Consider the following 48,438-nt stretch of genomic DNA (forward strand, 5'->3'; position numbering starts at 1 on the left):
ATGCATTCGTACCTATTCGGTGACCGGCCTTGAAGCGCTGCCGGCACTGGCGCGCAAACATGGCCTGAAGCTGATGATCGGTGCCTGGGTCAACAGCAACCCGGTGGACACCGCCAAGGAAATCGAGCTGCTGATTGCCGAAGCCAATGCCAACCCGGACGTCGTCTCGGCGGTGATCGTCGGTAACGAAGCGCTGCTGCGCAAGGAAATCACCGGCCCGCAACTGGCCAAGCTGATCAAGCAGGTCAAGCAGAGCGTCAAGCAACCGGTGACCTACGCTGACGTCTGGGAGTTCTGGCTCCAGCACCCGCAAATCGTCCCCGAAGTGGACTTCCTGACCATCCACCTGTTGCCGTACTGGGAAGATGATCCTTCCAACATCGATGCCGCCTTGCAGCATGTTGCCCAAGTGCGCCAGGTGTTCGGCAACCGCTTCGCGCCCAAGGACGTGATGATCGGCGAAACCGGCTGGCCCAGCGAAGGTCGCCAGCGTGAAACCGCCCTGCCCAGCCGGGTCAACGAAGCGCGATTCATTCGCGGCTTTGTCGCCATGGCCGAACAGCAAGGCTGGCACTACAACCTGATCGAAGCCTTCGACCAGCCGTGGAAACGTGGCAGTGAAGGCGCGGTGGGCGGCTATTGGGGGCTGTTCGATGCCGATCGCCAGGACAAGGGCGTCCTGGCCGGCCCGGTCAGCAACCTGCCACTGTGGCCACAATGGTTGGCGGTGGGTGGGCTGGTTTTCCTCGGCGCGTTGCTGCTGGGCGGTCCCGTGCGCAGCACCCGCGCCGCCTTGGTGCTGCCGCTGCTGGGCGCCGTGGCGGCCTGCTCCATCGGTACCTGGGGGGAACTGGCGCGGGTCACCAGCCGCTCGTTCGATGAATGGCTCTGGGCCGGCCTGCTGGTGGCGCTGAACCTGCTGGTCCTGGCCCACGCGGCGCTGAGCCTGAGCGCCCGCACCGGCTGGCGTGAGCGCGCGTTCAACGCATTGCAAAGCCGTGCCGGCTGGCTGCTGGCCGCTGCTGGTTTTGCGGGCGCCGTCATGATGCTGGAGCTGGTATTCGAACCCCGCTATCGCAGCTTCCCCAGCGCCGCCCTGCTGTTGCCGGCGCTGGTCTACCTGATTCGCCCGGTGAGCGCGCCGCGCCGCGAAATCGCCCTGCTGGCGTTCATCATCGGCGCCGGCATTGCCCCGCAGCTGTATCGGGAAGGTTTGCTCAACCCGCAGGCCTGGGGTTGGGCGCTGGTCAGCGGGTTGCTGGTTGCCGCGCTGTGGCGCAGCCTGCGGGTGCGCCACGGTTGATTTTCAGCAGCTTTGTCCGCGATCAGATTAGTCAGGCGCCACGCGGCGCCCTGACCAACCGCAACCCGGCAATCACCAGCGCAAACACCGCCAGGCCAGTGTTGTACAAGGCCAGTGCCGGAAAGCCGAACACCAGCGCCAACACCGCCAGCCACCCGCCAGCGCGACCCGGCAGCACAAAGCCCAGAACGGCCGTCGCCAATGCAGCCCAGCCCATGACCTTGAAGTGAATCAGCAGCCCCAGGTTTGCACGCAACTGGCATTGCCAACGGTTCGCCTCATCGACACAAATCCCCACCCACTGGGCATCTTCCATAAAGCCATAACGCGCGCCATAACTGGCGGCCAGCCACAACGGCAGGACGATGAGCAGCAAAATCACGGGCAAACGATTGGACATGAAGCACTCCGATAGGCAAAAACGGCGCCCAGCTTAATCCCCCCGCGAAACGACGCAAGGAAGATCAACAGATAACTGGTCATCAAACAGCGGCAAAGTGTATCGTCCAGCTACTATTACCCACCATAAGGCCTCTTTGGTGCCGATCCATGGCACTTTGGCGCATAACCTGTGGTCATAGCCTGCGAACTTCATTAGGCACCTTCCTCTAAGGGATTTAGTCATGCTCCGTTCCTTGCGCTTTGCTGCCGTTTTCGGCGGCCTTATCCTGAGTGCGTCCGCACTGGCGGCAGATATCGATGCCGCCAGTTATGGCTACCCGCTTACCAACCCGTTTGAAGCGACTATTGCCACGACGCCTCCGGACCTGAGGCCAGAGCTGCCCCTGGACGAAGACATCAATCAAGCGGATCACAGCCTGACCCTGCGCCCGGAACGTCAGTTCGAACTGCCGGACAACTTCTGGGCCGTGAAGAAGCTCACCTATCGCATGGCCACCCAGGATCACGCGGCACCGCTGATCTTCCTGATCGCCGGCACCGGCGCCCGCTACGACAGCAGCCACAACCAATACCTCAAGCGCCTGTACTACAAGGCCGGCTACCACGTCGTCCAACTGTCCTCGCCCACCAGCTTCGACTTCATCAGCGCAGCGTCGCGCTTCGCCACCCCGGGCGTAACCAAGGAAGATGCCGAGGACCTGTACCGCGTGATGCAAGCGGTACGCGCGCAGAACCCGAAACTGCCGGTGACCGACTACTACCTCACCGGCTACAGCCTCGGCGCCCTGGACGCGGCATTTGTTGCTCACCTGGACGAAACCCGACGCAGCTTCAACTTCAAGAAAGTCCTGCTGCTCAATCCGCCGGTCAACCTCTACACCTCCGTCACCAATCTGGACAAGTTGGTGCAGACCGAGGTCAAGGGCATCAACAACAACACCACTTTCTATGAACTGGTGCTCAACAAGTTGACCCGCTACTTCCAGCAGAAAGGCTACATCGACCTCAATGACGCCCTGCTCTACGACTTCCAGCAATCCAAGCAGCACCTGACCAACGAACAGATGGCCATGCTGATCGGTACCTCGTTCCGCTTCTCCGCGGCCGACATCGCCTACACCTCGGACCTGGTCAACCGTCGTGGCCTGATCACCCCCCCCAAGTACCCGATCACCGAAGGCACCAGTCTCACGCCGTTCCTCAAGCGTGCCCTGCAATGCGACTTCGACTGCTACCTCACCGAGCAAGTGATCCCGATGTGGCGCGCCCGTACCGACGGTGGCAGCCTGCTGCAACTGATCGACCAGGTCAGCCTGTACGCACTCAAGGACTACCTGCAAGCCAGCCCGAAAATTGCCGTTATGCATAACGCCGACGACGTGATCCTCGGCCCCGGCGACCTCGGTTTCCTGCGCAAGACTTTTGGTGACCGCCTCACGGTCTACCCTCACGGCGGCCATTGCGGCAACCTCAACTACCGCGTCAACGCCGACGCCATGCTGGAGTTTTTCCGTGGCTAAATCTCTCCTGCTTCTCGCCGCATTGCTCTGCGCAGGCTATGCCAATGCCGACAACAGCAAGGTCAACGAACCCACAGTGGTCGACCCGGATGGCTTTACCGAGCCGTTGACCAAACTCAAGTTCAACCCGGGGCTGGACCAGCGCGAATTCGAGCGCTCGACCCTCAGTGCGCTGAACGTCTATGACCCATTGGAGTCGTGGAACCGTAGGGTCTACCACTTCAACTACCGCTTCGATCAGTGGGTGTTCCTGCCCGTGGTCGACGGCTACCGCTACATCACCCCAAGCTTCCTGCGCACCGGCGTCAGCAACTTCTTCAACAACCTGGGCGACGTGCCCAACCTGATGAACAGCCTGCTGCAACTCAAGGGCCAGCGCTCGCTGGAAACCACCGGCCGCCTGCTGCTCAACACCACCATCGGCATCGCCGGCCTGTGGGACCCCGCGACCTCCATGGGCCTGCCGCGCCAGAGCGAAGACTTCGGCCAGACCCTGGGTTTCTACGGCGTTCCGGGGGGCGCCTACTTCATGCTGCCGATCCTCGGCCCTTCCAACCTGCGCGACACGGGCGGGCTGGTGGTGGACTACAGCGCAGAGTCGGCGATCAACTTCCTCAACGTCGCGAAAGTCAGCGAGAACCACCCGGAAATCTGGGTCCTGCGCGGCGTCGACACTCGCTACCAGACCAACTTCCGCTACGGTCAGATGAACTCACCGTTCGAGTACGAAAAGGTCCGCTACGTGTACACCGAAGCACGCAAACTGCAGATCGCCGAGTAACGTTTGCGGTGATAAAAAAAGGCCATTCGATGCAGATCGAATGGCCTTTTTGATTTTCCAGCCACAGCATCAGCTTTTGACAGATTTCCAGATCTTACCCACCACCATCACCCCCGCCAACACCACCGCCCCCGCGACAATCCCGGCCACCGCATTGAGCAGGCTCGGCACGATCCACGACCAGCCACCAACGCTCTGGCTCACGCCTTCGATCCAGTGATGCACGGCCGGTACACCGTGGGTCAGGATCCCGCCACCGACCAGGAACATCGCCGCCGTGCCGATCACCGACAGGCTTTTCATCATGTACGGCGCAGCCCGCAGGATCGCGCCGCCGACGCCCTTGGCAATCTGCGAAGGCTTCTGGGTCAGCCACAGGCCGAGGTCGTCGAGCTTGACGATGCCCGCCACCAGGCCATAGACCCCGACAGTCATGACAATGGCAATGCCCGACAGCACGATCACCTGCTGGGTCAGCGGCGCATCAGCCACGGTGCCCAGGGTGATGGCGATGATTTCCGCCGAGAGAATGAAGTCGGTGCGCACCGCGCCCTTGATCTTGTCCTTCTCGAACGCCACCAGGTCGACCGCAGGGTCCGCTACCGCCTCGACCAACTGCGCATGCTCGGCCTGATCCTGCGCCGGACTGTGGAGAAACTTGTGCGCCAGCTTTTCAAAGCCCTCGAAACACAGGTAGGCGCCGCCGAGCATCAACAGCGGCGTCACCAGCCAGGGCACGAACGCACTAATGGCCAGCGCCGAGGGCACCAGGATCAACTTGTTGATGAACGAGCCCTTGGCCACCGCCCAGACCACCGGAATTTCCCGCTCCGCCCGCACGCCGGACACCTGCTGGGCATTGAGTGCCAGGTCGTCACCGAGAACGCCCGCGGTCTTTTTCGCGGCCATCTTGGTCATCAGCGCGACGTCATCGAGCACGGCGGCGATATCGTCGATCAGTACCAGCAAACTACTTCCTGCCATGGCGCATGGTTTCCTTCGGGAATGGATGTTGCGCAGCATAGCCTGCCATCGGGCCAATGGGCATTCTTGAGCGCTGCGCAAGGCCGGTGCTACCATGCGCCACCGCCAGTATCGGCAAGGAACACCTTGGTTTATGAGCACTATCCGCGAGCGCAACAAAGAACTGATCCTGCGTGCCGCCAGTGAAGAGTTTGCCGACAAAGGCTTCGCTGCGACCAAAACCAGTGACATCGCGGCCAAGGCGGGTTTGCCCAAGCCCAACGTCTATTACTACTTCAAGTCCAAGGAAAACCTCTACCGCGAGGTTCTGGAAAGCATCATCGAGCCGATCCTGCAGGCCTCCACGCCGTTCAACGCCGATGGCGTACCCAGCGAAGTGCTCAGCGGCTACATCCGCTCCAAGATCCGCATCTCCCGCGACCTGCCGTTTGCCTCCAAGGTGTTTGCCAGCGAGATCATGCACGGCGCACCGCACCTGAGCGCCGACCTGGTCGAACAGCTCAACGGACAGGCCAAGCACAATATCGAATGCATCCAGACCTGGATCGACCGCGGCCAGATCGCCCCGATCGACCCCAACCACCTGATGTTCAGCATCTGGGCCGCAACCCAGACCTACGCCGACTTCGACTGGCAGATCTCCGCCGTCACCGGCAAGGCCAAGCTCGACGAAGAAGACTACGAAGCCGCCGCACAGACCATCATCCGCCTGGTGCTCAAGGGCTGCGAGCCGGACTGATAGACCGCTGCGCGGCCTTCGCGAGCAGGCTCGCTCTCACATTGAAATGCATTTCCCTGTAGGAGTGAGCCTGCTCGCGATGAAGGCAACCCGGTTTCAGCTCAAACCCAAATCGCATCCCACAACGGATAGTCGCCAAGCTTCTCCACCAGTCCAGCCCGCAACGGGTTGGCTACTACATATCGAGCCAATTTCACCAAACCCTCTTCCCGCCGCAGTGCACGATCATGAAATCCTCTCTGCCAGAGACCGGTAGTTCGACCGGTAGACTGCTTCACAGCTTTGGTACTCATCGACTTGGTTTTCTGCATCAGCGCACTCAAAGCTCCCCTCTGCAACTCAATTAACCAATGAAAATGATCTGGCATGACCACCCAGGCCAACGAGTTCGCAAAGCCTAGATTCTGTGCATTTCGAAACTGATCGAGCACCAGCCTGCCCAAGGTGAAATCCCTGAAAACCGGGGCCCTGTGAAGTGTATTGGTGGTTAACAGATAAATTCGACTGGTTTCGGCATAGCGCCCTATTCGCAATCGGTGTGCAGCAGGTGAATCCGGCATTCCTTGCCTCCATGATCAGGTCATGAGAAGCCTAGCTCTGTGGATTCAAGTGGGTGGGCAAACTATTGGCTGGATGTGACTGGAAAATAGCTATCGCGAGCAGGCTCACTCCTACAGGGGATTCTGGCATTCAGACAATCTTGTGTCCTACCACAAACCCTGTGGGAGCCAGCCTGCTGGCGATGACAATAGATCAATCAATCCAAAATCAAGCCGCTACCCCCGCATCCGCCCGCAACCCCAGCGCCTCGATCGCATTGATCGCGCACTGCTCGTCGATGTCCGACAGATCCCCGCTGATGCCCACGGCGCCCAGCACAGTGCCCTGCTGATCGCGAATCAGCACCCCGCCCGGCGCCGGCACCACACTGCCCTGCCCCAGGCTATTGAGCGCGGCGATGAAGGCGGGACGTTGCTGGGCATCCAGCGCCAACAGGCGCGAGCCCTTGCCCAGTGCGATCGCCCCCCAGGCCTTGCCGATAGCGATCTGCGGGCGCAGCAGGCTGGCGCCGTCTTCACGTTGCAGGGTAATCAGATGCCCACCGGCATCCAGTACCGCGATGGTCAGGGGCGCTGCCGCAATGGCACGTCCCGCGGCAATGGCCTGACTGGCCAGGTTGACTGCGACTTTCAAGGTTAGAGCGCTCATGGTGCCGTCCTCATTTTGTTTTTCACAAAGCCGTGGGACGCGGGTGGATGCCGCAGTCCGATGCAACAAATAGAACACAATGAAGTATTTTTTTGTATACAATAATTTTCGAAATGCGCCTCGTGCGACGAAACGCCACAGTGTTTATGGGCTTTTGCCGAATGAAACGAGCGCTTGAGAAAATGGATTGACCTGCGCCATCCGCCGTGAATACACTCTGCGCAAAGCCACTTGTATACAATTACAAAACGTAAAGAGGCACAAAACCATGAGCAAAATGAGAGCAATCGAAGCCGCCGTTCTGGTGATGCGCCGTGAAGGGGTTGATACCGCTTTTGGCATCCCGGGAGCCGCGATCAACCCGCTGTACTCCGCCTTGCAAAAGGTCGGCGGCATCGATCACGTCCTCGCTCGCCACGTTGAAGGCGCCTCGCACATGGCCGAGGGCTACACCCGCACCAAGGCCGGCAACATCGGCGTGTGCATCGGTACGTCCGGCCCTGCCGGCACCGACATGGTCACCGGGCTCTACAGCGCTTCGGCCGACTCGATCCCGATCCTGTGCATCACCGGGCAAGCACCCCGCGCCCGTATGCACAAGGAAGACTTCCAGGCCGTCGACATCACCAGCATCGTCAAGCCGGTGACCAAATGGGCGACCACCGTACTGGAACCCGGCCAGGTGCCTTACGCGTTCCAGAAAGCCTTTTATGAAATGCGTTCCGGCCGTCCTGGCCCGGTGCTCATCGACCTGCCGTTCGACGTGCAGATGGCCGAAATCGAATTCGACATCGACGCCTACGAACCGCTGCCATTGGCCAAGCCAGCGGCAACCCGCAAACAAGTCGAAAAAGCCCTGGCGATGCTCGATCAAGCCGAGCGCCCATTGCTGGTGGCCGGCGGCGGCATCATCAACGCCGATGCCAGCGAGCTGCTGGTGGAATTTGCCGAACTGACCGGCATTCCGGTCATCCCGACACTGATGGGCTGGGGCACGATCCCCGACGACCACCCGTTGATGGTCGGCATGGTCGGCCTGCAGACTTCGCACCGCTATGGCAACGCCACGATGCTCAAGTCTGACGTGGTGCTGGGCGTGGGCAACCGCTGGGCCAACCGTCATACCGGCTCGGTTGACGTCTACACCGAAGGCCGCAAGTTCATTCACGTCGACATCGAGCCCACCCAGATCGGGCGGGTCTTCACCCCTGATCAAGGCATCGTCTCCGACGCGGGCCTGGCCCTGAAAGTGTTCATTGAAGTGGCGCGCGAATGGAAAGCCGCCGGCAAGCTCAAGGACCGCAGCGCCTGGCTGCAGGACTGCCAGCAGCGCAAGGCCAGCCTGCACCGCAAGACCCACTTCGACAACGTGCCGGTCAAGCCACAGCGCGTCTACGAAGAGATGAACCAGGTGTTCGGCAAAGACACCTGCTACGTCAGCACCATTGGCCTGTCGCAGATTGCCGGCGCGCAGTTCCTGCACGTCTACAAACCGCGCCACTGGATCAACTGCGGCCAGGCCGGCCCACTGGGCTGGACCATTCCGGCCGCACTGGGGGTGGTCAAGGCTGACCCGAGCCGCAAGGTTGTGGCACTCTCGGGCGACTACGACTTCCAGTTCATGATCGAAGAACTGGCGGTGGGCGCGCAGTTCAAGCTGCCGTACATCCACGTGGTAGTCAACAACTCGTACCTGGGCCTGATCCGTCAGGCGCAGCGTGGCTTCGACATGGACTACTGCGTGCAGCTGTCCTTCGACAACCTCAACGCACCGGAGCTCAACGGCTACGGCGTGGACCACGTCGCGGTTGCCCAAGGCCTGGGTTGCAAGGCCCTGCGGGTCTTCGAGCCGGCCGACATCGCCCCTGCCCTGCGCAAGGCCGAGGCCCTGATCGAGGAGTTCAAGGTTCCAGTGATCGTCGAGATTATCCTGGAGCGCGTGACCAACATTTCCATGGGCACCGAGATCAACGCGGTCAACGAATTCGAAGACCTGGCGCTGGTCGGCAACGACGCGCCAACCGCAATTTCGATGCTTGATTAATTTGTAGGATCGTTCTCGCATCCTGTGGGAGCAAGCTCGCTCCCACACAGGATCCGGGAACGCTCACCAGAGATTTACAGGAGTCCACCATGCCGCGTTTTGCAGCCAACCTGTCCATGCTGTTCACTGAACAGGATTTTCTTGCCCGCTTCGAAGCGGCCGCCAAGGCCGGTTTCAGTGGCGTCGAATACCTGTTCCCGTACGACTTCAGCTCCGCCGAAATCAAGGCCCAGCTGGAAGCCCACGGCCTGACCCAAGTGCTGTTCAACCTGCCGGCCGGTGACTGGGCCAAGGGTGAACGCGGGATCGCCTGCCACCCCGATCGCGTGGAAGAGTTCCGCGCCGGTGTCGACCTGGCCATCGCCTACGCAAAAGTGCTGGGCAATACCCAGGTCAACTGCCTGGCCGGCATTCGCCCACAAGGCGTGGACGATGCCACGGTGCAAGCAACCTTCGTCGCCAACCTCAAGTTCGCCGCCGACAAGCTGCAAGCCGCCGGCCTCAAGCTGGTGATGGAAGCCATCAACACCCGCGACATTCCGGGTTTCTACCTGAACAACACCGCGCAGGCACTGTCGATTCGCGAGTCAGTGGGCAGTGCCAACCTGTTCCTGCAATACGACATCTACCACATGCAAATCATGGAGGGCGACCTGGCCCGCACCATGACCACGCACCTGGACGAGATCAACCACATCCAACTGGCCGACAACCCGGGCCGCAACGAGCCGGGCACTGGCGAGATCAACTATCGCTTCCTGTTCGAACACCTGGACCGCATCGGCTACCAGGGTTGGGTTGGCTGTGAATACAAGCCGCTGACCACCACTGAAGCAGGCCTGGGCTGGCTGAAAACCCACAACGCAATCTAACGCTGCTCCCCCTGTAGGAGCGAGCTTGCTCGCGATGAGTCCGGCAAATCCAACATCCATATTGCCTGACACACCGCTATCGCGAGCAAGCTCGCTCCTACCTAGAGCAGCAGTTGCCCATTTGTTTGCAGCAGCAATAAAAACAAGAGGATTTTCTCATGGCTAAAATCGGATTCATCGGCACCGGCATCATGGGCCACCCAATGGCGGCAAACCTGCAGAAAGCCGGGCACAGCCTGTTCCTTTCGCAACACCACGACGCTGCCCCTGCCGATCTGATCGCTGCGGGCGCCGTCGCCCTGGCGAACCCGAAAGAAGTCGCCCAGGAAGCCGAATTCATCATCGTCATGGTCCCGGATACCCCCCAGGTCGAGGACGTGCTGTTGCGCGCCGATGGCGTTGCCGCCGGCGTTGGCAAAGGCAAAGTGGTGATCGACATGAGCTCGATCTCGCCAACCGCGACCAAAGCCTTCGCCGCCCGGATCAACGAAAAAGGTGCACAGTACCTCGACGCCCCGGTGTCCGGCGGTGAAGTGGGCGCCAAGGCGGCGACCCTGAGCATCATGGTCGGCGGCGATGCCGATGCCTTCGAACGCGCCCTGGCGCTGTTCCAGGCCATGGGCAAGAACATCACCCTGGTGGGCGGCAATGGCGACGGTCAAACCGCCAAGGTGGCGAACCAGATCATCGTTGCGCTGAACATCCAGGCGGTGGCCGAAGCCCTGCTGTTCGCCTCGAAAAACGGCGCCGATCCGGCCAAGGTCCGTGAAGCACTGATGGGCGGTTTTGCCTCCTCGAAGATCCTTGAAGTCCACGGCGAGCGCATGATCAAGGGCACCTTCGATCCAGGCTTCCGCATCAGCCTGCACCAGAAGGACCTGAACCTGGCCCTTCAAGGCGCCAAAGAACTGAACATCAACCTGCCCAACACCGCCAACACCCAGCAAGTGTTCAGCACCTGCGCGGCCATCGGCGGCAGCAACTGGGACCACTCGGCGCTGATCAAGGGCCTGGAGCACATGGCGAATTTCTCGATTCGCGATAAGTAAATCTTTGGGGCCACCCGTTCTTCTTGTGGGAGCGGGCTTGCCCGCGATGGAATCGCCGCGGTGTACCTGATAAACCGCGTCGTCTGAATCGCAGGCAAGCCAGCTCCCACAAGGACCCGAGCGGCCAACACGTGCTCGTTCCATCCCAATAACAAGAATTCCGGGAGCCCGCCATGTCGGTCGATCCGCAACAATTCCTGCGCGACCTGTTCGCCACCGCCATTGACGCGGCCCATCCGCAACAGGTCCTCGAAGCTCATCTACCCCAAGACCGCAGCGGTCGGGTGATCGTCATCGGTGCCGGCAAGGCCGCGGCCGCCATGGCCCAGGTGGTAGAGCGCTGCTGGCAGGGTGAAGTGTCCGGGCTGGTGGTCACCCGCTACGGTCACGGCGCGCCGTGCGAAAAAATCGAAGTGGTCGAAGCCGCCCACCCGGTACCGGACGCCGCTGGCCTGGCCGTGGCCAAGCGCGTACTGGAGCTGGTCAGCAACCTGAATGAAGACGACCGGGTAATCTTCCTGCTCTCCGGCGGCGGCTCGGCTTTGCTCGCACTGCCCGCAGCCGGCATTACCCTGGCCGACAAGCAGGCCATCAACAAAGCCCTGCTCAAGTGCGGCGCGACCATCGGCGAGATGAACTGCGTGCGCAAGCACCTCTCCGCCATCAAGGGCGGGCGCCTGGGCAAAGCCTGCTGGCCGGCCACGGTGTACACCTATGCCATTTCCGACGTCCCGGGCGACCTCGCCACCGTGATCGCCTCCGGCCCGACCGTGGCCGACCCGAGCACGTCGGCCGAGGCGCTGGCGATCCTCAAACGCTACGCCATCGAGGTTCCGGCTTCGGTGCGCAACTGGCTGCAAAGCCCCGAATCGGAAACGGTAAAACCCGGTGATCCGAGCCTGGCCCGCAGCCATTTCCAATTGATCGCCCGCCCCCAGCAATCCCTGGAAGCGGCGGCAGTGAAAGCTCGCCAGGCCGGTTTCAGTCCATTGATCCTGGGTGACCTGGAAGGCGAGTCCCGCGAGGTGGCAAAGGTCCACGCCGGCATCGCCCGCCAGGTAGTGCTGCATGGCCAGCCGCTGGCGGCGCCCTGCGTGATTCTGTCCGGTGGCGAAACCACCGTGACCGTGCGCGGCAATGGCCGTGGCGGGCGCAACGCCGAGTTCCTGCTGAGCCTGACCGACAGCCTCAAGGGCCTGCCAGGCGTCTATGCGCTGGCCGGTGATACCGACGGCATCGATGGCTCCGAAGACAACGCCGGCGCCCTGATGACCCCGGACAGCTACGCCCGCGCCGCCGCCCTGGGCCTGAGCGCCAGCGCCGAACTCGACAACAACAATGGCTACGGTTACTTCCAGGCGCTCGACGCCCTGATCGTCACCGAGCCGACCCGCACCAACGTCAACGACTTCCGCGCCATCCTGATCCTCGAGAGCCCAAACCATGACGCCTGACAAAAAGGTCAAAATCCTCGCCACCCTGGGGCCTGCCACCGACGGCATCGAAGACATCCGTGAGCTGGTGCAGGCTGGGGTCAACATCTTTCGCCTGAACTTCAGCCATGGCGATCATGCCGACCACGCCCAGCGTTACCAGTGGATCCGCGAAGTCGAGCGCCAGCTCAATTACCCGCTGGGCATCCTGATGGACCTGCAAGGCCCGAAGCTGCGGGTCGGCAAATTCGCCGAAGGCAAGGTGCAACTGGTGCGCGGCCAGGCCCTGCGCCTGGACCTCGATCCCACGCCGGGCGACGCTCGCCGGGTCAACCTGCCCCATCCGGAAATCATCGCGGCGCTGGAGCCGGGCATGGACCTGCTGCTGGACGACGGCAAGCTGCGCCTGCGGGTGGTCAGCACGTATGCCGACGCCATCGACACCACCGTGCTCAATGGCGGCGAGCTGTCGGATCGCAAGGGCGTCAACGTGCCGCAAGCGGTGCTCGACCTCAGCCCGCTGACCGCCAAGGACCGGCGTGACCTGAGCTTCGGCCTGGAACTGGGGGTGGATTGGGTGGCCCTGTCGTTCGTGCAGCGTCCCGAGGACATCCGCGAAGCCCGCGCCCTGATCGGCGACAAGGCGTTCCTGATGGCGAAAATCGAGAAACCCTCGGCGGTCGAGCAACTGCGGGAAATCGCCGAGCTGAGTGACGCGATCATGGTGGCCCGTGGCGACCTGGGGGTGGAGGTGCCGGCCGAAAGCGTGCCGCAGATCCAGAAAGACATCATCCGCACCTGCCGCCAGTTGGGTAAGCCGGTGGTGGTGGCAACCCAGATGCTCGAATCCATGCGCTTCTCCCCGGCGCCGACCCGCGCCGAGGTCACCGATGTCGCCACCGCCGTGGCCGAAGGCACCGACGCGGTGATGCTGTCGGCGGAAACCGCCTCCGGTGAGTACCCGCTCGAAGCCGTGCAGATGATGAGCAAGATCATCCGCCAGGTCGAAAGCGGCCCGGACTATCAGGCGCAACTGGACGTCAGCCGACCAAAAGCCGAAGCCACCACCTCGGACGCCATCAGTTGTGCGATCCGCCGCATCAGCAACATCCTGCCGGTGGCGGTCCTGGTCAACTACAGCGAGTCGGGCAGCTCAAGCTTGCGTGCGGCGCGGGAGCGGCCGGCGGTGCCGATCCTCAACCTGACCCCGAACCTGCCCACTGCCCGTCGCCTGAGCGTGGCCTGGGGCGTGCACTCGGTGGTCAACGACCGCTTGCGCCAGGTCGACGAGGTCTGCTCCACCGCCCTGGAGATTGCCCAGGCCCAAGGCATGGCCCAGCGCGGCGACACCTTGTTGATCACCGCCGGTGTGCCTTTCGGCCAGCCGGGATCGACTAACTCGTTGCGCATCGAGACGTTGATCTAGAGCGCCCATACCGGCCTCCTCGCGAGCAGGCTCGCTCCCTTTGACCTTTCAGAACTGCCATGCCTGCCAACCACTTCAACAGCCACTGCCCCGACTGGGCCGAAGCCTTGCTCAACGGCTTCAGCCAAATCTTCCTCCAGCGCAATCCGCTGTGCGGTTTGCTGATTCTTTCAGCCATCCTGTTCACCGCCCCGGCCCTGCTTGGCGGTGCCTTGCTGGGCGGTGTCGCCGGGCTGCTGACCGCGCAACGCCGCAACTATGCCAAGGCTGATCGCCAGGCCGGACTGTTCAGCTACAACGGCGTCCTGCTTGGACTGTTACTGAGCCTGTATTTCCCCTGGTCGGCACTGCTGCCGCCGCTGATTCTGGCCGCCGGCGGCCTGAGCGCAATGATCACGCAACAGTGGCTCAAGCGCGCGCGGCTCAGCCAATACCTGCCGGCCTACACCACGCCCTTCGTCGTGCTGAGCTGGTTGCTGCTGTGTTTCGCCACGCCCCCGACCACCGCCCATTTGATCGAAGTCAGCACGCTGAACATGCTCGCCGCGCCCCTCAAAGGCATTGGCCAGGTGATGTTCCTGGGGCATCCGCTGGCCGGTGCGCTGATTGCCGCCGGATTGCTGATCGCCGACCGCCGCGCCTTCTGCTGGGCATTGCTGGCCTCTGTCGCGGGCATGGGCTGGAGCATGCTGCATCACGACTTCTACGGCGCATTGCTCGGCCTCGGTGGCTATAACGCCGTGCTCGCCGCCCTCGCCCTCAGCGCGCAACGCCCACAACCGTGGCTGCCGTTGGTCGGCATAACCTTGGCCCTGTTGCTGACGCCGCTGTTTGCCGCCATCGGTCTGCCCACGCTGACCGCGCCGTTCATACTTGCCTGCTGGCTGGTGCGCAGCGCCCTTCACGTGTTTGCGAAGGCCACTGCTCCCCATACGCCTTGCACTCGGGAGGAGAATCAACCTAGGCTGCGCTGATCATTGATTCAGGCGTTCCCCATGGACAGCAGCAAAAACTGGCGTGAAGAGCTTCACGTCATCGTGTTCCAGAGCGACACCCAGGCCGGACGGCGCTTCGACGGCATCCTGCTGTTGATCATCCTCGCCAGCCTGGTGATCGTGATGCTCGATAGCATCGACAGCATCCACCGCGACTATGCCAACGTGCTGGCGTACATCGAGTGGGGCTTCACCTTCATCTTTGCCATCGAATACGGATTGCGCCTGTACTGCTCGCCCAAGCCATTGCGCTACGCGTTCAGTTTCTACGGGCTGGTGGACCTGCTGGCGATCGTGCCGGGGATACTCGCCCTGTACTACAGCGACGCCCAGTACCTGCTGATCATCCGCATCATCCGCATGCTGCGGATCTTCCGCGTGCTCAAGCTCAGCCCCTACCTCAAGCAAGCCAACTACCTGATGTCGGCGCTGCGCGGCAGCAAGCAGAAGATCGTGGTGTTCCTGGTCAGCGTGTGCACCCTGGTGACGGTGTTCGGCACCCTCATGTACGTGATCGAAGGCCCGCAGAACGGCTTCACCAGCATCCCCAAGGGCATTTACTGGGCGATCGTCACGCTGACCACCGTGGGCTTCGGCGACATCGTGCCCAAGACCCCCCTGGGCCAGGTCATTTCATCGCTGGTGATGATCACCGGTTACTCGATCATCGCCGTGCCGACGGGCATCTTCACCGCGGAACTGGCCAACGCCATGCGCGGCGAACAACTGCAACACGACTGCCCAGTGTGCAAGAAAAACAACCATGAGCACGGCGCAGCGTTCTGCTCGCGCTGCGGCAATGCGTTATTTAAGAAAATCGAATAAGCAAAGTACTTTTTAATCTTTAAAGGACTATAGGAGCCCGGCTATAGTCGACGGCAAAATGCCTTCACTCTCTCGAACAAAAGGAATGTGCAGTGAAAAAGATCTTTGGCGCCTCACTCCTGGCCGCAGGCCTGACCCTCGCTAGCGTGGCTCAAGCCGCACCGACCCTGCTTAACGTGTCCTACGACGTGATGCGCGATTTCTACAAAGACTACAACACTGCCTTCCAGAAACACTGGCAAGCCGAGCACAACGAAACCATCACCCTGCAGATGTCTTTCGGCGGCTCCAGCAAACAGGCACGCTCGGTGATCGACGGCCTGCCGGCCGACGTCATTACCATGAACATGGCCACCGACATCAATGCCCTGGCCGACAACGGCAAACTGATCCCGGACAACTGGGTCTCCCGCCTGCCGAACAACAGCGCACCGTTCACCTCGGCCACCGTGTTCATCGTCCGCAAGGGCAACCCCAAGGCCCTGAAAGACTGGCCCGACCTGCTCCAGGACGGCGTCCAGGTGATTGTGCCCAACCCGAAAACCTCGGGTAACGGCCGCTACACCTACCTGTCCGCCTGGGGCTATGTGCTGAAGAACGGCGGCGATGAGAACAAGGCCAAGGACTTCGTCGGCAAACTGTTCAAGCAAGCCCCGGTCCTCGACACCGGCGGCCGTGCGGCCACCACCACCTTCATGACCAACCAGATCGGCGACGTGCTGGTGACCTTCGAGAACGAAGCGGAAATGATTGCCCGCGAATTCGGTCGCGACCAGTTCGAAGTGATCTACCCAAGCGTCTCCGCCGAAGCCGAGCCACCGGTCAGCGTGGTCGACAAAGTCGTCGACAGGAAAGGCAGCCGTGCCGCTGCCGAGGAATACCTGAAGTACCTGTGGTCCCCGGAAGGCCAGGAAATCGCCGCCGCCAACTACCTGCGCCCACGTGACCCGGCCGTACTGGCCAAGTACACCGACCGCTTCCCGAAAGTCGACTTCCTGTCGGTGGAAAAAACCTTCGGTGACTGGCGCACCGTGCAGAAGACCCACTTCAACGACGGTGGGATTTTCGACAAGATCTACAGCGGCCAATAAGCGGCGCTAAAACTGAAAAAGGCGACCCGCGGGTCGCCTTTTTTGTCGCTGCCCGTTCTAGGGCAACATCGCTTCCACTTCCACTTCGATCAGCCACTGCGGCAAGGACAGCCCGCTGACAATCACCCACGAAGACGCTGGCGGATTGGTTGGGAAGCGCTCCAGCAACACCTGGGTGATCTGCGCTTGTTCATCGCGCGCGGCCTCGGCGATGTAGATCCGCATCATCACCACATGGGACAGATCCCCGCCCGCCTCGCCCAGGACCGCCACGATATTGTCGAACGCCTTGTCGGTCTGCTCACGCAAGCCAGGCGCTACCGTACGCTCATGCGCATCGACACCGACCTGACCGGACAACAGCAAACGACGCCCGCCATTGACCTCAACCGCCTGGCTGAACCCGTACTGCAGCGAGTTGAAAACACTGGAGGGATTTAACACCGACTTGTGCATGAAGACTCCTGACTCCCTGGAATGACCGGGAAATCTAAATCAACCGGCAACAGGGTTCCAGTGACGGCAACATTCGGAAACTCACCGATCAAGCCCAAGGCGCTGTTATTTTTACTGCCCGAACTGCCTGCCCAACCCCGAAGGCACGCCCTGAATATCGGTCTCTTCCCACGGCCCTTGCGGGCTGATGCTGCGGCTCCAGCCGTTGTTCCAGCGGTAGTAGGTGCGCTGGCGGTAGAAGACGTTGCTCTGGTCGTCGAGGACGTAGACCCCCAGTTTCGCGTCCCAGTGGCTGTTGCCGCCCGGTGGCGGGGCGAAGCTGGCGGAGGTGCGTGGCAGGGGTTTGGCCGGCTTGCTCGGCGTCACCGGTTTGCTGGGTGCCGTCGAGGGCTTGGGCTTGGTGGTCGGGCCCGATGGCGGGATCGGCGGCAGCGGGCTGGTGTCCGGAGTCGGCTGCTGGACCGTACAGGCGCTTAACCCAAGAACCAGGCTGAGCAGGGTGATTCGAGCAAGTACGGTCATAGCGGCATTTCCTGATTATTGGTCCGGGCTGTCGATGGTCAACGATTGCGGCGCGGTGGTGCTGCTGGCCATCGGCTGGCTGCGCCCGACCCACTCGCCGGCAGTCGGTTGACCGGCGCGGGATACCCGTGCAACCAGTTGGACTTCAGGGAAGTTCGACAGTTTCAACTGCGGCATCATTGCATCCGCGTCCCCCAACTCCACGGTCACCGGCAAGTCGGCGACGGTCAAGCGCTTGGCTGCCAGGGGAGCCGGTGGGCCGGATACGGCACGGGCGAAGATGAACACGCTGTCACCCGGCTGGACCTTGGCCTTGACCTCGGCCGACAGGTCGACCGACACCTTGAGCAAGGCCACCGGCTTGGCCGCGACGGCTGGCGCCTTGGCGACAGTCGCGCCGCTTTCCTGGAGTTTTTCCGTGGCCCGCTGAATGCCGCCTTGCAGCGCGGCACGGGAGTTGTCCTCGGCCGGCAGTTGCGCCAACAGGCGGTTCCAGTAGTCGATAGCGTCCTGGTAGCGCTCGCTTTCGAAGGCGGCGATGCCCAGCAGGCCAAGGCTGGTGACTTCCTTCGGATCGGCCTTGAGAGCTTCGTCGGTCAGCGCCTGGACCTTGTCCGACCATTTCTTGTTGTCGGCAAAGTACTGGGCCTGGGCCCATTGGCCGAGCAGTTCGGGCTGGCGGCCGGCCAGGGCTACGGTGCGCTCGAAAATCTTCGCCGCGTCCGCCGGGCGGTCCTGGGCCATGTAGGTACGGCCCAGGAAGTACAGGCCCTCGGCGGAATCCGGTTGGGCCGCCACGGCACGCTCCAGGCGCAAGGTCATTTCTTCCATCGACTGCGGTGCCTGGGCGAATTCGCGGGTCAACTCGACCTTGTCGCTGGCACCAAACTGCAGGTACAAGCCCAGGCCCAGCACTGGCACCAGGATCGCCGCCAGCAACGGCAACGGCTTGCCCAAACGGGACACCCGAGCGGTGTCGGCGCCTTCGGTATCGGCCAGCAGCTCACGGGCGGCTTCATCACGCCCGGCGGTCATTTGTGTGGCATCGAGCACGCCTTCGGCCTGCTGCGTCTGCAACTCAGCCACCCGCTCTTGGTAAAGCGCCACGTTCAGCGCGGTACGATCCTCTTCACGCTGGGCACGACGGCCACGCAGAACCGGGATCAACAGAAAACTCAGGGCAACCAGAAGCAGCAGACCTGCGGCAAGCCAGAAATCAATCATCAGTGTTTTTGTCCAGCAGTTGGTCGAGGCGCTCGCGCTCCTCGGCAGAAAGCGTGTCCTTGCCAGCCGCGCGTTCAACGCGCCGACGACGGACGATCAGGGCAATCACCACCACGCCACCGAGCAGCAGCCCGGCCGGGCCGAACCACAACAGAGCGGTCTTGCCGGTCAGGGCAGGTTTGTAGCGGACGAAGTCACCATAGCGGTCGACCATGAAGTCGATGATCTGCTGGTTGTCCTTGCCCTCGCCGAGCATGCGGAAAATCTCTTTGCGCAAGTCGGCGGCAATCGGTGCGTTGGAATCGGCAATGTCCTGGTTCTGGCACTTGGGGCAACGCAGTTCCTTGGTCAGTTCGCGAAAGCGCTCGCGATCCCCGTCCTTGGTGAACTCGTAGGTGTCGATGGCGGCGTGGGCCACCCCGGCCAGACTCAAGCCCAGGACCACAGCGGCAAACCAGCGCTTCATGGCTTGGCCTCATCGACCAGCGCCTGATACTTGGCCGCCAGTTGTTCACGCCAGACCACCTCGTCGATCACCCCCACGTACTTGTCGCGGATGATGCCCTTGGCGTCGATGAAGAAGGTTTCCGGCGCACCGTAGACGCCCAGGTTCAGGCCCAGGGAGCCCTCCTCGTCACGGATGTCCAGCACGTACGGATTGTGGAACTCGGCCAGCCACTTCAAGGCATCGGCGTTGACGTCCTTATAGTTCACCCCGTAGATCACCACGCCCTGCTCGGCCAGCTTGTTCAACACCGGGTGCTCGACCCGGCAGGAAATGCACCAGGTGCCCCAGACGTTGACCAGCGCCGGTTTGCCCAGCAGATCAGCGCGGGTCAGGGTCTTGTCGCCCTGCACGTTGACCAGGCTGAACTCCGGGAATGGCTTGCCGATCATTGCCGAAGGCAACTCCGCCGGATTGAGGTACAACCCGCGGTACAGAAACACCGCCACCAGCAGAAACAGCGCCAGTGGCAACACCATCAACCAACGTCTCATGCAGTCGCTCCCGACATGCCCAGCGCTTCACGCACCCGGCTTTTCACCTTGACCCGATAGCGCCGGTCCATGGCCGCCAGCAACCCGCCAAAGCCGGTCAGCAGGCCGCCGAACCAGATCCAGCGCACGAACGGCTTGACGTGTACCCGCACGGCCCAGGCGCCTTCGCCCAAGGGCTCGCCGAGGGCGACGTAGATGTCACGGGTGAAACCGGCGTCGATCCCGGCCTCGGTCATCACCGAGTTCTGCACGGTGTACAGGCGCTTTTCCGGGTGCAGCACGCTGACTTCCTTGCCGTTGCGGATCACCCGCACGGTGCCCTTGTCGGAGGTAAAGTTCGGCCCTTCGAAGTGCTTGGCCCCCTCGAACACAAAGTGATAGCCGGCCAGCTCCATCGACTCGCCTGGCTCCAGGCGCAGGTCGCGCTCGGCGCTGTTCTGACTGGAAAGCACCACGCCCAGGGCGCACACGGCGATCCCCAGGTGCGCGATCTGCATGCCCCAGTAACTGCGGGTCAGGGTCGGCAGGCCCTTGATCAGGCCTTTGTGGCGGGTCTTGTCGAGAATGTCGCGTACCCCGGCCAACAACACCCAGGCGGCGAGCATGAAGGTCGCCAGCACGGCCCAGTTGAAATCGCCATAGGCGATCCCGGCCACTACCGCTAGCGCAGCGCTGCCCAGCAACACCGGGGTGAGCATGCCCACCAGCCATTTCACCGGGGTGTCCTTCCAACGCACCAGCACGCCGACGGCCATCACCACCATCAACAACGCCATCAATGGAATGAACAAGGCGTTGAAGTACGGCGGGCCAACCGACAGCTTGGCGCCGGTCATGGCGTCCAGGATCAACGGATACAGGGTACCGAGCAGGATCATCGAGGCCGCTACCACCAGCACCAGGTTGTTGCCCAGCAGCAGGGTTTCCCGCGACCACAGGTTAAAGCCCACATGACTCTTGACCACCGGCGCACGCAGGGCGAACAGGGTCAGCGAGCCACCCACCACAAACAGCAGGAAAATCAGGATGAACACGCCACGCTCAGGGTCCGAGGCAAAGGCGTGGACCGACGTCAGGACCCCGGAACGCACGAGGAAGGTCCCCAGCAGGCTCAGGGAGAAGGCAGCGATCGCCAGCAGCACGGTCCAGCTTTTGAACACACCCCGTTTTTCGGTGACTGCCAGGGAGTGAATCAGCGCCGTGCCGACCAGCCAGGGCATGAACGAGGCGTTTTCCACCGGGTCCCAGAACCACCAGCCGCCCCAGCCGAGTTCGTAGTAGGCCCACCACGAACCGAGGGTGATGCCGATGCCCAGGAACGCCCAGGCGACGATGGTCCACGGACGTGACCAACGGGCCCATGCGGCATCCAGGCGACCGCCCATCAAGGCGGCGATGGCGAAGGCGAATGCCACCGAGAACCCGACGTAGCCCATGTACAGCATCGGCGGGTGAACGATCAGGCCGATGTCCTGCAGCAACGGGTTGAGGTCGGCGCCATCGGTGGGCATCTGCGGCAGGATGCGCTTGAACGGGTTCGAGGTGAGGATCAGGAACAGCAGGAAGCCGGTGCTGATCATGCCCATCACCGCCAGCACCCGCGCCAGCATGACCTGGGGCAATTGCCGCGAGAACACCGACACGGCAAACGTCCAGCCGCCAAGAATCATCGCCCACAGCAGCAGCGAACCTTCGTGGGCGCCCCACACGGCGCTGAACTTGTAGTACCACGGCAAGGCGCTGTTGGAGTTGTTGGCCACATAGGCGACGGAGAAATCGTCGACCATGAAGGCATAGGTCAGGCAACCGAAGGAAAACGCCAGGAACGCGAACTGCCCCCAGGCAGCCGGCTGGGCCAGGCCCATCCACATGCGGTCACCGCGCCAGGCGCCAAGCAACGGCACGATGGCCTGGACGATGGCAAAACACAGGGCGAGGATCATCGCCAGGTGGCCCAACTCGGGAATAAAGATGCCGGATGTCATGGATCAACCCTCCTTCACGGGTGTCGGGGCGGATTGACCACTGTCTTTGAGCGCCTTGGTCACTTCCGGCGGCATGTACTTCTCGTCGTGCTTGGCCAGCACTTCGTCAGCCACCACCACGCCCTCGGCATTCAATTTGCCCAGGGCGACGATGCCCTGCCCTTCGCGGAACAGGTCCGGGAGGATGCCGCGGTAGGTGATGGTCACGGATTTGTTGAAGTCGGTGACGACGAACCTCACGTCCAGCGAATCGCCGGAGCGTTTCAGGGAACCGGCCTCGACCATCCCACCGGCGCGGATGCGCGTGTCTTGCGGGGCTTCGCCATTGGCGATCTGGGTCGGGGTGTAGAACAGGTTGATGTTTTGCTGCAAGGCACTCAAGGCCAGGCCGACAGCAGCGCCGACCCCCACCAGGATCGCGAGAATGATGAGCAGACGTTTTTTACGCAGCGGATTCACTTGCTGTTCTCCCGGCGCAGACGACGCGCCTCTTGTTGCAGATAACGCTTGCGGGCCAGGATCGGCGCGACCACGTTGAGGGCCAGTACCGCCAGGCAGATGCCATAGGCCGACCAGACATAAAGACCGTGATGGCCCATGGCGAGGAAGTCGCCCAATGAAGCAAAACTCATGAGGCGGCCTCCAGGCTGTTTTGCACTTCGGCTTTCACCCAACTGGCCCGGGCTTCGCGCTTGAGCACTTCAAGGCGCATGCGCAGCAACAGCACCGCGCCGAAGAAACAGTAGAAACCCAACACCGTCAGCAGCAGCGGCAGCCACATTTCCACCGGCATGGCCGGCTTTTCAGTGAGGGTGAAGGTCGCGCCCTGGTGCAGGGTGTTCCACCACTCCACCGAATACTTGATGATCGGGATGTTGATCACCCCGACAATCGCCAGCACCGCGCAGGCCTTGGCGGCGCTGTCACGATTGCTGATGGCGTTGCCCAGCGCAATGAGACCGAAGTACAGGAACAGCAGGATCAGCATCGACGTTAGTCGCGCATCCCAGACCCACCACGACCCCCAGGTCGGCTTGCCCCAGATCGCCCCGGTGACCAGCGCCACGGCGGTCATCCAGGCACCGATGGGGGCCGCGCATTGCAGGGCGACGTCGGCCAGTTTCATCTTCCACACCAGCCCGACGATGCCGCAGACCGCCAGCATCACATACACCGACTGCGCCAGCATGGCCGCCGGCACGTGAATGTAGATGATCCTGAAGCTGTTGCCTTGCTGGTAGTCCGGCGGTGCGAACGCCAGGCCCCAGACCACTCCAATGCCGATCAGCAACACGGCGGCGATACTCAGCCAGGGCAGCATTTTGCCGCTGATGCCGTAAAACCACTTGGGCGAGCCGAGCTTGTGAAACCAGGTCCAGTTCATTGCTGTTTCCATCACGGTTGCTTTTCGTCAACACGAAAAGCCAGGGTCTTTACTGGTCGTTTTTTGACCAGACCTCATTATTCGCCGACGCTGATCTTCAGGCCAGCAGCTATTGCAAAGGGTGTCAGGGTAACTGCCAGGGCGGTCAGGCTCCCAAGCCACAGCAGATACCCGGTCGCCGGCATGCCCTGAAGTGCCGCCTGCAAGGCGCCACTGCCCAGGATCAACACCGGGATATACAACGGCAGAATCAACAGCGCCAGCAGCAAGCCGCCACGCTTCAAACCCACCGTCAGCGCCGCGCCGACCGCACCGAGCAGGCTCAGCACCGGTGTACCCAGCAACAGCGACAAGAGCAAAACCGGCAGACAGGCGGCAGGCAAACCGAGCATCAAGGCCAGCAACGGCGCAAGCAATACCAGTGCCAGGCCGGAAAACGCCCAGTGTGCCAGTACCTTGGCCAAAACCAGAAGAGCCAGGGGGTGCGACGAAAGGACCCACTGCTCAAGGGATCCGTCCTCGAAATCACTGCGGAAAAGCCCGTCCAGCGAGAGCAAAACCGATAAAAGGGCCGCTACCCAGACCAGGCCAGGAGACAAGGTTTGCAACAATTGAGTCTCAGGTCCCACCGCCAATGGAAACAATGCGACAACAATTGCGAAAAATACCAGGGGGTTGGCCAGCTCCGCCGGACGGCGACACAACAACCGGGCCTCACGGGCCACCAACAGCGCAAAAACACTCATACAGCCCATTGCCCCAGATCAATATCGCGGTAACCGGCCGGCATCCGGGTCATGGTGTGGTGAGTGGTCAGAATCACCATGCCGCCCTGTTCACAGTGGGCGGCCAGGTGCCCTTCCAACTGGGCGACACCTTGCTTGTCCAGGGCGGTGAACGGCTCGTCGAGGACCCACAGCGCCGGGCTGTCGAGGTACAAGCGCGCCAGGGCCACCCGGCGTTGCTGACCGGCGGACAGGGTATGGCACGGCACGTCTTCAAATCCGCGCAGCCCGACGGCCGCCAGTGCCTGCCAGATGGCCTCGCGGCTGGCCGGCTGGTGCAGGGCGCAGAGCCAACTGAGGTTCTCTTCGGCGCTCAGCAGGTCCTTGATGCCGGCGGCATGGCCGATCCACAACAGGTTGTGGGCCAGCTCCGTGCGCTGGCTGTGCAGCGGCTCGCCATTGAGCAGCACCTGGCCGCTGGTCGGCTGCATCAGGCCGGCGAGCAGGCGCAGCAGGCTGGTCTTGCCGCTGCCATTGGGGCCGCTGATCTGCAGCATGTCACCGCGATCCAGACGCAATCCGAGGTTTTCGAAGAGCATCCGCCAGTCTCGCTCACAGGCGAGCGCTACGGCTTCTAGTAGAGGGATGGTCAAGAGATCGCGGGCCTTTACGGTTCAAGTCGGCAGTGGATCGGCCGTTAAAGTGGTGCAGCATAGATGCATTGACGGCCTGCTCCAGAGAGCTGGGTCAACATTTATGGTGTTTTCGCCACGCGTCCTTGGAGACGGGCGGCATTATACATGTCATGTCCTACTCTCAAGAGGGCAATTTCGACAGGGTGTGACCGATGACCGCTGAGATCAACCTTCCTCCCCTGCCCCCCGCGGCACCTGCCACGCCGCGCCCGCAGGCCAGTGGCGAGGTGCTCAAGCTGCTGACCCCGGTGGACGGCCTGATCGGTGCCGGGCAGAGCGCCAAGGCCGAAGTCCTGTCACTCAAGCAGGACCAGCAGATGTTCCAGCTGCTGCTCAAGATCACCCTGGCCGGCGGGCGCCAGACCACCGTATCGGCCACCAGCAGCCTGCCATTGGCCCTGGGTGCCAGCCTGGCCATCACCCAACCCTCGGCCGGCAGCCTGGCCATCAGTCCACTCTCCAGCCAGACCAGCAATGCCGCGGCCCTGTCGCGCATTGACACCACACAATTGCCGGTGGGCACCCTGCTGCAGGGCAAGGTGCTGACCACCCAGTTACAGCCGCAGACCCCGGGGCAACCGGCGGTGTACCGCTCGATGGTCAGCCTGCTCAACAGCGCGCTCAGCGGCAGCACCCTGAACATCGACAGCCCGCAGCCGCTGCGCATCGGCACCCTGCTCAGTGCCCAGGTCCAGGACGCGCACACCTTAAGCTTCGTGCCCCTGAGCACTCGCCAGGAACAACTGGCGATCAGCCAACAGTTGCACACCCAGCAGAGTCGCCAAGGTTCACTGGACGCGGTGTTCAAGGCCTTGCAGAACCTGCCGGCCGATGGGCAATCCCCTGAAGTTCGCGCCAGCGTCGACAAACTGCTTGCCAGCCTGCCCGAGATCCAGCACCTGACCAGTGCCAAGGGGCTGGCGCAAGCGCTGCTCAACAGCGGGCTGTTTCTCGAAAGCCGATTGCTCGCCGGACAGCATCCGGCGCCGGCAGACGACCTCAAGGGCAATCTGTTGCGCCTGATCGCCCAACTGGCCCCCGGCCTGCCGACCAACCCCAGCTTCAATGCCGCGTTGGCCGCCAACACCCTGGCCCAGGCCCTGCCGAGCTTTGTGCGCAACGCCCTCGGCACCCTCGGCCAAGTCAGCGCCAAACCGGCACCGGGTGGCTTCCCCCTGCCCTCGCGGCTGCTGCAGAACCTGACCGAGGAAGGCGACCTGGAACACCTGCTGCGCCTGGCCGCCGCCGCGATCTCGCGCCTGCAAAGCCACCAATTGTCGAGCCTGGAGCAGACCGGCATGACCGAGGACGGCCGCCTGCAAACCACCTGGCAACTGGAAATCCCCATGCGCAACCTGCAGGACATCGTGCCGCTGCAGGTCAAGGTGCAGCGCGAAGACCCACCGCCCAGGGACCCCAAGGAAAAACCCGCCGAACGCGAAGCCCGCCAGCACCTGTGGCGGGTCGACCTGGCGTTCGACCTCGAGCCCCTGGGGCCACTGCAGGTGCAGGCGCAACTGGTGCGCGGCAGCCTGTCCAGCCAGCTCTGGGCCGAACGCCCCTACACCGCCAGCCTGATCGAGCAGCACCTGGACCACTTGCGTGCGCAACTGCATGCCTGCGGCCTCAACGTCGGCGACCTCGACTGCCACCTCGGCATCCCTCCCCAAGGCCCACAAACCCGTCTCGAACAACGCTGGGTGGACGACACCGCATGAACCACAACAACCCGCCCCGCCAGGCCATCGCCCTCAAATACGACGGCCAGCACGCCCCCACGCTCACCGGCAAAGGCGACGACGCCCTGGCCGAAGCCATCCTGAAAATCGCCCGCGAGCATGAGGTTCCGATCTACGAGAATGCTGAACTGGTGCGCCTGCTGGCGCGGATGGAGTTGGGCGACAGCATCCCGGAAGAGCTGTACCGCACCATTGCCGAGATCATTGCGTTTGCCTGGAATCTGAAGGGCAAGTTTCCTCAAGGGCATGATCTGGACTCGAAGCAGCTTGAGAAAGACATCAGCCATCGCGGGGATGACTACTGAAGTGTCAGCGCCCACAGATTGGGGGGTGTATGCAAGATCTGCAAGCACTGCACATTACCGTGGGAGCTTGCTCGCGATGGGGCCGGCACCAGCAGCAGGCATAGCACCTGGCAGTCAGCCCTTGTGCATCTTGCTCATCAATTCCGATGGCGTGATGCTTTCAAACTTGAAAAACCGCAAAAGCTTGAGACTGCGACCAACAATCAATCCATTGATTAGACCAGCCCCCAGTGCCGACCATGCCGATTCATTGGCCATTTCCGGATACATCGCTGCCTGATAGCCAAGGTAGTAACGCCATGCAAAGAAACCCCAATACACCATCAGCACCTTGACTGTACCGCCCAACTCCAACGCTTCCCCCACGCACTTCACATTCGTGTACGAGTAAAAACACAATGCGGCTAACCATCCTGCCAATAGCCCGAGTGCATAGGCCGATAGTGGAATGACTACACCTGGGGAGAGATCCAACGAAACCACGGACAGGGTCACGAATATCACCGGTGTGATCTGCAATGACCTTTTCGATACGTAATTCTTGAAGCAGGCGATGACACCGTAATAAGTCAGGATCAGAAAAACCGCATAAACCCACAGCGGTGTACCGCGCAAAATGTCGATCATCAACCTTCCTGGGACTGAATATGTTTGAACAAATCAAACTACTAATGACGGGTTACGACCACAAGATAGCGGGGTCTGAAAAAGCTAAGGGCCGGAGACTACGACAGCGTAATCCCCATCTGAGGATAGAGAGGAATGCTTGGTTCACGGGTGTGGGGCGGCCCGGGAGCCGCTCCGCTTGCCCGCGATGGGGCCGGTGCCAGCAACATGCCTAGCACCTGACACTCAGCCCTTGTGCATCTTGCTCATCAACTCCGCCTCGGCCTGGGTCAAGCCGCAGGAGTGGGTCAGTTCGTCGACGCTGGCGCCCATGCCCACCAGGCGCGCGGCCTGGGCGAATGACAGGCTGGTCGGGTCGCGCTGTTCGATCCGGGTCAATTTGTCCGGCAACGGCTCGACCAGCACCCGCAATTCTTGCAGCTCTTCACCCATGCGCACCGTACCGTCCTGGTAATGATCGACGCGCCGGGCCAGTTCCTTGATCCGCTGGTCACGCAGCGCATCGGCCTGGGCCACGGCCACGGCCAGTACCCGCTGTTTGCGGGTATAGGCGAGGAAAATCGCCAGGGTGCCGATCCACAGCAACCCCAGGACAGTAACAGCCACTTCGAGAATCAATCAGATACTCTCCAGGTCCGACCACTCTTCCTCGCTCATCATCTTGTCCAGCTCGACCAGGATCAGCAGTTCGTTGTTCTTGTTGCACACGCCCTGGATGAACTTGGCCGACTCGTCGTTGCCGACGTTGGGCGCGGTCTCGATTTCCGACTGACGCAGGTAAACCACTTCCGCCACGCTGTCGACCATGATCCCGACCACTTGCTTGTCGGCCTCGATGATCACGATGCGGGTGTTGTCGCTGATCTCGGCATTCATCAGGCCGAAGCGCTGGCGGGTGTCGATCACGGTGACCACGTTGCCGCGCAGGTTGATGATGCCCAGCACGTAGCTGGGCGCACCCGGCACTGGCGCGATCTCGGTGTAGCGCAGGACTTCCTGGACGCGCATCACGTTGATGCCGTAGGTTTCATTGTCCAGCTTGAAGGTTACCCATTGCAGGATCGGATCTTCGGAACCCTTTGCAGACGACGCCTTATCATTCATACCCTGACCCCTTAAAAAAACCGCCGGTGGCGGTGTGTGTTCTGCCTGGCCGCCACGACGGGCCGCCAGCGGCTTGTTATGTCAGTGAGTGCAGCGGCTTGCGCGCGCCCATGTGTTTGGCCCCGCCGCTGGCGATCAACTCGGCCAGTTGCGCGACATCGAGCAAGGCGCACATGTGTTCGATCACGGTGCCGGCCAGCCATGGCCGTTGCCCGCGATGACTGCGCCATTTGATTTCATTGGGGTTCAGGCGCAACGAGCGGCTGACCTGATGCACCGCCAGCCCCCACTCGTAGCCCTGCACCGAGATCACGTATTGCAGGCCCTGGCGAAAGTCGTCGCGGTAGCGATCGGGCATGACCCAGCGCGCGGTATCCAGCACCTTGAGGTTGCCGGCCTGGCTCGGCAGGATCCCCAGGAACCACTCCGGCTGGCCGAACAGAGGCGTCAGCTCATGGCCGGCCAGGGGATAGATCGAGCCCAGGCACACCAGCGGCACCGCCAGGGTCAAACCCGCCACGTCGAACAACAGGCATTCGAACGGCTCGGCAGCCCAGCTCGGCCGGCCCTCGCTGTCCACGGGCGGTAGCGTGTTGCTCGGCGGCAGGTGCACCTCGGCCACCGGCTCGACCAGCGTATGCAGGGCGGCCGGAGCGACCACAGCCTCCACCAACGTCACCAGGGGAGCCTCGACCACCGGAGGCAGAGCGTCGCGCGCCTGCTCTTGCAGCACCGCCGCCTGGAACTCGTCCAGCGCCCCTTGAGCTTCGATCGCCTCGCGTACTTCGATGACCTCGGCCACCTCCGCAGGTGGCTCTTCGGTGGCGTCCTGCAGCAGGGCGTCAAGATAGGATTGCAGCGCCAGTTGCGGGCGTGAGGTGGTTTTCAGCGGCCGGTTCATCTCAAGCCACCTGCGCGACAAGTTGCTGCGCCAGTAAGTGCTTGAGCAACGAACGATAGGCCAGCACACCACGGCTCTTGCCGTCGAACTGCGAAGGCGTGAGGCCGGCACGGCTGGCATCGCGCAGCCGGGTGTCGACCGGGATATAGCCCTGCCAGATGTCATCCGGGTACCGATCACGCAGCACCCGCAGGGTGCCCAGGGAGGCCTGGGTGCGACGGTCGAACAGGGTCGGCACAATGCTGAACGGCAACGCCTGTTTGCGCGAACGGTTGATCATCGCCAGGGTGTTGACCATACGCTCCAGGCCCTTGACTGCCAGGTGCTCGGTCTGCACCGGGATCACCAGTTGCTGGCTTGCCGCCAAGGCATTGACCATCAGCACGCCGAGCAACGGCGGGCTGTCGATCAGTGCGTAATCAAAATCCTGCCACAACTGCGCCAGGCTCTTGGCAATCACCAGGCCCAGGCCGCTCTTGCCCGGCGACTGGCGCTCCAGGGTGGCCAGCGCGGTGCTCGACGGCAGCAGGGAAATGCGTTCGTCGCTGGTGGGCAACAACAATTGCCCGGGCAGGCCTTGCGGCACGCTGCCGCCGTGCAGGAACAGGTCGTAACAGCTGTGCTCCAGGGTGTCCGGGTCGTAACCGAAGTAACTGGTCATGGAGCCGTGGGGGTCGAGATCGACCACGACCACGCGCTTGCCCGCCTCAGCCAGCAACCCGGCTAACGCGATGGAGGAAGTGGTTTTACCAACACCACCCTTTTGATTGGCAACTGCCCAGACTCTCATTCAGTTCGTTCCTCCCGGTCGTATGGGGCAACCGAGAAATAGCTCAACGTGGCAAGCCGGGTGACGGAGAATTGACGGCGTTCTGCGCCCCCGGCGACTTGACCTGGGTCGGTGCAGTTTGTGTGCCAGCCCGCTGCAATGCCGCATCCGGTTGTGCATGGGCGGTACCGGTACCGGTCAGGCTGCGTCGCACATCGAGGTTGCGCGAGATCACCAGCACCACCCGTCGGTTGCGCGCCCGCCCCTCGGCGGTGGCGTTGTTGGCCACCGGCTGGAACTCGCCATACCCCACCGACGCCAGGCGCTGCGGGTTGACGCCCTGCATCGCGAGCATGCGCACGATGCTCGCCGAGCGGGCCGAGGACAGCTCCCAGTTGGTCGGGTACTGCGCCGTGCGGATCGGCAGGTCATCGGTGAAACCTTCGACGTGAATCGGGTTATCGAACGGTTTGAGGATGGCCGCGACCTTATCGATGATGTTGAACGCAATGTCGCTGGGCATGGCATCACCGCTGCCGAACAACAGGCTGGAATTGAGCTCGATCTCGACCCACAATTCGTTGCCGCGGATCGTCATCTGGTTGGCACTGAGCAGGTCGCCGAAGGCCGCGCTGATGTCATCGGCGATGCGCTTGAGCGGGTCGTCAGCGGCCTGGGCAATGCCCGCGTCGAGCTGCTCGCTGTCCTTGACCAGCGGCTTGGCCGGGGTCACGGTCTGCGGCCGTTCATCACCGATGGGGATCGGCTTGAGGGCCCGGTCGGCGTCGGTGAACACGCCGATCAGCGCCTCGGAGATCACCTTGTACTTGCCTTCGTTGATCGAGGAGATGGAATACATCACCACAAAAAAGGCGAACAGCAAGGTAATGAAGTCAGCGTAGGACACCAGCCAGCGTTCATGGTTGACGGGTTCTTCAGTGTAGCGCCGACGTGCCATGCCCCTTGCCCCCCATCAGTCCATGAAGCCCTGAAGCTTGAGTTCGATGGAACGAGGGTTTTCACCTTCGGCGATCGACAGAATGCCTTCGAGCAGCATTTCCCGATACCGCGACTGACGCAGAGCGATGGCCTTGAGTTTGCTGGCGATCGGCAGCAGCACCAGGTTGGCACTGGCCACCCCGTAGATGGTCGCGACGAAGGCCACGGCAATGCCGCTGCCCAGTTGCGACGGATCGGCCAGATTGCCCATGACATGGATCAGGCCCATCACTGCGCCGATGATGCCGATGGTCGGGGCGTACCCGCCCATGCTTTCAAAGACCTTGGCCGCTTCGATGTCGCGGCTTTCCTGGGTGTAGAAATCCACTTCCAGGATGCTGCGGATCGCCTCCGGCTCCGCGCCATCGACCAACAATTGCAGGCCCTTGCGCGAATAGCTGTCGGGTTCCGCATCCGCCACGCCCTCGAGGCCCAGCAGGCCTTCCTTGCGCGCGGTCAGACTCCAGTTGACGACCCGATCGATGCCGCCCGCCAGGTCGACCCGTGGCGGAAACAAAATCCACACCAGAATCTGCATGGCACGCTTGAAGGCGCTCATCGGTGACTGCAGCAGCGCCGCGCCAAGGGTCCCGCCGAGCACGATCAGGGCGGCCGGGCCGTTGGCCAGGGCACCCAGGTGCCCGCCTTCGAGGTAGTTGCCGCCGATGATGGCGACAAACGCCATGATGATCCCGATCAGGCTCAGCACATCCATCAGAGGCACGCCTCGGCCAGGTGCTTGCCGATCTCGTCGAGGTCGTAGATGGCATCGGCCAGGTTGGCTTTGACGATGGCCATCGGCATGCCGTAGATCACGCAGCTGGCTTCATCCTGGGCCCAGATGGCACTGCCGCTCTGTTTGAGCAGGCGCGCGCCTTCCCGACCGTCGGCGCCCATGCCGGTGAGTACCACCGCCAGAACTTTGTCGCCGTAGGACTTGGCCGCCGAACCGAAGGTGATATCCACGCACGGCTTGTAGTTCAGACGCTCGTCACCGGGGAGGATTTTCACCGCACCACGGCCATCGATCATCATTTGTTTGCCGCCAGGCGCCAGCAAGGCCAGGCCCGGACGCAGGATGTCGCCATCCTCGGCTTCCTTGACGCTGATCCGGCACAGCTTGTCCAGGCGCTCGGCGAAGGCCTTGGTAAAGGCCGCCGGCATGTGCTGGACCAGCACGATGGGCGCCGGGAAGTTGGCCGGCAACTGGGTCAGCACGCGCTGCAGGGCCACCGGGCCGCCCGTGGAGGTACCGATGGCCACCAGCTTGTAGGCCTTGCGCTTGGGCGCGGGCGACGACGGCGCGGCTGCCGCAACACGGGTTGGCGCGGGCGCCACTGCCGGACGGGGTGCCGGGCTGCTGCCGGCAAAACCGCTGACCGGCGCAGGGGCTGGGGCCGGCGACGCAACCGGCGTCGGCGCCACCGCTGTCGGTGCCCGATAGGCACTGAAACGCCGGTTACTGCGCGAAATGCTGTGGACCTTCTCGCACAGCAGTTGCTTGACCTTCTCCGGGTTGCGCGAGATGTCTTCGAAATTCTTCGGCAGGAAGTCCACCGCGCCGGCGTCCAGCGCGTCGAGGGTGACCCGAGCGCCTTCATGGGTCAGCGAGGAGAACATCAACACCGGGGTCGGGCAGCGCTGCATGATATGCCGCACCGCCGTGATGCCATCCATCATCGGCATCTCGTAGTCCATGGTGATCACGTCGGGCTTGAGGGCCAGCGCCTGATCAATCGCCTCTTTGCCATTGGTCGCGGTACCGACCACCTGGATGTTCGGGTCCGCCGAAAGGATTTCCGAGACGCGGCGGCGGAAAAAACCGGAATCATCCACCACCAGGACTTTGACTGCCATAAACACTCCATATAGGCGCAACGGGGCGCCAGGCGCCCCACTCCACCAGAATCAAATACGCCGCGTGGCGTAACGCTTGAGCATGCTCGGGACATCGAGAATCAACGCGATGCGACCGTCACCGGTAATGGTGGCGCCCGACATGCCCGGCGTTCCCTGGAGCATTTTGCCCAATGGCTTGATGACCACTTCTTCCTGGCCGACCAGTTGATCGACGACAAAGCCGATCCGCTGGGTGCCCACCGAAAGGATCACCACGTGGCCCTCGCGCTGCTCTTCATGAGCGGCGGAGGCGACCAGCCAGCGCTTGAGGTAAAACAGCGGCAAGGCCTTGTCCCGCACGATCACCACTTCCTGGCCGTCGACCACGTTAGTGCGCGACAGGTCGAGGTGGAAAATCTCGTTGACGTTGACCAGCGGGAACGCGAAGGCCTGGTTGCCGAGCATGACCATCAGGGTCGGCATGATCGCCAGGGTCAACGGCACCTTGATCACGATCTTCGAACCCTGGCCCTTGGTCGAGTAGATGTTGATCGAGCCATTGAGCTGGGAAATCTTGGTTTTCACCACGTCCATGCCCACGCCACGCCCCGACACATCGGAGATCTCGGTCTTGGTCGAGAAACCCGGGGCGAAGATCAGGTTGTAGCATTCGGTGTCGCTCAGGCGCTCGGCCGCGTCCTTGTCCATCACCCCGCGTTTCACCGCGATGGCGCGCAGGACGTTGGGGTCCATGCCTTTGCCGTCGTCGGAGATCGACAACAGGATGTGATCACCCTCCTGCTCGGCCGCCAGCACCACTTTGCCGCCCCGGGACTTGCCCGCGGCTTCGCGTTCCTGCGGCGACTCGATGCCGTGGTCGACGGCGTTGCGCACCAAGTGCACCAGCGGGTCGGCCAGGGCCTCGACGAGGTTCTTGTCCAGATCGGTTTCTTCGCCGACCAGTTCCAGGTTGATCTCTTTCTTGAGCTGGCGGGCCAGGTCGCGAACCAGGCGCGGGAAGCGCCCGAACACTTTCTTGATCGGCTGCATGCGGGTCTTCATGACCGCGGTCTGCAGGTCCGCAGTCACCACGTCGAGGTTCGACACCGCCTTGGACATGGCTTCGTCGCCGCTGTTGAGCCCCAGGCGTACCAGGCGGTTACGCACCAGTACCAGTTCGCCCACCATGTTCATGATTTCGTCCAGGCGCGCGGTGTCCACCCGCACGGTGGTCTCGGCTTCGCTGGCCGGCTTTTCCGCCGGTGGCGCAGACTGGGCACGGGCGGGGGCCGGTTTGGCGACGGGTGCCTTGGCGGCCGGGGCCACGGCTTTGGCCGCCACCGCTGCAGCCGGCGCGGCACTGACCGCAGCGGTCTCGGCATTGCCGGCGACATGGCTGAACGTGCCCTTGCCGTGCAACTCGTCGAGCAGGGATTCGAACTCGTGATCGGAGATCAGGTCGCTGCCCACCGCCGCCGCTTCAGGGGCGACAGCTGCCGGAACCGAAGCAATCGCCGACTCCAGCGCTTCAACGGCAAAGTTACCCTTGCCGTGCAACTGGTCGAGCAAGGCTTCGAATTCGTCGTCGGTAATGTCGCTGCTTTCGGCCGCAACCACCGGTGCAACCGGCTCGACCGGAGGCGAGAGGCTGTCCACGGCGAACTGGCCTTTGCCGTGCAACTGGTCGAGCAACGACTCGAACTCGGCATCGGTGATTTCATCACTGCCGGTCGCCGCTACCGGTGCCTGGACCACAGGCGCCTCGGCTTGCGCCTTGACCGCATTCAGCGAGTCGAGCAGTTGTTCAAACTCGTTATCGGTGATGTCGCCATCGTCGCTGGCGGCGACCGGTTCCTCGGGGGCTGGCGCAAGCGCTGCCACCTCGTCGGCCGATTGCGGTTCCGCCAGGCGCGCCAGGGCCGCCAGCAGTTCGGCAGTCGCGGCAGTGACCGGTGCGCGCTCGCGCACTTCGCTGAACATGCCGTTGACCGCGTCCAACGCTTCGAGCACCACGTCCATCAGCTCCGAGTCGACGCGCCGCTCACCCTTGCGCAGGATGTCGAAGACGTTCTCGGCGATGTGGCAGCACTCCACCAACTCGTTGAGCTGGAGGAAGCCGGCGCCCCCTTTTACAGTGTGAAAACCGCGAAAAATTGCATTGAGCAGGTCCGCATCATCCGGTCGGCTTTCCAGCTCGACCAGTTGTTCGGACAGTTGCTCCAGAATCTCGCCGGCCTCAACCAGAAAATCCTGAAGGATCTCTTCATCGGCGCCGAAGCTCATGTGTAGGGGTGCTCCTAGAATCCAAGGCTGGAAAGCAAATCGTCGACATCGTCCTGACCGGACATCACGTCATCACGTTTATCGGCATGAATCTGCGGACCTTCACCCTGCGCCAGATGTTTTTGCGGATTTTTTTCCGCGAGGATCGCTGCACGGTCATGTTCGATGCCGGCAAAGCGGTCGACCTGGCTGGCCATCAGCACCAGTTTCAGCAGATTGCTCTCCACTTCCGTGACCAGTTGGGTCACGCGCTTGATCACCTGACCGGTCAGGTCCTGGTAATCCTGGGCCAGCAGAATGTCGTTGAGGTTGCCCGCCACGACCTGGCTGTGGCTGGCGCTGCGGCTCAGGAAACCATCGACGCGCCGAGCCAGCTCACGGAACTCTTCAGCCCCCACTTCACGGCGCATGAAACGCCCCCAGTCCGCGCTCAACGCCTGGGCATCGGTCCCCAGGGCATTAACCAGCGGCGTGCTGTTCTCCACCAGGTCCATGGTGCGATTGGCCGCCGCTTCGGTCAGTTTGACCACATACCCCAGGCGCTCGGTGGCGTCGGTGATCTGCGAGACTTCCTCGGCTTGTGGCATGTTCGGGTCAATCTGGAAATTGACGATCGCACTGTGCAGCTCACGAGTGAGCTTGCCCACTTCCCGGTACAAGCCGCGGTCACGGGTCTGGTTGAGCTCATGGATCAGTTGCACAGCGTCGCCGAACTTGCCCTTTTCCAGGCTTTCGACCAATTCGACCGCGTGTTTTTTCAGGGTCGATTCAAAATCGCCCTGTGAAATCTCTCGTTGTTCCATAGCTCCCCCGTGGCGCCAGTCATCAACCGATGCGTTCGAAAATCTTCTCGATCTTCTCTTTCAACGCCTGGGCGGTGAACGGCTTGACCACGTAGCCGTTAACACCGGCCTGGGCCGCTTCGATGATCTGCTCGCGCTTGGCTTCAGCGGTCACCATCAACACGGGCAAATGCTTGAGCTTTTCGTTGGCGCGCACGTGGCGCAGCAGGTCGATACCGGTCATGCCCGGCATGTTCCAGTCCGTGACCAGAAAGTCGATGCTGCCACTGTTGAGCACAGGGATGGCGGTAGTGCCGTCGTCTGCCTCGACCGTGTTGGTGAACCCGAGGTCACGCAACAGGTTTTTAATGATCCGCCGCATCGTTGAGAAGTCATCAACGATGAGGATTTTCATGTTCTTGTCCAATTCGACCTCCAAGCAGTCTTAAACGCGCCCAGCACCTGGGCACGCCATTCAATCAACAGGCAGAGCACTCAACGACGGTTTGGAGCACAACGGATGATGACCGCGCCAGCCCAAGGCTGTCGCGGTGTCGTTCGCAGTGTCCCCACACTGCTGTCAGCGCGCTCGCCACTCTCCCAAACGCCCCCGCAAACGGGCTGCGCACTGGCTGTGTAACTGGCTGACCCGCGATTCGCTGACCCCCAGGACCTCACCGATTTCCTTGAGGTTCAGCTCCTCGTCGTAGTACAGCGCCAACACCAGTCGCTCACGCTCCGGCAAATTGGCAATCGCGTCCGCCAGCGCCGCCTGGAAGCGTTCATCCTCCAGGTCACGCGACGGCTCGAGATGAGCACTCGCGCCATCCTCATGCAGCCCTTCATGCTCGCCGTCCTGCAACAGGTCGTCGAAACTGAACAGGCGACTGCCCAAGGTGTCATTCAAAATCCCGTAATAATCGTCGAGACTCAATTGGAGTTCGGCCGCAACCTCGTGATCTTTAGCGTCACGTCCGGTTTTAGCTTCAATTGAGCGAATCGCGTCGCTGACCATGCGGGTATTGCGGTGCACCGAGCGTGGCGCCCAGTCACCTTTACGGACCTCGTCGAGCATCGCCCCGCGGATGCGGATCCCGGCGTAGGTTTCGAAACTGGCGCCTTTGCTGGCGTCGTACTTGGTCGACACTTCAAGCAGGCCGATCATCCCGGCCTGGATCAGGTCTTCGACCTGGACACTGGCCGGCAGACGCGCCAGCAAGTGATAGGCAATGCGTTTTACCAGTGGCGCGTAACGCTCGATCAGCTCGTACTGCGCGTCACGCGCCGATTGCTTGTACAGGTTGTAGCCAGTGGCTGTCATAGCACCGGACCCGCCGTCTGTTGCACCAGGCGCTCCACAAAAAACTCCAGATGCCCGCGCGGATTGGCGGGCAATGGCCAGGTATCGACTTTCTGCGCGATGGCGCGGAAGGCCAGGGCGCACTTGGAACGAGGAAAGGCTTCGTACACCGCACGCTGCTTTTGCACCGCCTTGCGTACACTTTCGTCGTAGGGCACCGCTCCGACGTATTGTAGGGCGACATCCAGGAAGCGGTCCGTGACCTTGGTCAACTTGGCGAACAGGTTGCGCCCTTCCTGCGGGCTTTGCGCCATGTTGGCCAACACGCGGAAGCGGTTCATGCCGTAGTCACGGTTGAGCAACTTGATCAGGGCGTAGGCGTCGGTGATCGAGGTCGGCTCGTCGCAGACCACCAGCAGCACTTCCTGGGCAGCGCGGACAAAACTGACCACCGACTCGCCGATCCCGGCGGCAGTGTCGATCACCAGCACGTCGAGGTTGTCGCCGATGTCGCTGAACGCCTGGATCAGGCCCGCGTGCTGGGCCGGGCTCAGGTGCACCATGCTCTGGGTCCCGGAGGCCGCCGGCACGATACGAATCCCGCCGGGCCCCTGCAGCAGCACGTCGCGTAGTTCGCAGCGGCCCTCGATCACGTCGGCCAGGGTGTGCTTGGGCGTCAGCCCCAGCAGCACATCGACGTTCGCCAGCCCCAGGTCGGCGTCCAGCAACATGACGCGCCGGCCGAGCTCTGCCAGAGCCAGGGACAAGTTCACTGAAACGTTAGTCTTACCGACGCCACCCTTGCCGCCGGTCACCGCGATCACCTGTACGGGATGCATGCTGCCCATGTGCTTTCTATACCTTGTCTTGCTTAGACGCGGGCTACATGACTGGCTGCGCGTTCCCTGGGGAACAATGCATGGCAGGCCATCGATGTAGATACAAATCTAGTCATTATTACCTCAGCCGACCCGTTTGGTCGGGCTGTGGTAGAGATCAGCGAACATATCAGCCATGGCTTCTTCGCTGGGTTCTTCCTGCATTTGTACACTCACGGCGCGACTGACCAACTGATGGCGGCGCGGCAGATGCAGGTCATCCGGGATACGCGGCCCATCGGTCAGATAGGCCACCGGTAATGCGTGACTGATCGCCAGGCTCAAGACCTCGCCCAGACTTGCCGTTTCGTCCAGTTTAGTCAGGATGCAGCCGGCCAGCCCGCAGCGTTTATAACTGTGGTAGGCGGCCGTCAGCACCTGCTTCTGGCTGGTGGTGGCCAGGACCAGATAATTCTTCGATTTGATCCCGCGACCGGCCAGGCTTTCCAGCTGCATGCGCAAGGCCGGGTCGCTGGCCTGCAGGCCCGCGGTGTCGATCAACACCACGCGCTTGCGCAGCAGTGGGTCCAGGGCCTGGGCCAGGGACTGGCCCGGATCCAAGTGGGTCACCGACACGTTGAGGATGCGCCCCAGGGTCTTGAGCTGTTCCTGGGCGCCGATGCGGTAGCTGTCCATGCTCACCAGGGCGATGTTCTGCGCGCCGTACTTGAGCACATAACGCGCCGCCAGCTTGGCCAGGGTGGTGGTCTTGCCCATGCCGGCCGGGCCGACCATGGCAATCACTCCGCCCTCTTCCAGGGGTTCGATCTCGGGGGTGACGATCATCCGCGCCAGGTGCGCCAGCAGCATGCGCCAGGCCTGGCGAGGTTCTTCAATACTGGTGGTCAGTTCCAAAAGGTCGCGGGACAACGGACCGGACAGGCCAATGCGCTGCAGTCGGCGCCAGAGGTTGGCCTGCTGCGGATGGCGGCCTTGCAGTTGGTTCCAGGCCAGGGAGCCGAGTTGCACTTCGAGCAACTCGCGCAAGCCGTTGAGTTCCGAGCGCATCGAATCGTAGGCACGCGGGTCGATGGCCGCCGCCGGGGCTGGCGCCGGGGCAGGACGTGGCGGCTCGGACAGGGTCGGTTCGATCAAGGGTTCGGCGGCGGTCAGCGGCAGGCCGGCAAACAGCTGGCGACTGGCGTGTTCGCCCGCCTCGCCTTCCCCACGCAAGCTCAATTCGGCCTGGGCGGTGACAATGCGCGACTGGGTCTTGCGCAGCTCGTCCTCGAGCTCAATGTTCGGCACCCGCGGCGCCAGGGCCGACAGCTTGTAATCCAGGGCCGCCATCAGCTCGACACCGCCGGCGATGCGGCGGTTGCCGATGATCGCGGCATCGGCGCCCAGCTCATCACGAACCAGCTTCATGGCCTGACGCATATCGGCGGCGAAAAAACGCTTAACTTGCATAAACCACTACCTCAGCCGTTGGGCCCTACTGTCGCAACGATGGTCACTTGCTTGTTGTCAGGAATTTCCTGATAGGCCAACACATGCAACCCCGGGACTGCCAGGCGTCCGAACCGCGAGAGCATCGCGCGAACCGGACTTGCGACCAACAGAATCACCGGGTGACCTTGCATTTCCTGACGCTGGGCCGCGTCGATCAACGAACGCTGCAGCTTCTCGGCCATGCTTGGCTCCAGCAAGACACCCTCATCGGCGCCCTGCCCGGCCTTTTGAATACTATTGAGCAATATTTGTTCCAACCTTGGCTCCAAGGTGATCACAGGCAGCTCGGACTCAGTGCCTACAATGCTTTGCACGATAGCGCGGGACAGGCCGACGCGCACGGCCGCGACCAAAGCGGCGGTATCTTGACTCTTGGCGGCATTGTTGGCGATCGCCTCGGCAATGCTGCGGATGTCGCGTACCGGCACCTGTTCGGCCAACAGCGCCTGCAGCACTTTGAGCAGCTGCGACAGCGACAACACCCCCGGCACCAGCTCCTCGGCCAGTTTTGGCGAGCTCTTGGCCAGCAATTGCATGAGCTGCTGGACTTCCTCGTGACCGATCAGCTCGCTGGAATGCTTGTACAGAATCTGGTTCAGGTGCGTGGCCACCACCGTACTGGCATCGACCACCGTGTACCCCAGCGATTGCGCCTGGGAACGCTGGCTGACTTCGATCCACACCGCCTCCAGGCCAAAGGCCGGATCTTTGGCGGTAATCCCGTTGAGGGTGCCGAACACCTGCCCCGGGTTGATCGCCAGTTCGCGGTCCGGGTAAATCTCCGCCTCGGCCAGGATCACCCCCATCAGGGTCAGGCGATAGGCACTGGGCGCCAGGTCGAGGTTGTCGCGGATATGCACGGTGGGCATCAGGAAACCCAGGTCCTGGGACAGTTTCTTGCGCACGCCCTTGATCCGCGCCAGCAATTGCCCGCCCTGGTTGCGATCCACCAGGGGAATCAGGCGGTAGCCGACTTCCAGGCCAATCATGTCGATCGGCGTCACGTCGTCCCAGCCCAGCTCCTTGGTTTCCATGGCCCGCGCCGGCGAAGGCAGCAGTTCCTGCTGGCGCTGGACTTCTTCCAGGGCCTTGACCTTGAGGGTGTTCTGCTTCTTCCAGAACAGGTAGGCGCCGCCTGCGGCGAGGGCCGCCATGCTGAGGAAGGCAAAGTGCGGCATGCCCGGGACAATGCCCATCACCGCCATCAGGCCGGCCGAAACGGCCAGGGCCTTGGGCGAGGCGAACATCTGCCGATTGATCTGCTTGCCCATGTCCTCGGAGCCCGAGGCACGGGTGACCATGATCGCCGCAGCGGTGGACAACAGCAGTGATGGCAATTGCGCCACCAAACCGTCACCGATGGTCAGCAAGGCGTACACCCGACCGGCATCACCAAAGGTCATGCCGTGCTGGAAGATCCCCACCGCTATACCGCCGATCAGGTTGATGAACAGGATCAACAGGCCGGCAATGGCGTCGCCGCGCACGAACTTGCTGGCACCGTCCATCGAGCCGTAGAACTCGGCTTCCTGGGCGACCTCGGTACGACGGGTCTTGGCCTGGCCCTGATCGATCAGGCCGGCGTTGAGGTCGGCGTCGATCGCCATCTGCTTGCCGGGCATCGCGTCGAGGGTGAAACGTGCGCTGACCTCGGAAATCCGCCCGGCGCCCTTGGTCACCACCACGAAATTGATGATCATCAGGATCGCGAACACCACGATACCGACCACGTAGTTACCGCCGATCACCACCTCGCCAAAGGCCTGGATCACCTTGCCCGCGGCGTCGTGCCCGTCCTGGCCGTGGAGCATCACCACCCGCGTCGACGCCACATTGAGCGCCAGGCGCAGCAGCGTCGCCACCAGCAAAATGGTCGGGAACACCGCGAAATCCAGGGGCCGCAAGGCGTACACACAGACCAGCAGCACCACGATCGACAGGGCAATGTTGAAGGTGAAGAACACGTCGAGCAGGAACGGCGGGATCGGCAACATCATCATTGCCAGCATGACCAACAGCAACAGCGGCACGCCCAGATTGCCTCGACTGAGGTCTGCCACGTTGCTGCGGGCACTGTTGAGTAGTTGAGAGCGATCCACCGGTATTCCCCGTTCCTTGAAGCAAACTTTTGACGCCAGAAGCGGGCGCAGGGCGGCTACTGCAAGAAGCTTTCCAACTTTTTGCCTTAGGGATAACCAAAGGGGGTATTTCTTGCAAGCGGATCGCTGGAGGCGAGCGCGCGCCCCCCCGCGATGTTTTGAACCCATTCAAAGATTGCCCGCAATGAGCAACGGCTTTTTTATTACGATGACACGATTATGTGGGAGCCGCGAATACCAAAACCGTCCGCTAGATCCCCGCCGAATCCGAAGTCACGCAGGGTTTTCTTCTCACCCGTAGATGGCTTGAATGCCCATCTTTTATTCTCCTCCGCGAGGTCTGACGTCCAACTCCATCGATCAAGCGAGGGGGCTTTACCATAGTTAAGAAAGTACGCATTCCATTCTTTCAGTGAGGGAATCCGTCCTTGCTGCCGTTCTGCCGCCTCTTTGCATCGCGTATAAGTGCTAAACGCCCCGGTGCCAAAGAGGTATTCGACATTTGAAACCTGAACAGGATAAGAAGCCGTCTGACCGTCGGCCGCCGTTACAGTTACCACCGCCTTACCATCCCGACGCGAAATAACTTGGCCGCAGACCTCATCCACCTCGACATTGTCAGAGTCACTTGAGTACCGGAACGGTTCGCTGCCGCTGGAGGGTACCCTTACACCAAACGACTTGGGGGGTGGATGGGTGGGGGTAATTTCACTATTACGAAACAGCCAGCCATCGAGCACCATTAAAGAATCATCAATGATTAATTTCGTCACGATCCAACTCCTTTTAGCTAAAAGAGAAGCCCCCCCCTTTGCACTCAATTCCTCGCAAAGAGGCGCACATACTCGATTCACTCGCCAATCACAGCGCTCTGGAAACATCGAATGAATCAGGCTCCATCAAGCAGCACAACGAGATAATCGTCTACTGTCAGAACTAACAGGTAGCGGCCTTTTTTGGACAAGCGGTAGGCCCCTCAAGCGTCGCGGCGCAAATCCTCCGGGATCGGCAGGTCGTCCTTGAACGGTTCTGGACGCTTGCCTTTGCCCGCACGGAACTGGCGGATCTGGTAGACGTAGGCCAGCACCTGGGCCACCGCCAGGTACAGCCCGCCAGGAATCTCCTGGTCCATTTCGGTGGAGTAGTAGATCGAACGCGCCAGGGCCGGCGATTCGAGCAGCAGCACATTGTTGCTGACCGCGATTTCGCGGATTTTCAGGGCCAGGAAGTCACTGCCCTTGGCCACCAGCATCGGCGCGCCCCCCTTGTCCGGATCGTACTTGAGCGCCACCGCATAGTGGGTCGGGTTGGTGATGACCACGTCGGCGTCGGGAATGGCCGCCATCATCCGCCGCTGGGACATGTCGTGCTGCAACTGGCGGATGCGTTGCTTGACCTCGGGGCGCCCTTCCTGGTCCTTGTGCTCGTCACGGATTTCCTGCTTGGTCATCAGCAACTTCTTGTGGCTCTGGTACAGCTGCACCGGCACGTCGACGGCGGCGATCAGGATCAACCCGCAGGCCATCCACAGCGTACTCCAGCCCACCAGTTGCACACTGTGGATAATCGCCTGCTCCAGCGGCTCATGGGCAATGCGCAACAGATCGTCGATGTCCGCCTTCAATACCGTCAACGCGACGAACAGGATCAGCAGGAACTTGGCCAGCGCCTTGAGCAACTCGATCAGCGCGGTCGAGGAGAACATGCGCTTGAGGCCGTTGGCCGGGTTCATCCGGCTGAACTTGGGCGCCAGGCTGCTGCCGGCGAACAACCAGCCGCCCAGGGAAATCGGGCCGATCAGCGCGGCCAGGAGCAAGGTGATCAACACCGGCTGCACGGCGATGATCGCAATCTTGCCCGAGTGCAGCAGGTACTGGCCCATGGCACCGGGGCTGAGCAGTACGTCGCGGGGCAAGGTGAAGTTCAGGCGCATGATGTCCAGCAAATCCAGGGCCAGGCCCCCGCCGTAGATCAGCAAGCCGCCGGCACCGGCGAGCATCACCGCCAGGGTGTTGAGTTCCTTGGAGCGGGCAATCTCCCCCTTCTCCCGGGCGTCCTTTTTCTTTTTGTCCGTGGGCTCTTCGGTCTTGTCCTGGCCACTCTCGCTCTCGGCCATGGCTCAGCGCGCCTGTGCCATATCGCGCAGCAACTGCAAAGCCTCGGTGGCCAGCGGTTGATACTGATTGAGAATGTCCCCCAGGCTGATCCAGAAGATCACCAGGCCCAGCACCAGGGTCAGCGGAAAGCCGATGGAGAAGATGTTCAACTGCGGCGCCGCGCGGGTCATGATGCCGAAGGCAATATTGACCACCAGCAACGCGGTGATCGCCGGCAGTACCAGCAGCATGGCCGCACCCAGCACCCAGCCGAGCTTGTTGGCGATATCCCAGAAATGATTGACCAGCATGGCGCTGCCCACCGGCAAGGTGGTAAAGCTCTCGGTGACCACTTCAAAGACCACCAGGTGGCCATTCATGCCGAGAAACAACAGGGTCACCAGCATGGTCAGGAACTGCCCGATGACCGCCGCCGACACACCGTTGGTGGGGTCGACCATGGAGGCGAAGCCCATGCCCATCTGGATCGAAATGATCTGCCCGGCAATCACGAAGGCCTGGAAAAACAACTGCAGGGAGAAACCCAGCAGCCCGCCAATCAGGATCTGCTCGGCAATCAGCAGCAGGCCGCTCAAGTCCAGCGCGTTGACCGTGGGCATCGGCGGCAGGCTGGGGGTGATCACCACGGTGATCGCCAGGGCGAAGTACAGGCGGATGCGCTTGGACACCAGGGGGGTGCCGATGATCGGCATGGTCATCAGCAGTGCCGTCACCCTGAACAGTGGCAGCATGAAGCTGGCCACCCAGGTACTGATCTGCGCGTCGGTCAGCGCCAGCAGCGACATGGCCTAGCCGATCAACTGCGGAATACTGCCGTACAGGCGCAGGATGTATTCCATGAAGGTCTGCACCAGCCACGGGCCGGCAACGATCAGCGTGACCAGCATCACCAAAAGGCGCGGCAGGAAGCTGAGGGTCTGCTCGTTGATCTGGGTCGCCGCCTGGAACATCGCCACCAACAGGCCCACCAACAGGCTGGGCACCACCAGCACCGCGACCATCACGGTGGTCAGCCAGAGCGCTTCCCGGAACAGGTCTACCGCTACTTCAGGCGTCATATCGGGCCACTCGCTCGTACCAGGCTAAACACCGCCGAAACTGCCGGCCAGGGTGCCGATGATCAGCGCCCAGCCGTCCACCAGCACAAACAGCATGATCTTGAACGGCAGCGAAATGATCAGCGGCGAGAGCATCATCATGCCCATCGCCATCAGCACACTCGCCACCACCAGGTCGATGATCAGGAACGGAATGAAGATCATGAAACCAATCTGGAACGCGGTCTTGAGCTCCGAAGTGACGAAGGCCGGTACCAGGATGGTCAGCGGCGCCTGGTCCGGCGAGGCGATGTCGGTACGCTTGGACAGGCGCATGAACAGCTCGAGGTCGCTGCTACGGGTCTGGGCCAGCATGAAGTCCTTGATCGGCACCTGGGCCTTGGCCACCGCATCCTGAGCGCTCAATTGCTCCGCCAGATACGGCTGCAAGGCGTCCTGGTTCACCCGGTCGAACACCGGGGCCATGATGAACAGGGTCAGGAACAGCGCCATGCCGGTGAGGATCTGGTTCGACGGTGTCTGCTGCAGGCCCAGGGCCTGACGCAGAATCGAGAAGACAATGATGATCCGGGTGAAGCTGGTCATCAGCATGACGAACGCCGGGATGAAACTCAGCGCGGTCATGATCAGCAGGATCTGCAGGCTGACCGAATATTCCTGGGCGCCATCGGCATTGGTGCCCAGAGTGATCGCCGGGATCGACAGCGGATCGGCAGCCAGCGCCAGGGGCGCCGCCAGCAGCAGGAGCAGCGTCAGGAGGAAACGCAACGGCATTACTTCTTATCCTTGTCTTTACCCAGCAACTCCATCAAGCGCTGGGCAAACTCGGGGGTGGCCTGTTCGTTGCCGGGCACCTGCACCGGCTCTTTAAGGACATGCAACGCGCTGATAGTGCCGGGCGTCAGCCCCAGCAGAATCTGCTCGTTGCCAACCTGCACCAGCACCAGCCGGTCCCGCGGCCCAAGGGCCCGCGAACCGATCAACTCGATCACTTGGCCCCTGCCCGCAGGCCCTGCCTGCTGCACCCGACGCAACAGCCAGGCGAGGAAAAAGATCAGGCCCAACACCAACAGCAGGCCCAGCACCAACTGCGTCAATTGCCCGGCCACCCCGCTGCCGACCGCTGGCGCAGCCACTGCCGCCATCGGCTCGGCCGCCATCACGCTGCCAGGCAAGGCCAGCAACCCACCGAGGAACCTGTTCACTCAGCGCAGCTTCTTGATGCGTTCGCTTGGGCTGATCACGTCCGTCAGGCGGATGCCGAACTTCTCGTTGACCACCACCACTTCGCCATGGGCGATCAGCGTGCCGTTGACCAGTACGTCGAGGGGCTCGCCTGCCAGGCGATCAAGTTCGATCACCGAGCCCTGGTTGAGCTGCAACAGGTTCCGGATGTTGATGTCGGTACTGCCGACTTCCATCGAGATCGATACCGGGATGTCCAGGATCACGTCCAGGTTCGGTCCGTCCAGCGTCACCGGGCCGTTGTTTTTCGGCACGCTGCCGAACTCTTCCATCGGCAGACGGTTGGACGGCGAACTGACCGCATCGGCCGCCAGCAGGGCATCGATATCGTCCTGTCCGACATCACCGGCTTCTTCCAGCGCAGCGGCCCATTCATCAGCCAGGGCCTGGTCGTCCTGGGCATTCATATCGTTAACCATCATTTGTCCTCGGCGAGCAGCAAGCATTTAAAAACGAGTGGAGAGCAACGCCGCTCAGCGGCGCTCGATGGGTTCGATCACTTGCAACGCCAGGTTGCCCTTGTGGGACCCCATCTTGACCTTGAAAGCCGGCACGCCATTGGCGCGCATGATCATGTCTTCGGGCATGTCCACCGGGATCACGTCGCCCGGCTGCATGTGCAGGATGTCGCGCAGGCGCAATTGGCGGCGGGCGACGGTGGCGCTCAAGGGCACATCGACGTCCATCACGTCCTGGCGCAGGGCGTTGACCCAGCGCTCGTCCTGGTCGTCGAGGTCGGACTGGAAACCGGCATCGAGCATTTCCCGTACCGGCTCGATCATCGAGTACGGCATGGTCACGTGCAGGTCGCCGCCACCGCCGTCGAGTTCGATGTGGAAGGTGGAAACCACCACCGCTTCACTGGGGCCGACGATGTTGGCCATGGCCGGGTTCACTTCCGAGTTGATGTACTCGAAATTGACTTCCATGATTGCCTGCCAGGCTTCCTTCAAGTCGGTGAAAGCCTGCTCCAGCACCATGCGCACCACGCGCAATTCGGTGGGGGTGAATTCACGCCCTTCGATCTTGGCGTGACGCCCGTCGCCGCCGAAGAAGTTATCCACCAGCTTGAACACCAGCTTGGCGTCGAGAATGAACAGGGCCGTGCCGCGCAGGGGCTTGATCTTGACCAGGTTGAGGCTGGTGGGCACGTACAGCGAATGCACGTACTCGCCGAACTTCATCACCTGCACCCCACCCACGGCCACATCGGCCGAACGCCGGAGCATGTTGAACATGCTGATGCGGGTGTAGCGGGCAAACCGTTCGTTGATCATTTCCAGGGTCGGCATGCGCCCCCGGACGATCCGGTCCTGACTGGTCAGGTCATAGCTTTTGACGCTGCCCGGTTCGGCAACGGTGTCGGTCTGTACCAGACCATCGTCGACGCCATGCAGCAGCGCGTCGATCTCATCCTGGGACAGCAGGTCCTGCACGGCCATGTCGTGTTCCTACTGCAGTACGAAATTAGTAAAGAGCAACTGCTCGACCACAACTTTGCCGACTTCTTTCTGCGCCACTTCCTGCACGCTGGCAGTGGCTTTCTGACGCAGCATTTCCTGGCCGACCGGGGTGGCCAGGTTGTCGAAGCGCTGCCCGGAGAACAGCATCACCAGGTTGTTGCGGATCACCGGCATGTGCACTTTCAAGGCGTCCAGATCAGCCTGGTTTCGCGCCTGCAGGGTAATGCTCACCTGCATGTAGCGCTGGCGACCGTTCTGGTTGTAGTTGGCGATGAAGGCCGGGGCCATGGCTTCGTAGATGGCCGCAGGCTTGGCATTGCTGGCCGCATCCGCCGCGGGCTCGGGCGTGCTCTGGGCACTGTGCATGAAGTACCAGGTCGCGCCCACGGACAGGCCGATGGCCAGCACCAAGGCCGCGGCAATCACCAGGATCAGCTTGAGTTTGCCTTTGCCGGCGGGATCTTTTACTGCTGCGTCGCTCTTCGCCATGCCAATAATCCGTCACTATTCGGGTTTTCACAGTCGCACGGCAAGGCAAGAGCAAGTGTTATGCCAGAAGTGTCGGGATAGGCTGGTTTCACTGTGTGTGGGACGGGGCGGGTGCCCGCTTGCGGCCTGCTCACGATGGTCGCCACCAATGACGCCTGCTGCCTGGATGACCGCGGCGCACTTGCGGTCTTCGCGAGCAGGCTCGCTCCCACATCTATGGTTACCCCCTTTTCTGCAATACTGTTTCTGATGTCGTGTTTGGCTTGCTTTCATCTATTCGGCGTCTGAGTGGGGGAGCTACCCCGCGCCTCGATGAGAATCGATGC

General features: G+C 62.1%; 53 protein-coding genes (1 of these 53 cut by a window edge). 14 read left to right on the forward strand and 39 right to left on the reverse strand.

What is annotated here, in order from left to right; genetic code table 11:
* On the forward strand, positions 1-1,303 hold the 3' portion of the coding sequence (locus tag AACY45_RS22020) for a glycoside hydrolase family 17 protein (RefSeq protein ID WP_339547365.1). Its footprint begins 293 nt before the window's first position; 1,303 of the gene's 1,596 nt are visible here — the last part of the coding sequence; the start codon falls outside the window, past its left edge; its stop codon occupies positions 1,301-1,303.
* Positions 1,304-1,334: 31 nt separating this feature from the next.
* On the opposite strand, the gene AACY45_RS22025 is transcribed toward AACY45_RS22020, so the two are convergent.
* A complete protein-coding gene (locus AACY45_RS22025) occupies positions 1,335-1,703 on the reverse strand; it encodes a hypothetical protein (protein WP_339547366.1) in 369 nt (122 codons plus the stop codon).
* A 223-nt stretch (positions 1,704-1,926) separates the two neighbouring features.
* Between AACY45_RS22025 and AACY45_RS22030 the strand changes: the two genes are divergently transcribed.
* Positions 1,927-3,225 (forward strand): serine/threonine protein kinase, encoded by a 1,299-nt coding sequence (locus AACY45_RS22030; protein WP_339547367.1) that lies wholly within the window; start codon positions 1,927-1,929, stop codon positions 3,223-3,225.
* Entirely contained in the window at positions 3,218-4,006 is a 789-nt protein-coding gene (locus AACY45_RS22035; RefSeq protein WP_339547368.1) for an MlaA family lipoprotein, read from the forward strand. Before AACY45_RS22030 ends, AACY45_RS22035 begins: the two co-directional genes overlap by 8 nt.
* A 69-nt stretch (positions 4,007-4,075) precedes the next feature.
* Here the strand turns inward: AACY45_RS22035 and AACY45_RS22040 are convergent, their stop codons facing one another.
* Entirely contained in the window at positions 4,076-4,990 is a 915-nt protein-coding gene (locus tag AACY45_RS22040; RefSeq protein ID WP_339547369.1) for a DUF808 domain-containing protein, read from the reverse strand.
* 133 nt (positions 4,991-5,123) lie between these two features.
* Here AACY45_RS22040 and AACY45_RS22045 point away from each other — a divergent pair, with 133 nt between their 5' ends.
* Positions 5,124-5,729, forward strand: coding sequence for a TetR/AcrR family transcriptional regulator (locus tag AACY45_RS22045; RefSeq protein ID WP_095172017.1), 606 nt, complete (start codon positions 5,124-5,126; stop codon positions 5,727-5,729).
* A 101-nt stretch (positions 5,730-5,830) separates the two neighbouring features.
* Here AACY45_RS22045 and AACY45_RS22050 read toward each other — a convergent pair whose 3' ends face one another.
* A complete protein-coding gene (locus tag AACY45_RS22050; protein WP_339547370.1) occupies positions 5,831-6,289 on the reverse strand; it encodes an REP-associated tyrosine transposase in 459 nt (152 codons plus the stop codon).
* Between the two features lie 208 nt (positions 6,290-6,497).
* Positions 6,498-6,938, reverse strand: coding sequence for a GlcG/HbpS family heme-binding protein (locus AACY45_RS22055; RefSeq protein ID WP_339547371.1), 441 nt, complete (start codon positions 6,936-6,938; stop codon positions 6,498-6,500).
* A 268-nt stretch (positions 6,939-7,206) separates the two neighbouring features.
* Here AACY45_RS22055 and gcl point away from each other — a divergent pair, with 268 nt between their 5' ends.
* The 8 genes from gcl (at position 7,207) to AACY45_RS22095 (ending at position 16,673) form a co-directional block, all read left to right on the forward strand.
* On the forward strand, positions 7,207-8,982 hold the full coding sequence (gcl, locus tag AACY45_RS22060) for a glyoxylate carboligase (protein WP_339547372.1): 1,776 nt from the start codon (positions 7,207-7,209) through the stop codon (positions 8,980-8,982).
* Between the two features lie 89 nt (positions 8,983-9,071).
* A complete protein-coding gene (gene hyi, locus AACY45_RS22065; RefSeq protein WP_339547373.1) occupies positions 9,072-9,854 on the forward strand; it encodes a hydroxypyruvate isomerase in 783 nt (260 codons plus the stop codon).
* A 158-nt stretch (positions 9,855-10,012) separates the two neighbouring features.
* Positions 10,013-10,903 carry a 2-hydroxy-3-oxopropionate reductase gene (locus AACY45_RS22070; RefSeq protein WP_339547374.1) on the forward strand — a complete coding sequence of 297 codons (891 nt, stop codon included), beginning with the start codon at positions 10,013-10,015 and terminating at the stop codon, positions 10,901-10,903.
* Positions 10,904-11,076: 173 nt separating this feature from the next.
* On the forward strand, positions 11,077-12,357 hold the full coding sequence (locus AACY45_RS22075; RefSeq protein ID WP_339547375.1) for a glycerate kinase type-2 family protein: 1,281 nt from the start codon (positions 11,077-11,079) through the stop codon (positions 12,355-12,357).
* Positions 12,347-13,762 carry a pyruvate kinase gene (pyk, locus tag AACY45_RS22080; RefSeq protein WP_339547376.1) on the forward strand — a complete coding sequence of 472 codons (1,416 nt, stop codon included), beginning with the start codon at positions 12,347-12,349 and terminating at the stop codon, positions 13,760-13,762. Before AACY45_RS22075 ends, pyk begins: the two co-directional genes overlap by 11 nt.
* 59 nt (positions 13,763-13,821) lie before the next feature.
* The gene (locus tag AACY45_RS22085; protein WP_339547377.1) at positions 13,822-14,736 is read left to right on the forward strand and encodes an urea transporter; all 915 of its coding nucleotides are present in this window, start codon (positions 13,822-13,824) and stop codon (positions 14,734-14,736) included.
* Between the two features lie 21 nt (positions 14,737-14,757).
* Entirely contained in the window at positions 14,758-15,582 is an 825-nt protein-coding gene (locus AACY45_RS22090) for an ion transporter (protein WP_339547378.1), read from the forward strand.
* 92 nt (positions 15,583-15,674) lie between these two features.
* The gene (locus tag AACY45_RS22095) at positions 15,675-16,673 is read left to right on the forward strand and encodes a sulfate ABC transporter substrate-binding protein (RefSeq protein ID WP_339547379.1); all 999 of its coding nucleotides are present in this window, start codon (positions 15,675-15,677) and stop codon (positions 16,671-16,673) included.
* A gap of 57 nt (positions 16,674-16,730) precedes the next feature.
* On the opposite strand, the gene AACY45_RS22100 is transcribed toward AACY45_RS22095, so the two are convergent.
* From AACY45_RS22100 to ccmA, 11 genes are all read right to left on the reverse strand, one after another.
* Positions 16,731-17,129 carry a RidA family protein gene (locus AACY45_RS22100; RefSeq protein WP_339547380.1) on the reverse strand — a complete coding sequence of 133 codons (399 nt, stop codon included), beginning with the start codon at positions 17,127-17,129 and terminating at the stop codon, positions 16,731-16,733.
* Between the two features lie 111 nt (positions 17,130-17,240).
* Positions 17,241-17,651 (reverse strand): hypothetical protein, encoded by a 411-nt coding sequence (locus AACY45_RS22105; RefSeq protein ID WP_339547381.1) that lies wholly within the window; start codon positions 17,649-17,651, stop codon positions 17,241-17,243.
* A gap of 15 nt (positions 17,652-17,666) precedes the next feature.
* Positions 17,667-18,875 carry a c-type cytochrome biogenesis protein CcmI gene (ccmI, locus tag AACY45_RS22110; protein WP_339547382.1) on the reverse strand — a complete coding sequence of 403 codons (1,209 nt, stop codon included), beginning with the start codon at positions 18,873-18,875 and terminating at the stop codon, positions 17,667-17,669.
* Positions 18,868-19,341, reverse strand: coding sequence for a cytochrome c-type biogenesis protein (locus tag AACY45_RS22115; protein ID WP_339547383.1), 474 nt, complete (start codon positions 19,339-19,341; stop codon positions 18,868-18,870). Before AACY45_RS22115 ends, ccmI begins: the two co-directional genes overlap by 8 nt.
* Entirely contained in the window at positions 19,338-19,874 is a 537-nt protein-coding gene (locus tag AACY45_RS22120) for a DsbE family thiol:disulfide interchange protein (RefSeq protein WP_339547384.1), read from the reverse strand. The genes AACY45_RS22115 and AACY45_RS22120 overlap by 4 nt, the downstream gene beginning before the upstream one ends.
* Entirely contained in the window at positions 19,871-21,859 is a 1,989-nt protein-coding gene (locus AACY45_RS22125; protein ID WP_339547385.1) for a heme lyase CcmF/NrfE family subunit, read from the reverse strand. Before AACY45_RS22125 ends, AACY45_RS22120 begins: the two co-directional genes overlap by 4 nt.
* A gap of 3 nt (positions 21,860-21,862) precedes the next feature.
* Positions 21,863-22,318, reverse strand: coding sequence for a cytochrome c maturation protein CcmE (ccmE, locus tag AACY45_RS22130; protein ID WP_159994420.1), 456 nt, complete (start codon positions 22,316-22,318; stop codon positions 21,863-21,865).
* A complete protein-coding gene (ccmD, locus tag AACY45_RS22135; RefSeq protein WP_095169953.1) occupies positions 22,315-22,491 on the reverse strand; it encodes a heme exporter protein CcmD in 177 nt (58 codons plus the stop codon). The genes ccmE and ccmD overlap by 4 nt, the downstream gene beginning before the upstream one ends.
* On the reverse strand, positions 22,488-23,243 hold the full coding sequence (locus AACY45_RS22140) for a heme ABC transporter permease (RefSeq protein ID WP_095169954.1): 756 nt from the start codon (positions 23,241-23,243) through the stop codon (positions 22,488-22,490). The genes ccmD and AACY45_RS22140 overlap by 4 nt, the downstream gene beginning before the upstream one ends.
* A 77-nt stretch (positions 23,244-23,320) precedes the next feature.
* A complete protein-coding gene (gene ccmB, locus AACY45_RS22145) occupies positions 23,321-23,989 on the reverse strand; it encodes a heme exporter protein CcmB (protein ID WP_095169955.1) in 669 nt (222 codons plus the stop codon).
* Positions 23,986-24,567: a cytochrome c biogenesis heme-transporting ATPase CcmA gene (ccmA, locus tag AACY45_RS22150; protein ID WP_339547386.1), complete on the reverse strand. Its 582-nt coding sequence runs from the start codon at positions 24,565-24,567 to the stop codon at positions 23,986-23,988. The genes ccmB and ccmA overlap by 4 nt, the downstream gene beginning before the upstream one ends.
* Before the next feature lie 248 nt (positions 24,568-24,815).
* On the opposite strand from ccmA, the gene fliK reads away from it, so the two are divergent.
* Positions 24,816-26,381 (forward strand): flagellar hook-length control protein FliK, encoded by a 1,566-nt coding sequence (gene fliK / locus AACY45_RS22155; protein ID WP_339547387.1) that lies wholly within the window; start codon positions 24,816-24,818, stop codon positions 26,379-26,381.
* A complete protein-coding gene (locus AACY45_RS22160) occupies positions 26,378-26,707 on the forward strand; it encodes an EscU/YscU/HrcU family type III secretion system export apparatus switch protein (RefSeq protein ID WP_339547388.1) in 330 nt (109 codons plus the stop codon). Before fliK ends, AACY45_RS22160 begins: the two co-directional genes overlap by 4 nt.
* 114 nt (positions 26,708-26,821) lie before the next feature.
* Here the strand turns inward: AACY45_RS22160 and AACY45_RS22165 are convergent, their stop codons facing one another.
* The 24 genes from AACY45_RS22165 to fliL form a co-directional block, all read right to left on the reverse strand.
* Positions 26,822-27,334, reverse strand: coding sequence for a hypothetical protein (locus AACY45_RS22165; RefSeq protein WP_339547389.1), 513 nt, complete (start codon positions 27,332-27,334; stop codon positions 26,822-26,824).
* Positions 27,335-27,559: 225 nt separating this feature from the next.
* On the reverse strand, positions 27,560-27,952 hold the full coding sequence (locus tag AACY45_RS22170; RefSeq protein WP_339547390.1) for a DUF2802 domain-containing protein: 393 nt from the start codon (positions 27,950-27,952) through the stop codon (positions 27,560-27,562).
* Positions 27,953-28,438, reverse strand: coding sequence for a chemotaxis protein CheW (locus AACY45_RS22175; RefSeq protein ID WP_095169961.1), 486 nt, complete (start codon positions 28,436-28,438; stop codon positions 27,953-27,955). It abuts the gene before it with no gap.
* A gap of 76 nt (positions 28,439-28,514) precedes the next feature.
* Positions 28,515-29,339, reverse strand: coding sequence for a CheW domain-containing protein (locus AACY45_RS22180; protein ID WP_339547391.1), 825 nt, complete (start codon positions 29,337-29,339; stop codon positions 28,515-28,517).
* 1 nt (position 29,340) lies between these two features.
* Positions 29,341-30,129 carry a ParA family protein gene (locus AACY45_RS22185; protein WP_339547392.1) on the reverse strand — a complete coding sequence of 263 codons (789 nt, stop codon included), beginning with the start codon at positions 30,127-30,129 and terminating at the stop codon, positions 29,341-29,343.
* Positions 30,130-30,172: 43 nt separating this feature from the next.
* A complete protein-coding gene (gene motD / locus AACY45_RS22190; protein WP_339547393.1) occupies positions 30,173-31,066 on the reverse strand; it encodes a flagellar motor protein MotD in 894 nt (297 codons plus the stop codon).
* A 15-nt stretch (positions 31,067-31,081) separates the two neighbouring features.
* Positions 31,082-31,822 carry a flagellar motor protein gene (locus AACY45_RS22195; RefSeq protein WP_339547394.1) on the reverse strand — a complete coding sequence of 247 codons (741 nt, stop codon included), beginning with the start codon at positions 31,820-31,822 and terminating at the stop codon, positions 31,082-31,084.
* Positions 31,822-32,964 carry a protein-glutamate methylesterase/protein-glutamine glutaminase gene (locus AACY45_RS22200; protein WP_339547395.1) on the reverse strand — a complete coding sequence of 381 codons (1,143 nt, stop codon included), beginning with the start codon at positions 32,962-32,964 and terminating at the stop codon, positions 31,822-31,824. The genes AACY45_RS22195 and AACY45_RS22200 overlap by 1 nt, the downstream gene beginning before the upstream one ends.
* 51 nt (positions 32,965-33,015) lie before the next feature.
* On the reverse strand, positions 33,016-35,229 hold the full coding sequence (locus AACY45_RS22205) for a chemotaxis protein CheA (protein WP_339547396.1): 2,214 nt from the start codon (positions 35,227-35,229) through the stop codon (positions 33,016-33,018).
* A 14-nt stretch (positions 35,230-35,243) separates the two neighbouring features.
* Positions 35,244-36,032 (reverse strand): protein phosphatase CheZ, encoded by a 789-nt coding sequence (locus tag AACY45_RS22210; RefSeq protein ID WP_339547397.1) that lies wholly within the window; start codon positions 36,030-36,032, stop codon positions 35,244-35,246.
* Between the two features lie 22 nt (positions 36,033-36,054).
* The gene (locus AACY45_RS22215) at positions 36,055-36,426 is read right to left on the reverse strand and encodes a chemotaxis response regulator CheY (RefSeq protein WP_339547398.1); all 372 of its coding nucleotides are present in this window, start codon (positions 36,424-36,426) and stop codon (positions 36,055-36,057) included.
* Between the two features lie 165 nt (positions 36,427-36,591).
* Complete coding sequence (fliA, locus tag AACY45_RS22220) at positions 36,592-37,332, reverse strand: RNA polymerase sigma factor FliA (RefSeq protein ID WP_339547399.1); 741 nt, start codon at positions 37,330-37,332, stop codon at positions 36,592-36,594.
* Positions 37,329-38,159 carry a flagellar synthesis regulator FleN gene (fleN, locus tag AACY45_RS22225; protein ID WP_339547400.1) on the reverse strand — a complete coding sequence of 277 codons (831 nt, stop codon included), beginning with the start codon at positions 38,157-38,159 and terminating at the stop codon, positions 37,329-37,331. Before fleN ends, fliA begins: the two co-directional genes overlap by 4 nt.
* Positions 38,160-38,273: 114 nt before the next feature.
* Complete coding sequence (flhF, locus tag AACY45_RS22230; protein WP_339547401.1) at positions 38,274-39,599, reverse strand: flagellar biosynthesis protein FlhF; 1,326 nt, start codon at positions 39,597-39,599, stop codon at positions 38,274-38,276.
* 11 nt (positions 39,600-39,610) lie between these two features.
* Positions 39,611-41,740, reverse strand: a complete 2,130-nt coding sequence (gene flhA, locus AACY45_RS22235) for a flagellar biosynthesis protein FlhA (RefSeq protein ID WP_339547402.1) — start codon at positions 41,738-41,740, stop codon at positions 39,611-39,613.
* A gap of 203 nt (positions 41,741-41,943) precedes the next feature.
* A complete protein-coding gene (locus AACY45_RS22240) occupies positions 41,944-42,513 on the reverse strand; it encodes a hypothetical protein (protein WP_339547403.1) in 570 nt (189 codons plus the stop codon).
* Between the two features lie 203 nt (positions 42,514-42,716).
* Positions 42,717-43,856: a flagellar biosynthesis protein FlhB gene (flhB, locus tag AACY45_RS22245; protein WP_339547404.1), complete on the reverse strand. Its 1,140-nt coding sequence runs from the start codon at positions 43,854-43,856 to the stop codon at positions 42,717-42,719.
* A 3-nt stretch (positions 43,857-43,859) separates the two neighbouring features.
* Positions 43,860-44,642 (reverse strand): flagellar biosynthetic protein FliR, encoded by a 783-nt coding sequence (gene fliR, locus AACY45_RS22250; protein ID WP_339547405.1) that lies wholly within the window; start codon positions 44,640-44,642, stop codon positions 43,860-43,862.
* Between the two features lie 3 nt (positions 44,643-44,645).
* The gene (gene fliQ / locus AACY45_RS22255; RefSeq protein ID WP_027621022.1) at positions 44,646-44,915 is read right to left on the reverse strand and encodes a flagellar biosynthesis protein FliQ; all 270 of its coding nucleotides are present in this window, start codon (positions 44,913-44,915) and stop codon (positions 44,646-44,648) included.
* 24 nt (positions 44,916-44,939) lie between these two features.
* A complete protein-coding gene (gene fliP, locus AACY45_RS22260; protein ID WP_339547406.1) occupies positions 44,940-45,689 on the reverse strand; it encodes a flagellar type III secretion system pore protein FliP in 750 nt (249 codons plus the stop codon).
* Entirely contained in the window at positions 45,689-46,075 is a 387-nt protein-coding gene (gene fliO, locus AACY45_RS22265; protein WP_339547410.1) for a flagellar biosynthetic protein FliO, read from the reverse strand. Before fliO ends, fliP begins: the two co-directional genes overlap by 1 nt.
* Before the next feature lie 45 nt (positions 46,076-46,120).
* Positions 46,121-46,579 carry a flagellar motor switch protein FliN gene (gene fliN / locus AACY45_RS22270; RefSeq protein WP_339547407.1) on the reverse strand — a complete coding sequence of 153 codons (459 nt, stop codon included), beginning with the start codon at positions 46,577-46,579 and terminating at the stop codon, positions 46,121-46,123.
* A 54-nt stretch (positions 46,580-46,633) separates the two neighbouring features.
* A complete protein-coding gene (gene fliM, locus AACY45_RS22275) occupies positions 46,634-47,602 on the reverse strand; it encodes a flagellar motor switch protein FliM (RefSeq protein ID WP_339547408.1) in 969 nt (322 codons plus the stop codon).
* A 9-nt stretch (positions 47,603-47,611) separates the two neighbouring features.
* Positions 47,612-48,112 (reverse strand): flagellar basal body-associated protein FliL, encoded by a 501-nt coding sequence (gene fliL, locus AACY45_RS22280; protein WP_339547409.1) that lies wholly within the window; start codon positions 48,110-48,112, stop codon positions 47,612-47,614.
* Between the last annotated feature and the right edge of the window lie 326 nt (positions 48,113-48,438).

The sequence above is a fragment of the Pseudomonas sp. RA_35y_Pfl2_P32 genome, from assembly GCF_963970735.1.
Taxonomy (GTDB): Bacteria; Pseudomonadota; Gammaproteobacteria; order Pseudomonadales; family Pseudomonadaceae; genus Aquipseudomonas.

Coding starts and splice junctions, on each gene's coding strand:
- pyk (WP_339547376.1), top strand. CDS start 12,347: ATGACGCCTGACAAAAAGGTCAAAATCCTCGCCACCCTGGGGCCTGCC.
- fliL (WP_339547409.1), bottom strand. CDS start 48,112: ATGGCGAAGAGCGACGCAGCAGTAAAAGATCCCGCCGGCAAAGGCAAA.
- AACY45_RS22040 (WP_339547369.1), bottom strand. CDS start 4,990: ATGGCAGGAAGTAGTTTGCTGGTACTGATCGACGATATCGCCGCCGTG.
- AACY45_RS22195 (WP_339547394.1), bottom strand. CDS start 31,822: ATGGATGTGCTGAGCCTGATCGGGATCATCATGGCGTTTGTCGCCATC.
- fliN (WP_339547407.1), bottom strand. CDS start 46,579: ATGGTTAACGATATGAATGCCCAGGACGACCAGGCCCTGGCTGATGAA.
- AACY45_RS22090 (WP_339547378.1), top strand. CDS start 14,758: ATGGACAGCAGCAAAAACTGGCGTGAAGAGCTTCACGTCATCGTGTTC.
- AACY45_RS22175 (WP_095169961.1), bottom strand. CDS start 28,438: ATGAATGATAAGGCGTCGTCTGCAAAGGGTTCCGAAGATCCGATCCTG.
- fliO (WP_339547410.1), bottom strand. CDS start 46,075: ATGGCGGCCGAGCCGATGGCGGCAGTGGCTGCGCCAGCGGTCGGCAGC.
- AACY45_RS22215 (WP_339547398.1), bottom strand. CDS start 36,426: ATGAAAATCCTCATCGTTGATGACTTCTCAACGATGCGGCGGATCATT.
- AACY45_RS22075 (WP_339547375.1), top strand. CDS start 11,077: ATGTCGGTCGATCCGCAACAATTCCTGCGCGACCTGTTCGCCACCGCC.
- AACY45_RS22115 (WP_339547383.1), bottom strand. CDS start 19,341: ATGAAGCGCTGGTTTGCCGCTGTGGTCCTGGGCTTGAGTCTGGCCGGG.
- ccmD (WP_095169953.1), bottom strand. CDS start 22,491: ATGAGTTTTGCTTCATTGGGCGACTTCCTCGCCATGGGCCATCACGGT.
- fliP (WP_339547406.1), bottom strand. CDS start 45,689: ATGCCGTTGCGTTTCCTCCTGACGCTGCTCCTGCTGCTGGCGGCGCCC.
- AACY45_RS22125 (WP_339547385.1), bottom strand. CDS start 21,859: ATGACATCCGGCATCTTTATTCCCGAGTTGGGCCACCTGGCGATGATC.
- AACY45_RS22025 (WP_339547366.1), bottom strand. CDS start 1,703: ATGTCCAATCGTTTGCCCGTGATTTTGCTGCTCATCGTCCTGCCGTTG.
- AACY45_RS22180 (WP_339547391.1), bottom strand. CDS start 29,339: ATGAACCGGCCGCTGAAAACCACCTCACGCCCGCAACTGGCGCTGCAA.
- AACY45_RS22030 (WP_339547367.1), top strand. CDS start 1,927: ATGCTCCGTTCCTTGCGCTTTGCTGCCGTTTTCGGCGGCCTTATCCTG.
- AACY45_RS22140 (WP_095169954.1), bottom strand. CDS start 23,243: ATGAACTGGACCTGGTTTCACAAGCTCGGCTCGCCCAAGTGGTTTTAC.
- AACY45_RS22070 (WP_339547374.1), top strand. CDS start 10,013: ATGGCTAAAATCGGATTCATCGGCACCGGCATCATGGGCCACCCAATG.
- fleN (WP_339547400.1), bottom strand. CDS start 38,159: ATGGGCAGCATGCATCCCGTACAGGTGATCGCGGTGACCGGCGGCAAG.
- AACY45_RS22085 (WP_339547377.1), top strand. CDS start 13,822: ATGCCTGCCAACCACTTCAACAGCCACTGCCCCGACTGGGCCGAAGCC.
- AACY45_RS22160 (WP_339547388.1), top strand. CDS start 26,378: ATGAACCACAACAACCCGCCCCGCCAGGCCATCGCCCTCAAATACGAC.
- fliQ (WP_027621022.1), bottom strand. CDS start 44,915: ATGACGCCTGAAGTAGCGGTAGACCTGTTCCGGGAAGCGCTCTGGCTG.
- AACY45_RS22045 (WP_095172017.1), top strand. CDS start 5,124: ATGAGCACTATCCGCGAGCGCAACAAAGAACTGATCCTGCGTGCCGCC.
- fliA (WP_339547399.1), bottom strand. CDS start 37,332: ATGACAGCCACTGGCTACAACCTGTACAAGCAATCGGCGCGTGACGCG.
- AACY45_RS22210 (WP_339547397.1), bottom strand. CDS start 36,032: ATGGAACAACGAGAGATTTCACAGGGCGATTTTGAATCGACCCTGAAA.
- hyi (WP_339547373.1), top strand. CDS start 9,072: ATGCCGCGTTTTGCAGCCAACCTGTCCATGCTGTTCACTGAACAGGAT.
- AACY45_RS22055 (WP_339547371.1), bottom strand. CDS start 6,938: ATGAGCGCTCTAACCTTGAAAGTCGCAGTCAACCTGGCCAGTCAGGCC.
- ccmA (WP_339547386.1), bottom strand. CDS start 24,567: ATGCTCTTCGAAAACCTCGGATTGCGTCTGGATCGCGGTGACATGCTG.
- fliR (WP_339547405.1), bottom strand. CDS start 44,642: ATGTCGCTGCTGGCGCTGACCGACGCGCAGATCAGTACCTGGGTGGCC.
- AACY45_RS22200 (WP_339547395.1), bottom strand. CDS start 32,964: ATGGCAGTCAAAGTCCTGGTGGTGGATGATTCCGGTTTTTTCCGCCGC.
- flhF (WP_339547401.1), bottom strand. CDS start 39,599: ATGCAAGTTAAGCGTTTTTTCGCCGCCGATATGCGTCAGGCCATGAAG.
- flhB (WP_339547404.1), bottom strand. CDS start 43,856: ATGGCCGAGAGCGAGAGTGGCCAGGACAAGACCGAAGAGCCCACGGAC.
- AACY45_RS22205 (WP_339547396.1), bottom strand. CDS start 35,229: ATGAGCTTCGGCGCCGATGAAGAGATCCTTCAGGATTTTCTGGTTGAG.
- AACY45_RS22120 (WP_339547384.1), bottom strand. CDS start 19,874: ATGAGACGTTGGTTGATGGTGTTGCCACTGGCGCTGTTTCTGCTGGTG.
- AACY45_RS22050 (WP_339547370.1), bottom strand. CDS start 6,289: ATGCCGGATTCACCTGCTGCACACCGATTGCGAATAGGGCGCTATGCC.
- AACY45_RS22185 (WP_339547392.1), bottom strand. CDS start 30,129: ATGAGAGTCTGGGCAGTTGCCAATCAAAAGGGTGGTGTTGGTAAAACC.
- AACY45_RS22165 (WP_339547389.1), bottom strand. CDS start 27,334: ATGATCGACATTTTGCGCGGTACACCGCTGTGGGTTTATGCGGTTTTT.
- motD (WP_339547393.1), bottom strand. CDS start 31,066: ATGGCACGTCGGCGCTACACTGAAGAACCCGTCAACCATGAACGCTGG.
- AACY45_RS22100 (WP_339547380.1), bottom strand. CDS start 17,129: ATGCACAAGTCGGTGTTAAATCCCTCCAGTGTTTTCAACTCGCTGCAG.
- ccmI (WP_339547382.1), bottom strand. CDS start 18,875: ATGATTGATTTCTGGCTTGCCGCAGGTCTGCTGCTTCTGGTTGCCCTG.
- ccmB (WP_095169955.1), bottom strand. CDS start 23,989: ATGAGTGTTTTTGCGCTGTTGGTGGCCCGTGAGGCCCGGTTGTTGTGT.
- fliK (WP_339547387.1), top strand. CDS start 24,816: ATGACCGCTGAGATCAACCTTCCTCCCCTGCCCCCCGCGGCACCTGCC.
- gcl (WP_339547372.1), top strand. CDS start 7,207: ATGAGCAAAATGAGAGCAATCGAAGCCGCCGTTCTGGTGATGCGCCGT.
- fliM (WP_339547408.1), bottom strand. CDS start 47,602: ATGGCCGTGCAGGACCTGCTGTCCCAGGATGAGATCGACGCGCTGCTG.
- AACY45_RS22105 (WP_339547381.1), bottom strand. CDS start 17,651: ATGACCGTACTTGCTCGAATCACCCTGCTCAGCCTGGTTCTTGGGTTA.